The following is a 57,671-nucleotide window of genomic DNA, read 5'->3' on the forward strand; positions in this document are numbered from 1 at the left end:
TACATACGAGTGCACGTTTTCGGCATAAGTATCATTGTACTGTAAAGCCAGTTCAACCGGGATACCTTGTTTAATACCATCCACGTAAATAGGTTCGGGGATGATAGACGGGCGTGTCCCGTCTAAGTATTTGACAAATTCGCTTAAGCCGCCAATCGAGAAAAATTCTTCTGTATTGAAAGTGCCATCTTCATTAGGCTCGCGCTCATCGGTTAAAGTAAGGCGGATGCCTTTATTTAAATAAGCCAGCTCACGTAAACGCGATGCTAAGGTATCGTATTTATATTCGGTAGTTAACGTAAATATTTCCGGGTCGGGTTGGAAAGTTTGGGTAGTACCGGTACGGTCAGATACACCAATCTCCTTAACATCAAACATCGGCTTGCCGCGTTCGTACTCCTGGGTAAATATTTTGCCTTCGCGCTCAACAACCGTTTTTACATGGGTTGATAAAGCGTTAACGCAACTTACACCCACACCGTGCAAACCGCCTGATACTTTATAAGTATCCTTATCGAACTTACCACCGGCGTGCAGAACCGTCATTACGATTTCCAGTGCTGATTTGCCTTCTTTTTTGGTGATACCTGTCGGGATACCCCGGCCGTTATCTTTTACGGTTATGGAATTACCCTGGTGTATGGTTACATTTATATCGGTACAATAGCCTGCCAACGCCTCATCTATCGAGTTATCTACAACCTCATAAACCAAGTGGTGAAGCCCTTTAAAACCTGTATCGCCAATATACATCGACGGCCGCTTGCGCACCGCCTCTAAACCTTCTAAAACCTGTATATTATCTGCGTCGTAATTTGATCTGTCCTGTATTTCTTCGCTCATAATTGATTAAAACAACAACCATTCTCCAAGGTGGAGTTCTTTAAACAAAAATACTCATTTTGCTTCAGTTTTCAGCCATTGTTGATAAAAATGACCCGTTATAAACACCATTTTAAAATCGTTAGGAAACTTGCCTCTAAAGTTTATCTTTGTAAACTTTTTATTGAAAAAACCAACAGGAAAAGCTCGAGTTAAAACCTTGCTGATCCATTACTTAACGATAAATTATATAATGAAAAATTCTTCTGTTTTTACAAAGCTTGCTTTAGGTTTATTAGTAGCCGGAAGCGTTGCGGCATGTAAACAATCTCCAACCGGCACTGCTGCGGCACCTGCGGCTTCGTCACCAGTAAGTGGCGATAAACCAACCACTGTTTATGTTAACTCCGACAGCTTGTACAGCAAGTACAATTATGCCAAAGATGTAAACAATGCATTACAATCAAAATTAAAAGCCGCACAGGGCGATATGCAATCAAAATCAGAAGCTTTTCAGCGCGAGGTTGCTGATTATCAAAAAAATCAGGCTACTATGGCTGCTGACCAGCGCCAAGTGACTGAACAACGCCTGCAACGCGAGCAACAACAATTGCAAGGCTATCAGCAAAATGAGTCGGCACAATTGCAAGACGATAAAGCAACTCAATACCAAAAAGTATACGACAAGGTTGACGATTTTGTAAAGAACTTTGCAAAGCAAAACGGTTACAAACTGGTATTAACCTATTCTAAAAACGTACAAACCGTAATTTACGGTGACCCAAGCCTTGATGTTACTACCGATGTAGTAAAAGGCCTGAACGATGCTTACGCTAAGGAGCCGGTAAAATAAGTTTTTAGTTAAAAGCTAAAGTAAAAAGCTGAAAGTTATGCGTTTGCATTGGCTTTCAGCTTTGTTGTTTAGGTGCAAATTACCTGCTCCTCGCTCCCACCTACAATCGCCCATCCACACTATCCTTATCCAATATCCCCTTTACATCGTAGATCACTTTATTGGGTTTGGATATTTTATGCAGATCGAGAGTTTTAAATTCATCATGGGCTACAGCAATAATAACTGCATCGTAATCGATGCTTCTATCAAGTGTTTTAGATGAGTTCCAGCCGTACTCATGTTTTACATCTGCCGGTTCGGCATGCGGGTCAAATACGGTTAAGTTGGTGTCGTAGCCTTTTAGCGTGTTCAGGATATCAACCACCTTGCTGTTACGCACATCAGGGCAATTTTCCTTAAAGGTGATACCCAGCACCAGGATATTGGCATCCTTAACCACAATATCCTTGCGTACCATTAGGCGCACAACCTCATGGGCAACGTATTCTCCCATGCCGTCATTTAATCTGCGGCCTGCCAATATTATTTCGGGGTGATAACCTACCTGTTGTGCTTTGCGTGCTAAATAATACGGATCAACGCCAATACAATGCCCGCCAACCAAACCGGGTTTAAATTTCAGGAAATTCCATTTGGTACCTGCCGCCTGTAAAACCTCATCGGTATCGATATCGAGGCGATGAAAGATCTTGGCCAGCTCATTAACAAAGGCAATGTTAATATCGCGCTGCGCATTCTCAATTACCTTCGCGGCTTCAGCAACTTTGATGGATGTCGCCTTGTGCGTCCCTGCGGGAATGATGGAACGGTAAAGCTGGTCTACGCGGTCCGCGGTTTCAGTTGTTGAACCTGAAGTCACCTTCATGACTTTAGTTAACGTATGCTCCTTATCGCCCGGGTTAATCCTTTCAGGTGAATATCCTGCAAAAAAATCAATATTAAATTTCAGGCCGGAAGCTTTCTCCAGCATGGGCACACATTCTTCTTCGGTAGCCCCTGGATAAACCGTTGATTCGTAAATAACGATATCACCTTTTTTCAAAACTTTGCCTACGGTTTCGCTGGCTTTGTACAAATGGGTAAGGTCCGGGCGATTGATACGGTCAACTGGTGTAGGAACTGTTACAATATAAATATTGCAATTACGGATCTGCTCAATATCATCGGTGCAAACAAAACCATTATCGGTATTTTTACCGGCCTCAATAGCTGCCTTTAATTCCGCTTCATTAACGGTTAATGTATGGTCCTTACCAGTACAGAGGTCTTCAACACGTCGTTTGCCGGTATCAAAGCCTGTAACTTTATATTTTTTTGCAAACTCAACCCCAAGTGGCAAGCCCACATAGCCCAAACCTATAATACCTATTTTAATATTTTGCAGATCGGTTTGAGGAGTGGTTGATGGCATTATGTTTGGTTGAAATTTTAAATCTTTTTATTAATAATTATTCTTTTTCGTCTGGCGTGGTGAAGAAATCATCCTTCAGGTCATCTATTTCCCTACGGTCTTTTTTAGTTGGGCGGCCAGTACCCCTGTCGCGAGACAATACCGGCGCATGAAACATGGATTTATAAGCCGTTGTTTGTTCAAGCGGTGTAATATCTTCATAAAAATAAACCGCGGTCTTGGCGTCCACCCTGCTCTCTAACAATCCGGTCACTTTGATCACCTTGCGTTCCAATCCTTTAGCAACCTGGTATATCTCACCAATTTTCACTTCGTGTGATGGCTTAATATTATTGCCATCAAGTTTTACCCGGCCAGCCTTGCAGGCATCAGAAGCCAGTGTGCGGGTTTTAAACGCCCGTATGGACCACAGGTATTTGTCAATTCTTAATTTTTCTTTTTCAGGCATGATAACACCTTTTTTAAACCTCCTCCGCTAATTAACGGAGACTTTTATTTGTCTTTTTAAATCCTCCCTACCAGGAGGGTTTGGGCAGGGCTTATATAACCCCATAAAATGCACCGCCTTTTTCAGCCATCTTGTCAATCAGCTTTTCTACTGCCGGGTCCTTTTCCAGTACCGGGGCATGGTGCGGTTTTATACGCGAATTGATGATCAGCGGGCCTTTACAGCCCCAGTGCTTATGCTCGGTAAAGCTGTGTACACCATAAATATCATGCGATGGATTGCTGCGCGTAAACGTTACCCAAACAAAATTATCCAAATTTTGTGCAGTAAATGCGGCATCATCACAAAGCACTATCAGCGGCAAGCCGTTCAGGTCAGCATCAATAAAATGCTCATCTAAAATGCTTAACATATCGCCAATATCTTTGTCGTTGATGTGTTTTGGCACCTCTACCGCTAACACACCAGGCATCACCATTTTAAAAGTATTAAACGGACGCGGCATCGTAAAGTTTGCAGGCAGCTCTGTCCAAAGCTCTCTTTTGATCTCACCGGCAACCGTAATGGCAACTTTACTGCCGGTGTTTAAACCATCGCCGCTATAATCGAGCGTGTCAATGGTGGTTTTGGTGTAGAAATGCAAATCCCTTGTTAAGTCGATGCGCTGTAGTATGTGTTTTAAAAATCCGCCGATATCATTTACATTTAAAGCAGGGTCATCTTCCCTGGCAGCAATAAATAGGTACTTAGCCAGGCTTAGCTGGCTTTTACCTAAAATATGATTGGCAATAGTCAATATTTCCTGCGGCTTACGTTCTTTGATGTAAGGCGTATACCGTTCACTGCCAATGGCGAATAAGAGCGGGTGAACCCCTGCCGCGTCAACCGCATTTACAGCGTGCAAACCGGGGATTTCTTTTGGTATTGCTGAACCTGTTATTTCATGAATCAAAGCGCCGAAGCTGGTATCTTCCTGCGGTGGACGACCGACTACGGTAAACGACCAGATCGCGTTTTTTTTATGATAAACGTTGTGCACTTTCATCAACGGGAACGGGTGCCTCAAGCTATAATAACCTAAGTGGTCACCAAAAGGGCCTTCGGATTTATTTTCGTGCGGCAGTACCGTTCCGGTGATCACAAAATCAGCATCTGCCGAAATACAAAAACCTTCGGCATCATAAAAATACCTAAAACGGCGGTTACCTAAAGCACCGGCGAAGGTCATCTCAGACAAGCCCTCGGGCAAAGGCATAACAGCCGCTACCGGGTGCGATGGCGGGCCACCAACAAATATGCTTACCTTTAAAGGCTGGCCTTTTGCATTCGCCTTGGTTTGATGTACGCCGATACCCCGGTGTAATTGGTAATGCAAACCAATCTCTCTATCCAAAACGTAATCGTTTCCGGCTAACTGGATGCGATACATACCTAAATTAGCATTCATAATACCCGGTTTGTCCACATCCTCGGTATAAACCTGGGGCATAGTGACAAACGGGCCGCCATCATTAGGCCAGTTAACTATTTGGGGGATCTCGCTAATATGGGTTTTTCCAAAGTTTATTGGCGCGCCTTTACCAACCTTCATCGGCAAGGCTGATAAGGCCGTTAAACCAACATTAGCATATTTAAAAGGATTTTTTATGGCTTTTATGGGATCAGATTTAAGATCGACCAAAGTTTTGATCTTATCCAAAGTATCCCTGAAGATAAATTTTGAGCGGTCAAGCGTTCCGAACAAATTGGATACCGCCGGGAATTTGCTGCCCTTTACATTCTCAAATAAAATAGCCGGGCCTTCATTTTCGAAAACGCGCAGGTGTATGGCTGACATTTGAAGGAAAGGGTCGACTTCTTCTTTAATACGTATTAAACGGCCATGCTTTTCGAGATCGGCAACACAGGCTTGTAAACTTGAATAACCCATAAGCAAATAGACACAATTTTCACGAATGAATTATATAAATTGGCAAATTTGACACTGAGTTATCACATTGGCCAATCATCACCCGGGTTATTTTAAGGGCAGATTCTTGAGGTATTTACCGTAACCGCTTTTAATGTATTTTTCAGCCAAAACCATCAGTTCATCACGGTTGATAAAGCCCATGCGATAAGCGATTTCTTCAATGCAACCAATTTTAGTATCCTGACGTTTTTCAATCACACGTACAAACTCCGATGCATCACTTAAGGAATCAAAAGTTCCCGTATCTAACCAAGCCATTCCCCTGTCCATTACACCTACTTGCAGGTTTCCTTGTTTCAGGTATTCTTTATTAACGTCAGTAATTTCATATTCACCACGTGGAGATGGCGCGATATTTTTGGCTATCTCAACGACCGAATTATCATAAAAATACAAACCAGGTACTGCATAATGTGACTTAGGCTCAACTGGTTTTTCCTCGATAGATAATGCTTTGAAATTTTCATCAAACTCAACCACACCATAACGCTCCGGATCAGAAACGGGGTATGCAAAGATCGCAGCACCATCAACATCATTAAAGCTTTGAATTAGTTTACTGAAACCCGAACCGTAGAATATGTTATCGCCCAAAACAAGGGCAGCTTTATCGTCACCAATAAACTTTTCGCCTATCACAAATGCCTGGGCAAGTCCGTTTGGTACTTCCTGCACAGCAAATTCAAAATTACAGCCTAATTCCGAACCGTTACCTAATAAGCGTTTAAAGCCGTCCTGGTCTTCGGGTGTAGTGATGATCAAAACTTCTTTTATTCCGGCCAGCATTAACACTGATAGCGGGTAATATATCATCGGCTTATCATATATCGGCATTAACTGCTTGCTGATAGCCTTTGTTATTGGATATAGTCGTGTTCCGGATCCGCCGGCAAGTATTATTCCTTTCATGATAGGATATGGTATTAGTTTTTGAGCTTATTAATACAAACTGACAAACTATCCCGCCAGTAAGGTATCTCAATCCCAAATGTATGTTTAATCTTTGTTTTATCCAGCACAGAATACGGCGGGCGGGTTGCTTTTGTTGGATATTCCGCTGTGCTTATAGGCAGTACCTTAATAGTGGTTCCTGCTAAATCAAATATTCCTTTGGCAAAATCATACCATGATGCTACACCCTCATTACTGTAATGGTAAATACCAAACGCTATATTTTCCGAAGCGATAATATCAAAGATCGCTCCTGCCAGATCAATGGCATACGTTGGTGTACCAACCTGATCTGCAATAATTTTAAGAAGGTCGCGATCGGCAGCAAGCTTCAGCATAGTTTTGGCAAAGTTATTTCCGTACTCGGAGTATAACCAGCTAGTACGGATAATGATATGCTCATTTAATAGCTGTGCAATTCCTTGTTCGCCCTCTAACTTGGTGAAACCATAAACGCCTGTCGGACCGGTAGGGTCACTTTCTGTAAGCGGATCAGCTACATCGCCTTTAAAAACAAAATCAGTTGAAATGTGAATTAAAGTTGAGCTGCTCGCTTTGCAAGCCATGGCTAAATTCTCCGCACCTGTTTTGTTTATTTTACGGGCCGTCTCTACTTCATCCTCGGCTTTATCAACGGCAGTATAGGCAGCGCAATTGATTACGAAAGTGGGTTTATAATGATCGAATACGTTCTTTATAGCCTCCCCGATAAGGATATCGCCTTCGGTAGAAGACAAAAAATGAACGTTGTGGATATTTCGGTCTGATGCAACTTTTTTCAGGCATTGTCCTAATTGTCCGGCCCCGCCAAATACAATGATATTTTCCATTAATTAAAATCCAAAATCACCTGCATCTTTTAAAAATGGAAGTTCTTTATCTTTGTCAGAAACGAGATGTTCGCTTTCATTAAGTTCCCATTTTATGTTAATAGACGGATCCGCATAGTGCAAACCGCCTTCTGACGCTTTATTATAGTAATTATCGCATTTATATTGAAAAACCGCGCTTGGGCTCAATACCAAAAATGCATGTCCAAATCCTTTAGGGATAAACAATTGCTGATTATTTTGTGCTGATAGTATAACTGAAAAATATTGGCCGTAAGTAGGAGAATTTTTCCTTAAATCAACCGCAATGTCCTGTACTTCACCTTGGATTACTCTAACCAATTTTGATTGAGCATAATCGCCTTTTTGCAAGTGCAGCCCTCTTAAAACACCTTTTGTTGAAAATGATTGGTTATCCTGCACAAAATTCACCTTATAACCTATAGCATTATCAAACGTTAATTGATTAAATGATTCAAAAAAATATCCACGATCATCGTTAAATACGCGTGGTGTTAATACTACACAGCCTGCTAAGGGAGTTGGGGTAATTGTCATTTATAATTTGGTTACGCCAATATTAATTAGCGATTTTCATATTGATTATCGTAATACTTGGCATACGAACCACTCGTAACGTTATCCAGCCAGGTTTTGTTGGCTAAAAACCAATCTATAGTCGCCGATAAGCCCTGCTCAAAGGTAACTGATGGCGACCAGCCTAATTCTTTATTGATTTTGCTGGCATCAATGGCATATCGTAAATCATGCCCAGGACGGTCTTTTACAAAAGTGATCAGCTTTTCACTGGTACCTTCGGGCCTACCTAGTTTTTCATCCATTTGTTTACATAACAAATGCACAAGGTTTATATTTTGCCATTCATTAAAGCCGCCAATGTTGTAAGTATCACCTTTTTTCCCTTTGTGGAATATCAGGTCTATAGCAATGGCATGGTCAATAACATACAACCAGTCGCGGGTGTATTTACCATCGCCATAAACCGGTAAAGGTTTGTTGTTGATAATATTATTGATAGAAAGAGGGATCAGTTTCTCGGGAAAATGATTCGGCCCGTAGTTATTTGAGCAGTTTGATACCACTACCTGCAAGCCATAAGTATCGTAATAAGCACGCACGAAATGATCTGAGGCAGCCTTACTTGCGCTATATGGCGAATGCGGATCATATTTAGTTTCTTCGGTAAATAAACCGGTTTCGCCTAAAGCGCCATACACTTCATCTGTTGATATATGGTAGAACAGGTGATTTTCATAATCGCCTTTCCATTTATTTTTGGCAATATCAAGCAGCGTAACCGTGCCGATAACATTGGTATACACAAAATCCATCGGGCTTAGTATCGATCTGTCCACGTGTGATTCCGCGGCCAAATGCACTATATCTGTAATCTCATATTTATCAAATATCTCGGTAATCCGAGCACTATCCTTTATATCAGCCTTTTCAAAAACATAATTTTTCGCATTTTCTATATCTTCAAGGTTCTCCAGGTTACCTGCATAGGTAAGCGCATCAACATTTACTATTAAATAATCTGGATGTTGCGTTACAAACCTGCGCACAACGTGTGAGCCTATAAAGCCGGCGCCACCAGTAATGAGAATTTTTTTCATTTAGTTATAAAACTGTTCAAGATGTCAAGAAAGTATCCTTAATCACAATCCTAAAATTCACGACAAATATAGTATTGTACAACTCTGAAACTATAATTTAGTATCATTTAACTACCATTTGCTTCCATTTTAATTCCATTTTCAGGCATTAATTGATTCAAAATAGTAATGTAATTACCATTCATTTACTATTTAGTACCATTATTGGTCACCTTTCTGAAATTAATACACCTTTATTCAAAAAATCCTGGTAAGCCAAAGCTATCCCTTGCTCCAATGTAGTTTGATACTTCCAACCGGCATTTGTAAGCTTAGTTACATCCATAAGCTTTCTTGGTGTACCATCAGGCTTTGAGGTATCGAATTTTATTTCACCGGTAAAACCTATTATTTGTTTAATAAGTAATGCCAAGTTTTTTATTGAAATATCTTCGCCGGTACCAATATTAACTAAACCAGGTTCATTGTAGTTTTGCATCAGGTAATAGCATGCTTCTGCCAAATCATCAGCAAACAAAAATTCACGTTTTGGCGACCCTGTTCCCCAAATAATCACTTCGGCTGCATTTTGCTCTTTTGCTTCATGGAAGCGACGAATTAACGCAGGCAATACATGCGAGTTTTGCGGGTGATAGTTATCGTTTAAGCCATATAAATTTGTTGGCATCACCGATATATAGTTACAGCCATATTGATCGCGATAAGCATCGCACATTTTAATGCCGGCGATTTTGGCTATGGCGTAAGGCTCGTTGGTTGGTTCCAAAGTACCAGTCAATAAATATTCTTCTTTTAAAGGTTGAGGAGCCATTTTTGGGTAGATACAGCTCGAACCCAAAAACATCAGTTTTTTAACCCCGTTTACGTAAGCGCTATGGATAACATTATTTTGTATCTGCAAATTATCGTACAAAAAATCAGCACGATAAGTATTGTTAGCTATAATACCCCCAACTTTAGCGGCTGCTAAAAATACATAATCAGGTTTTTCTTCTGCGAAAAAATCTGATACTTGTTGTTGGTTACGTAAATCGAGCTCGGCAGACGTACGTGTAACAAAATTGGTAAACCTTTCTTGTTTCAGCTTACGAAAAATGGCCGAACCGACCATGCCCCGATGGCCTGTTTATTATTCGATTTTCATATTTATCACAAACAAATTTCTTTATTTTTTCAACAAATACTGATTCGTCAAATTTTTCTGCATGTTGTCTAACAAATACAGGATCAAACGAAATATTCTCAAACTTGTTTATTGCTTCAGTCAAACAATTCAATGTTTGTTCGTTAAAAAACAATGCCGTTGATTTTTCACCAGAATCTTTAAATGGTATCATAGTATCATTTATTCCTCCTATGCCATACGCTATAACAGGCCTTCCTGATGCATTAGCTTCTAATGGAGTGATCCCGTAATCTTCAAGTTGCGGAAAAATTAGCGCCCTGCATTCTGAATATATTTTGGAAAGTTCCGCTGAATCTAAATTACTTTTAAATTCTATATTATTTCCGGCTAATGCTTTTAATTCATTTTCCATTGATCCTTTACCTACAATCAACAGCTTTTTATTTGGCATATTATTAAAAGTTTTCACGACAAGATCAACTAATTTATAGGGTTCAAACCGGCTTACTACTAAATAATACTCTTTATTTACATCACTTATATAAAAATTAGAACATTTTACAGGCGGGTTTATAACTTTGATGGCATTAGATGGGTGATAAACATCTTTTATACGTTGAACTACCTCTGTTGCATTAGTAATGAACCAGTTGGTTCTTTCAGCACCTTTTTTATCAATAAATCTCAGATATTTAATAACAGAATTTAAAATCGTTTTTTTAATACCACTGGCTTTTAAAACTGAGTCATAAGAATCAGCATTCCAGGCTAACCTAAATGGTGTATGGCAATAAGTTAAAACTAATGCATTATCGTCGATTTTTGTATATTTAGCACAATGAGTGGTTGATTGTAAAACTACGTCGTAATCAGTTATTTTTAATTGTCTCATGGCTATAATCCCAAACGGAAAAAAGAATCTTTTTAAATTAATATCAGATTTTATTATTTTACCAAACCACGAGGTTTTAATTACACATTCTTTAAATTCCGGATAAGTGCTTTCAGCGTTATAACTCAATGTATATATCGGCGCTTCGGGAAACGCGGCATGAAAACTAAGTACAACTTGTTCTGCACCACCTTTACGCACTAATTCGTCCTGAACGATAGCAATTTTCATATTATATATTTCTTATCCTTACCAACCATTATTGGTAAATATTTATTACTTAAATACATTACAGGAACAAGAATAATTATAACTGAGATAGTTATTGCAAATCCTAATAATACGTTCCCATCTAGTATACTTAACGGGTATTTTAAACAATAATACATAAACCCTTTTATAGAGCTCATTGCAATAAATTGAAATGCAATAATTACTAATGTATTTTGAGCTATGTATTCAACAAAATTCACTTTACCAAAAGAAATTTCCAATATCCTGCTTAAACTAAATACTGATATGACTCCTGAAAATGCACCAAGTAAAAAGAGTAAATAATTTCCGTAATTATTATTGTTCATATTTACAACTAAGTTTATTGAAGCTATATATAATAATAAAAGTGTACTAATCACAAATACGAAAGCTAAAACCAATGTTTTTAAGTTCATGAGTTTATTAATAATATCTTTAGTTAAATTACCTACGCCATAAATAGTAGTAGCTACAACAGCAACATCAAAGCTCCAGGGTAACCTAATAGGATTATACTTATAATCTAAATAACCTAACAGGGCTATACAAGCTAATAAGAACCACTTAGTTTTAACAGTTTTATTTTTAAAAACCATAAAAAAAATATTTTCGGTCACGAACAAACAAGGTAAAAACCATAATGCAATACCGTGCACTAAATAATCCTTGATACCGTTACCATAAAAAATACCTATTACAGGTGTATATATAGAAATAACTCTTGTTGAATCCGCTCCAAATTTACGGCCAATAAATAACCAAAATATATAGGTTATTACGTTAAATATAAAGTAAGGAACGATTAACTGAATAATTCTCTTTTTAAAAAAAACTGAATATTTATTATATTTTTTGAATGAAAAAAGGAAACCCGAGATAAAAAAAAACAGTGGCATATGAAAGGCAAACACTGTTCCGCCCCATGTATCCGGCAATGCCTGATGGCCAAAAACAACTAAAAAGATTCCTATAAATTTTGCATAATCAATCCATAAAACTCTTTTTTTACTATTTATTCCTAAACCTTCTAATGATAATGTGTTTAAATTATGTTCCTTCATTTATGTATTTAATTATTTCGTTCACACAAGTATTCCAGGTATATTTCTGCGCTTGCACATAGCCTGCTTCAACAAGCTCATTCTTAATTTTTTCGTCTGTTAAAACTGTGTTTAACCCAACAGCTATAGCTTTTTCATCAAAAGGATTAAAATAATATGCTGCATTTCCATAAATTTCTGTTAAACATGATGCGTTAGAACTTAAAACAGGAACGCCTGCTGCCATTGATTCTAAAGGAGGGAAACCAAATCCTTCATAATAAGATGGAAATAAAAAACAACTTGCATTTTGATATATTACGGGCAGATCCTTATTGTCTACCCACCCAGTAAAAATTACGCTTTTACTTAATATTGGGTCTTTTAATAACTCAAATATCGTTGCATCACCGGTAATAAAGCCTTCTTTTTTCCCTATAATAATAAATTTAAGATTAGTATCTTCAGTAAACTCAGTCAAATATCTTTTAAATCCTAATAATGCCGTTTTAAGATTTTTGTGTGGTTTAACATTACCTACAAACAATATATAGTTAGGCTGAATATTGTATTTATTTAAAACATCATTAACTATAACATTCTTATTCACATTATTAAACAATTCAAAATCAATACCATTATATACTACTTTTATTTTTTTCGGGTCGCAGTTAAAATATTTTAATATTTGGTTTTTAGAAAAATTTGAAACAGTAAAAATAATATCGGCATTATTTACCGCCCTATTCATAACAAGCTTTACATAAAGCTTTTGCTTAATACTTAATGTATTAAAATAAGCCAAATGATATACATCATGTATTGTAACTATTTTTATTTTTTTTGCATAATTTAAAAGAGGAACATTATAATGAGGAGACCAAAAAATATCAGTGTTTTTTGTGTATGACGAGGTTTGAAATAATTCTTTTAACGAATATAATCCGGCATCATAATGCTTTTTTACTATATCAGTATTAAAAAAAGCATCGTCTCTAATATGGCAAAGCAGTTCAAGGTCAAAACTATTATTTAACTCAGCACCAATAATATTTTGCAAATAAACACCTATACCTGAGCTATTTACAAGTCGCGCATCCAGGGTAAGTTTTAATTTCATAAAATTATTTTATTTGGGTGTACTGTTTAAACATATAGCTTGATACAAACCAAAAAAATGCCATTACTGGTATTAGTAAAATTGCGCCATCAGAAAAACAGATTAATGCATATATTATTATGCTCCAATGTATACTTACAAAAGAGCCATTGTCTTTGTTAGAAATTTTTAACCTGTAATAATATATTATAGGTGACATTAAGTATAAGATAAACAAGAGAAGGCCCAATAAGCCAAAGTGTTTCAAAATTGAGGTATAAACTATTTCTGTTATTGTATCAAAATTAAAATCACCAAAAAATGTTAAATTATCCAATACGTTAAGTTGGTCTGCCCTGCCGCCAAGCTGGCTGTCAAACAAAAAATTGGTATCCTTACCAATAAAATTTAAAAAAAGATTTCCGCCACCATAAACAATTAGTAAAGTAAATATTAACAAGCCCCAGCTTTTCGCTGTTTTTATTTGGGATATAACATATAATATTAAATATAATAACAATCCTACCCATACTGTTCTTGATAATGTTAGAATCATTGAAAGAAAAAAAACAATTTTCAATGTCAATGATTTTTCAATATTGAGATATATGGGTAATAGTATAAGCATACATATACCATAAATATTACCATTATTATACGTAGAAATCAGTTTCGATAAATCACCACGCAGATTATATTTATCATCGAGGGAACCTACATCAGAAAAATTTACTGTTAAATAAGGAATTTCAATATCATTACCGGTTTTTATTTTATAAATAAAAAGTGCGATTCCAAAGAATGCTATAAATCGGATGCTATTTTTAAATATCGGTAAAAAGGAATCATTAAATTTAGGATCATCAATATCTTTACCTAACAGGTATAAAAATAATAACGGAAATATAAAAACTCCTAAAATAAAGGAAAACAAAACCCCTTTATTTGGTACTTCACTTAATAATAATATGATAATTGCATATAAAATAAACGGAAGACACAGCGCAAGCACTTTATATCTGCTTTTAGTAAAATAATTTATTTTTTTAATAGAAAATGCCGATATTATACCAACTAAAATAATAAGAATATACCCCCAGGTTATTGGAATATCGCCTACCTTAAAGCCGCCTTTAGGAAAAGCAACTAAAAAAACAACAATAAGAAAGACAAATAATTTATAAAAAAATTTCATTAATTGAGTAAATTATGTATTAAAGTAATTAACTCAGCATACCAATTAAACGTCCTTTAACCGAGTACCAATAAAACTTCGCCTTCCCGGGTTTGAAAATCAAACACATTAATATCATTCCGGAAAATGGGCGTAATATTAATTTAACTTTTTTATATATTGAATATTCATATCTTTTATGCATCAATCCAATGGCTAAGCTGTAACCATAAATTTTCCAGGTTGGTACTTCTTCTAATAATGGTTTAGGATGATATACAAAAAGTGAAGGGGAAAATTTGATTTTAGCGTGCTTTTCCTTTAATATTTTTAATAAATAATCGGTTTCCTCACATGCTATATATTTCGTATTCGTACCTAAGCCTAAATCTTCATCAAAAATTATATCATCATAACGTTTTACGAAGATTGTAAAAGATATAGCCTGAAGCCAAACTTTATTTTTAGTTACGAAACATTCATAATTTATAAAGGGTATTAATGTCAAGTTTTTATTTTCGTCTCTGGCCACACAGGTGATACCATCTAAATTATTTTCGGTTATCTGCTTATAAATTTGCAGTAACAAATCAGGTTCATACCAGCAGTCATCATCGGGGTATACAACAAAGTTGCTTTTTGAATTTAATATCCCTAAATTTCGTGCCTTTGATAAACCTTTTTCAGATTTTAAATGGGTAATGTTTAATAAGTTAAATTTAACTAAAACAGGATCAAGCCTATTATCTAAATTTTGATCTACAATAATAACATCAAAATCTTTAAAACTTTGGTTTATTAAACTAATTAATAAATGTTCAAGAGGTTCTACTCTATTTATTGTTGCGATAATTAGACTAAAAAATCTCATATAAAATTATTAAGATCAATTCCTCTCGTCATTAAATAAAATTTTCTAATAATTATATAACATAATTTAGGTGAAATACTTAGCATTGTGTTATAAATAGCATGCCTTATTTTTGTATTAATTCCATAGTTTTTATACATGGAATTATAAATTCGTCTGTATAGGAATTTAATATCTATAGTCTTTCCTGATATATAATATTCAACTAATAAACTTTTAACAATTCCCTCTAACGTATTCCATTTGTATGTAATTGTTTTTATTTTTTCAATTAAAATATTTTTGTCGTTTTTTGACAATGGTAAATCAAATAAAGTTGCCATACCCCTGGCAATGGATAAATTTAAACTATTAAATTTACTTTCACCTTCAAAGCCGTTTTTACAAATTATTTTTGATGAACTGATTGTTATACTATTTGAATTTAGCGATTGAATTATAATTAGCCATTGTGAAGCACATGAATAAGTGTTGTGGTTAGCGCTTGCATATCCGGTTATTAATTTCATATTATAAATATTAACAGAAATGAAAATAGAAGCACCAAAAGAATCGATATTTTTAATAAATTCGCTTTTTCCTAAACTATGTATAGTTTCATTTCTTACCGGATGATATGGGTGCGGGCAGTAATAATTAATGTTTACAGCATCCGAATATTTATCGATATCATTTAAAATTATATCTACGGCATCTTCTGTAATTAAATCATCATCTCCTAATGTCCATAACCATTGCGTTTCACAATATTCAAAACAACGCATTATATTAGAATCGCCGCCAATATTTATCCTGTTTCTAATAATTGAATATTCAATAGCCGGATAATTTAAAAAAATGTATTTAACTTCTTCGCTTAATACTTGAGTTGAGCAATTATCTATTATTAATAAAAAACAATCTGTGGTTAGTTGAGGCAATAATCTTTCTAAAGTATTTTTTAGCTGATTTGGCCTATTATATGTTGGTATTGCAATTGTTAATTTCATACGTTACTATGCCACAAGGTTTTTTTACTGGTAAATATTTGATATGCCCAAGGTAAGCAAAATACAATAATTAAGATTCCATAACCACTTACTACGCCCATTAAACCATACATTTTGCCTAAATAAAATATTGATGCACACATAATTACTGCGGCTACAATTGATTGTACTAAAAAGGGTTCTTTTTTATGACAACGTAAATAAGTGGCCCACGAAAAAACAAGCTGGTTTGCAAAGCATGTTAATGAAATTATAATGGTTGGTAACAATGGAAGAAACCGGGTATAATAAGATATATGAAAAACCTTTAATACTTCTATCAATATGTTTAAAAATATTAATAAACATAAATTAACAAAAATCACATTTTTAAGGGTTTTGTTAAATAATTTATCTAACTGCATATATTCATGTTTTGCTATGAAGCTAGAAAAAGCCGGAATTTTTGTTGTTATCCAACTCATTGATAAAGTGCTTATACCATTAATTACTTGTAAAGTCATACCCATCTGGCCTGCAACCTTGGGTCCCTCATAAGCAAATAACACAGGATTAAATAATTGGAATATTAAATATCCACTTATCCAACTTAACGCGATGCGCCATTGAAATGGAAATATCTCCTTTATATAATTAACAACCCATTCGCCTTTTAAAAGCCATATAGCTTTTAAAGCTTTAATTCGTTTTGAAAATATTATTTGAATGTAATTAATAATTATAGATATTAAACCGGCTATTGCGCTTGAGTACAATTTAAATCCTAAAACAAGAAATAAAAATAGTAATAAGGAGTTAATGGTTTTTTGCACTAACCGTACTTTGGCCATGTCTTTTACTTCGCCAAGCCCGTCAAAATAAGCTAATAATGGATCTATAAATAAGTTTAATGACGTTGCAAGGCATAAAATAACCCAAGGTGTTTTCCAGTCAATATTAGCAACCGTGTTAAAAGTAGAAAAGAAATAAAAACCAATAATTATTAATGCAAAAAAAAGCACAATACTAATTATGCCAAACCACTTAACACAAAATCTTAATAATGACGATAATCTTGATTTATAATAATCATCGCCTTCAACATCGTAATTATTCCAACTTAAATGGGCAAATTCATGAGCGGTATATTGTGTAATTATACCACTTAAACCTAACTCAAAAAAAACTTGTATTGCAATTATACTTGCAAATGTATAGTAATAACCTTGTTCATTTGGTGATAAAAACTTAGCAATAAATATAATTGATATTAAACTGCCTGAAGCTTGTATTATTCTTGTTAGTATTGTAAAAGCAATGGCCTGATCTATACCAAATTTACTTGATAATTTCTTTATATTGCTTAACATTATTTAATATATTCTTTAATCACTCCGGCCATATAATCATAATGGCTTTCATTTAATCCAGGCCAAACACCCAACCAAAATGACTGATTCATAATAATATCTGTATTAGGTAAATCGCCAATAGTACGGTGTGCTATATTATTGTATGCCGGTTGGCGTAATAGGTTACCCGCAAATAATAATCTTGTGCCAATTTTCTTTTCTTCGAGATGTTGAACCAGCATATGCCTGTCAGCAGCATCACCCTCACGCAAGGTTAATAAAAACCCAAACCATGATGGATCACTATTAGGAGTAGGCTCAGGAAGTATAAATATATCCTCAAACTCTTTCATACGTTCATACAGCGCTTTATAATTTTCTCGACGACGTTGTACAAAATAGTCAACTTTCTTTAATTGTGATACACCAAAAGCAGCCTGCATATCGGTAACCTTTAAGTTAAATCCAATATGCGAATAAGTGTATTTATGATCATAGCCATAAGGTAATGAGCCTAATTGCTGTGAAAAACGGCAACCGCAGGTGTTATCTTTTCCGGGTTCGCAGTAACAATCACGGCCCCAATCACGAAAACTCTCTGCTAATTTTGCCAATTTAGGGTTATTAATAATTACCGCACCACCCTCGCCCATAGTTATATGGTGTGCCGGGTAAAATGAGAAGGTAGCAATATCGCCGTATGTGCCTGTTTTTTTACCACGATATGTAGCACCTAATGAATCACAATCATCCTCAACAACCCATAAATTATATTTTTTTGCCACACGCATTACCTCATCTAAATCAAATGGGTTACCTAATGAATGTGCAATCATTATTGCTTTAGTTTTTGGCGAAACTGCGGCTTCAATGTCTTCAGTCTTTACATTGTGTGTAGCAATGTCTACATCAACAAAAACAGGTATACAACCATATTGAACCATTGGGTTTACAGTTGTAGGAAACCCCGCCGCAACAGTGATAACCTCATCGCCCGGAAGTATTTGTCTGTCACCTAATTTAGGTGATGTTAAAGCATAAAAAGCTACAAGATTAGCCGAAGAGCCCGAATTAACTAATAACGCCTTAGGTACATTAAAATATTTTGCAAATTCTGCCTCAAACTGATTTGCAAACCTACCTGCTGTAAGCCATGCATCCAAGGTTGCATCAATACCAAGCATTACATCATCCTCATCTAAAACTTTACCAGTTACCGGAATATAGTTTTTTCCCGGAATAATTATTTGTGTTGTTTTTTGCTTTGCAATTTCCCTGAGGCTTTTTTCAATTTCGGGGCTACTTATATTTTTTAAAGTCATATGTATATGATATATATTTTTATTTTCGGTTTAGTTGATTCCAAACTATTGTTCTGTTAATAGCATCACCTATGGTATAGGTTTCACGAACATCTAAATCCTTGACAATTTTTGATGTATCTGCCACTATCTTAGATAAATTGGCATAAGTTTCTTTTGATGATTTAGATAAGATTTCAATATTATTGTTAAGTGAATGTTTAACCTTTAAGGCAAGGTCATTTAATGAAATAGCCTCATTACTCCCAATGTTATAATTTTCTCCAACATTACCTTTTATTAATGCTTTTAATAGCCAATAAGACATATCACTGGCATATAAATAACTTCGCACAGTAGATGAATTACCAATAATTCTAATTGGGCCGCCTAATATACCATCACGAATAAAATTGTTTATAGCCCAGGGTTTCTCCAAATCATGATATGGGCCAATAAAGGCAAATGGCCTAATTATTAAAATAGGAAGTTTAAATTGGTTTCTATATATAGCACAAAGTGTTTCAGTAATCCTTTTTGCCTCAGCATAAATATTATTGATACCATTGGGTTCAACTTTACCACAAAATTTCTCATTAATTAAAATTTCAGAATCATTTTTTCCATAAATCTGGTGCGAGCTAATATGTACAAATTTATATAACTCGGGCAATCGAGATGCTGCATCAAGTACAGTTTGTGTACCTTTGTAAAAAGTTTCAACAGTGCGTGCTGGTTGAGACACATGATCACGATTGTCTGGAGAACCGGCAGCATGAATAATATAATTAACGTCAGCCGGTAAATCATGTAAGTTTCTTATGTCCTGCTCAATATAACTTATAAAAGTTTTTTCAGCTAATTGAGGCATTTCATTTTTAAATTTTTTTATATCTCGGGCCAATAAATACAATTTAATATTGTAGCCTTTGGTGTGATTAATATACGCTACCATTTCGGTCAGCCATTTACCAATAAAGCCAGTACCCCCAGTTATAAGTATTGTTTTATTTTCCAATGCAGAAAATAATTCCGGCTCAATACAAGATTTTGCACAATCTTCAAGTATAATATTATGTGATGCGTCAGCCATTATTTTTTATTTCTAACTAAGTCCATTACAACTTCAATAATAATATCTTCTTGCCCGCCAACAACTTTTCTTTTACCTAATTCGCGATATACGTCGCGCTGATCAACGTTATATTCTTTAGATATGCGGGTGACATGTTTGGCGAAACCTGAAAAAACACCTGATAGTCCGCTTATAATACTTTCAGATTTTATTACAGGAATAGTTGGTATAACCATTTTATCTGCAATATCTGAGGCATCCAGCATTTTATATAAATCTATCCCTGTAAAAAAGCCCATTCGTTCTAAAACAGCAACCAATACTTCAAGCTGCGCATTGCCTGCACCTGCGCCAAACCCACGGGCTGTACCATCAAGTATTTTAGCGCCCGATTCTATAGCTGCAATTGAATTTGCTGTTGCCATACCTAAATTATTATGGGCATGAAAGCCCACAGGTACCTTTAAGCCATCAACTAAAGCTGTGATTTTTTCAACAACATCAGATGGAAGATATGCTCCTGCAGAATCCATTATTATAATACCTTCGGCACCATATAATTCCATTTTTTGAGCTTCTTCAACCAATATTGCGGCAGATGCCATATGGCTCATCATTAATACCCCATATGCTTCTTTACCACGCTCACGTACAAAACCTAAGTGTCGTTGTGTAATATCGGCCTCGGTACAGTGTGATGCTATACGTATTACATCAACACCAATATCTATTGCCCTTGTCAAGTCGCGTTTTATAGTTGCAAATCCTGGTATTACATGTATACCTAATTTACTTTTGGCAAGATACTTGCGGGCTGTTTCAAGCATAGTTACGTCATCTTCTAAACTTAACCCAACTTGCATTGATGATGCTCCCAAGCCATTCCCATGTCCAACTTCTACTATAGGCACTCCAGCCTTATCGGCTGCCTCTGCATATAAAGCAATTTGCTGTGCGGTGATCTGATGAGCTACAGCATGACTCCCGTCACGCAGGGTTGGGTCGCTTACTAATATATGTTTTATCATAACCTGGCTTAGTTGATATTATTCAGAACTTTTGAATATTGTTCAGCCACAGCTATAGCTGCGCAGTTAATAATATCTAAATTACCTGCATACTTGGGTAAATAATCGCCCAAACCTTGGGCTTTTACCATAATTACAATTCTATCATTTTCATAAATTGGTGAAACTAATAAACTATAACCCGGAACGTATTCACGAATTGCTTCGATCATAATATCAATTTCTTTTTTTAATAATTCCATATCCGGATTACTCACCTGTGCAAAAATTGTGGTTTGCATATCTATGCATGGGTCTGCGGGGTTTAAGTTCAAAATAGCTTTAGTTCTTTTCGCTTTTGAAAATATGCTTAATCCCATTTCAGTTGTATCAACATATTCATCTAAATTAAGCCTGGTTGCGGGTCCTGCACTTCTGGATGCTATGCTTGATACTACTTCGATGTATTCAACATTACTTTGGGTTTTACCAATTACATAAGCTATTGGGATTGAAGCCTGCCCACCGCAGGTAATCATATTTACATTGCGCTGTTTAACTGCTTCCTCTAAATTTACTGCAGGTATACAAAGGCTACCCAACTTAGCGGGAGTCATGTCTACAACAATTTTCCCTAACTTTTCTAATATTTCCCAATGTTTTTTTGCGTCTTTAGCTGATGTAGCATCAAAAACCAAATCAATATCATCAGGTTTTTTTTCAATTGCCTGGATACTTTCATCAGATACTTTTATTCCCATTGCTATAGCCTTAGCCATACCTGGGGATGATAAATTGCGACCAATAAACAACACACATTCTAAAAACTCAGACCGTTGAACTTTAATCAGCAAATCTGTACCAATATTTCCACTGCCTAATATTGCGACTCTTATTTTTTTCATTTTTTAATATTAAACCTCCATCATTTCTGATTTGGCATGTAAGCCGGAAATCATATTGTTTTTCAATTCATTTCTTGGTAAAAATGGAGAAAGATCTTCTAAAGGTGGTGAAATTAACGTTCCGTCTTTTTGTATCGACAATGATAATTTAGGAACAAATAATTGATAAGGGTGCATAAAAACCTCACAAATCACCGGGCCATTAATTGCCTGTACCTGTGGTATGATTTCATCAAAGTCATCCCAGGTTCGAATTTGAAATGCAGGTATTTTAAATGCGGTTGCTAATGCACTAAAATCAGGGCATGAAACACCTGATTTTTCATCAACTCCCGAGCGCCTGCCATTAAACAATGCCGATTGGGTATGTTTAATCATTAAATAACCATCGTTATTAAATATGAATAATTTTATGGGTAATTTATAATGAACCATTGTTTGTAATTCTTGCAAATTCATCATCATGCCTCCATCGCAGTTTAAACACATTACCTCTCCTTTATTGCGTGCTACAGAAACACCTACTGCTGCCGGAAGCCCATAGCCCATTTCACCTAAACCTGTTGATGTCATCAATCGCTGTCCATTTTTTATTTTTAGAACTTGGTGGCCTGATAATAAAGCAGTACCCATATCAGTAGTAATATGCTGGTCGGATTTTAAATGCTCATTTAATTTATCCATAAATTTGTATGAGTTAATAAATCCATCCTTATCGGGATGATCAGTTTCATTAACCCATGGATAATCACTTCTGTATTTATTACATTGTTGTACCCATTCGTTATGTTCAGCACCTAAATTAACATTAACATTGTTTAATAAGCCGGTGATAAAATCTTTTGCATCAGCATGTATACTATAGCTATATCTTTCAGCATATTTTTTTAATTCATCAGCATCAATATCAACCACTGCAATTTCAGCATCTCGAGCCAGTTCATTTATTTCATATCCTATTTGAGATATTGCCATTCTTGTACCTATGCAAACTAATAAGTCACAATTTTGCACAACAAAATTAGCACAACGCTGCCCATATGTGCCTGCCCTGCCGTAAATTAAAGGGTGATAAGAATCAACCATATCTATACCTGCCCAGGTAACCAATGAAGGAACATTGTATTTTTCAATAAGGCTTGTAATTAAATCATAGGCACCTGCCAATCTTATACCGTGGCCCAACCAAAAAACAGGGCGTTTAGCTTTATATAATTTTTCAGCTATATTTTTAATAAGTACAGGCAATTCTTTTTCTTGTTTATTTAAGACATCTGAATCAAGCCCTGTAAATGGCAATAATTTTTCGTCAGCTATTACAGCAGACTGGATGTTCATAGGTATATCAACCCAGCATGGGCCCGGCCTGTCATTGGTAGTTATAGCATAAGCTTTTTCGAGTTCAATTTTGGTATTTTCCGGAGCCATGACCATAGATGAATACTTGGTTACGTTATCTACCATTAAAGCACTATTATATCCTTGCACGCCCCACATACGTAGATCCTTATGAAAATCAACGAATTTTGAATTTTCATTTCCAGAAATAATTAACCCGGGAATGGAGTCGGCCCATGCGCTTACAACTCCAGTAACGCCATTAGTTGAGCCGGCACCTGTAGTTAAAATAACGGCGGTTACTTTACCACAAGTGCGGTAATAAGTTTGCATAGCCATACACGCGGCTTGTTCATGATGTACACAAATAACTTCGGTATATCCTTTTTTGTAAATAGAATCAAAAATATGTGCGTTGCCTGCACCTATGATTCCAAATACATGCTTAATTTCCTTTTCGGCCAAAAAATCGGCTATGTAGTCACTTATTTTCATTTAATATTACATTAATAAATTTTATTGTTTGACAAACAATTTTTGGTATATATGTCAACTATAATCTAGGACATTAAAAGCATTTTTTTGAATATGAATTATTATTTTCTGTTAGTTTTATAATTTTTTACTTATTCTTAATTTCATACTAAATATATAATCAAATATACCATATTATTGGATTATACCATTAAACATTATACGCCCTTATTCCTATGTCATGCTTCTAAATAAATATTTCACAATTGATTTAAAAAAAAACATTTTTAATTATCTACAGAGCTGTAATATTTGATTGTTTTTTGTATTGCTTCTTTTAAAGAAATATTAACAGATAACCCTAATTCCTTTTTTGCCCGTTCTATTGAGGGAACGTACCATTGCACCTCACTATTTTTTGTAGTAGGTACTGTAATAATAACATCTTTATTTGTGTTAAAATCTGCTACTAAATTAGCTAAATCTTTTATTGTTAAATATTTATCAGAACCAACATTATAAGCCCGAGATGATGGAGCTTTAAATAAAATTGTCCATAACCATATCGTTAAATCTGATGAATAAAGATAGGAACGGTAAGGTGTACCATCTCCGTTAACAACTATATTTTTTTTATCTAAAACACATTTCACAAAATTACCAGCTGCAAATGTCCCATCTAATGGTAAATACGGCCCGATAAATGCATAACATCTGGCAATTTTTGACTTTAACTGAAACTTTTGCTCATACATTATAGCCAGCATTTCAGCCACACGTTTTCCTTCGCCATATGCAGCATTTACTGCATAAATATTTGGGGCTCCGGTAAATTCTTCAGTGATATTAGTAATATTAGCAGGCTGTATACCATATACAGCACCTGAACTTGTGTGCAATATTCCTTTTACGTTTTTAACTCTTCCTAATTCAAGTATTCTTTTTGTTCCTTCAACAATGGTATCATACATTAGCATCGGTTGCGTTATATTAAGGCTTACACTTGCTTCAGTTGCTGCATGTATAATATAATCTATTGGATCGGAAGGAAAATCAAAATTTCGTACATCGCCATTTATAAAATCCACATTATTCATTGCTTTAAATTGTGGATTTTTTAATAAAAATAATTCTGAGTTTCTGGTTAAAACAATTAATTTGTTATTAAGGCTAAGAACATTGTTTATGTAATTAAAACTTTGTAAAATCCATTTACCAAAAAAACCTGTACCTCCAGTTACAAATATGGTTTTACCTTTTATTACATCCCACAGCGGTTTGGTGTAAAGTAAAATATGATCTAAATCTTCTTGTAACTGATCCATTAATTAATTTATGCTATGCATTAAAGAAAGATATTATTTGAGCTTCGGTAAAGTTGCTTATACTTTTATTGTCATCATAAAATTTCTTATACCATTCTATAGTAAATTTTACAGCTTTACTCGCATTAAATTTTGGTTTCCAACCTAATTCGTTTATGGCCTTGCTAATATCTAATTTAAGCAAACCTGCTTCATGCGGCTGATTATCGATTTGTATAACATCATAACTGCCTTCTGTCCAGGCATCAATTGCTAATTCAACCATGTGTTTAACGGTTAGAGCATCTTCGGCATGTGGGCCAAAGTTGTAGGCTTGGGTAAACTTATTTGGGTTAGCAGTTAGTTTTGTGCCTAATAATAAATAACCGGCTAATGGCTCTAAAACATGCTGCCACGGGCGAACGGAAGATGGATTACGTATAATTATTTTTTCGCCTTTACCTAATGAACGGGCTATATCCGGTATTAATCTATCTTTTGACCAGTCACCACCGCCAATTACATTACCGGCACGGCCAATTGCTATGGCTTGTTTATGTTCGTTGTACTTTGTTAGGTTAAAAAAGGAGTTTTTATATGAATCAATCACCAATTCTGCGCATGCTTTACTGGCACTGTATGGATCATATCCACCTAACCTATCAGTTTCCCGATAAGGATATAACCATTCATTATTATGATAAACTTTGTCTGTGGTAATAAAAACACTTACACAAGGTTTTTTTAATTTTCTTATAGCATCAAGTAAATATGCAGTACCTATTGCATTTACGGCAAATGTTTCGGCTGGAATATGGTAAGATAACCTTACCAATGGTTGAGCTGCCAAATGAAAAACATAATCAGGTTGAAAATCAAACAATGCATTATTTAAGGTTTCATAATCACGCAAATCAGCAATTACTGAATCGCATATTTCATCTCCCTTAATTGAATAAAAAAGATCATCTTTAGTATTAGGTGCCAAAGCATAGCCTTTTACTTCTGCCCCAAATAATGTTAATATCTTTAGCATCCATGACCCTTTAAAACCAGTATGGCCTGTTAGGAAAACTTTTTTCCCTTGGTATATATCCTTAAGTTCGTTTAACATATTACCAAATTTTCCATTTAGCATTACCACTGCTCCATAGTTGTTCAAGTTCAATCCTATCTCTTAAAGCATCCATAGGCTTCCAAAAGCCATTATGTTTATATGCCGATAGCTGTCCGTCTTCGGCAATCTCTTTTAACGGCTTTTTTTCCCATTGCACATCATCCATATCCCCTTCCAAATATTTAAAAATGCCGGGTTCTAAAACAAAGAAACCACCATTAATCCACATACCATCGCCCTGAGGTTTTTCAACAAAGTGCTCAACGCTACCGTCATGATCCATCTCAATATTACCAAACCTACCAGGTGTTTGTATAGTTGTAAGTGTTGCTAATTTACCATGTGCCTTATGAAACTCAACTAATTCATTTATATTAATATCGGCTACACCATCGCCATAAGTAAGCATAAACGTTTCACCGTTAACATATTTTTGGATTCTTTTAATCCTGCCAGCAGTGTTAGTGGTTAAACCGGTATCAATTAAAGTAACTTTAAAGGATTCCGAATTAGAGAAGTGTACATCTACCTTATTTTTCTCCATTTCAATGGTTACATCAGAATTGTAGAGATAATAATTTAAGAAATATTCTTTTATAGACTGTGCTTTATAACCAAGGCAAAGCACAAAATCATTATAACCGTACGTTTCATATATTTTCATAATATGCCATAAAATCGGTTTGCCACCAATTTCAACCATAGGCTTCGGTCTAGCTTCGGTTTCTTCCATTAACCTTGTACCAAGCCCTCCGGCAAGTAACACTACTTTCATTTTTATATTAATTTTTTACTAATAATTTCACATTAGCGGTGAGTGGAAAACTACAGCATAAAAGACATTCGTTTGACTGTAAATCATCCGGCAGATTTTCAACTCCAATAGTTTTCACTTTTCCATTTAATAGCACTGCCTTACATAATAGGCAATTTCCAGTTTGACAAGAATAAGACAAATCGATCATAGCATCAATACCAGCTTCTAAAATACTTTTCCCTTTAGCAACTTCAATTTCTAACTCCTTATCACCTGTTTTTAAAATTACATTTTGTGTAAATATTTCTTCAAAGGCTTTAGGGTCTCGGGTAACTTCAAAATCTTCAGCCAAAATATTTTCACTTGCTATGCCTAATTTCGCTAGTTCATGCTTAACAGAGTCTTTTAAGCCAACCGGCCCGCATATGTAGTGATTTGCATTTTTAAAATCACTTTCGGCTTGCATTATATTTAAAACTTTTGTAGCCTCAATACGCCCTTTAATTATATAAGGATTACTGTCGTCGATCACTGCTTGAGTATAAAAATGCCAAACAGAAAATCTTTCTTTATGTAATTGTTGTAATTGCTTTATTTGCTCCGAAAAAATTGTTGTTTCAAAAGTTCTGTTACCATAAACAAGTGTAACATGTTCATATTTAGAAGAGTTTAAAGCAAATTTTGCTATTGACATTAAAGGAGTTATTCCACTACCACTACCCCATAAAACAACATACTTTTTACTTACATTGTCTGCAAATCTGTCTAAAATAAAGTCTCCCATAGGCTCCAAAACCTCTATCATATCTCCAACACTTACTCTGTCCAAAATATGGTTAGATACAACCCCGCCCGGAACGCGTTTAACCGTTATATTAAGCGTGGGATCAATACCAGGAGCTGATGAGAAAGAATATGGCCTAATATACCTTCGCCCATTAATTCTAAATATTAATGTAAGATATTGGCCTGGTTTATACCGTACCTTTTTTAAACCCGGCTGTTTAAAGCAAATAGTTGTTGTATCAATAGTCTCTTTAATAACGCTGTCAACCTTAAGTGTATAAATAAGCATTCCCATTATTCAAACTGGTTATTAATTACATAGCCGAATGCTTTAAGTAATTTCTCTTTCTTACAATGCTCCAAATCGGGAGTCATCATATCGTTTACTAAAGCCTTAAGATCATATTTTGGGTTCCAACCTAATTTAGTTTTTGATTTTGTAGGGTCGCCTATCAATAATTCAACCTCAGTTGGCCTAAAATATTTTTTGTCCACTGCAACAACCTCTTTTCTATAACATGGCTTCAACATAATCTTTGGCATGCCCTCAATCTCGTTTCGCATCTAAATTACCCAGATATAATTTCTCATGCAACCTAATAGCAATTTTAGCGGTAGCAAGCGTTATTTTGCGGGTAACAAATGTTTCGCCACGTAATGGGCTTTCATGATTAAATAAAATACCATTACAAGCAAACATACCATAAGTCTCCCTATAGTTAACAGTAATCCAATATGCATATAATTTTGCAACAGCATAAGGCGAGCGCGGATAAAATGGTGTTGATTCTGTTTGAGGTACTGTTTGCACTGAACCATATAATTCTGATGTTGATGCCTGGTAGATCCTAGTTTTTTTCTCCAAACCCAATATCCTTAATGCTTCTAAAAGGCATAGTGTGCCTATTCCTTCTGCATTGGCTGTATATTTAGGAGTATCAAAACTAACTTTAACATTCGACATTGCACCTAAATTATATATTTCATCTGGTTGTACCTGTTGAATGATACGAATTAGATTAGTAGAATCAGACAGATCGCCGCCGTGCAACTTCAATTTAACATTTTTTTCGTGCGGATCCTGATAAAGATGATCTATCCTATCAGTGTTAAATAAAGAACTTCGCCTTTTAATACCGTGTACCTCATAATTTTTTGACAATAGTAATTCGGCTAAATAAGCACCGTCCTGGCCTGTTATACCTGTTATTAATGCCTTTTTCATTTAAAATACGGTTATTTTATTACTAATTATTTTTACAGGTTTATGATCTTTTAACCCATTTTTTGTAGAAAATATCCTGCTTATCATTATTATTATTATATTCACCATATCCGTAACCATAACCATAACCTTGCCCATAGGATGAATAACCGCCACCTTGAGCCTTAATGTCATTTACCAATAGATAAAGATTTTTAACCTTTTTATTATTTTTAATGTCATTTGCAATATTTAACTGAGACTTATAGGTATAATTTTGCCTTACGACATAAAAAGTGACATCAGCAAATCGTTCAAGCAATAAAGCGTCGGTAACCAATCCTATCGGAGCACAATCCATTATAATAAAATCATATTCCTTTTTTAACTCATTAATCAATTGTTCTAATTTACCGTTAATCAATAATTCAGAAGGGTTAGGTGGTATAGGACCCGAAGAAATAATAAAACAATTTTTACTGAACCATGTAGGCTTTATTATTCTTTTAAAATCCATAGAATCAGAAACAATATAATTGGTAAACCCATCAGAATTATCCAATCCCATATTTTCAGAAAGTTTAGGCTTGCGAAGGTCTAACTCCATAAAAATTACCTTTTTATCAGTTAAAGCCAAAGCACTACCTAAGTTGAGTGATAAAAATGATTTACCCTCACCACTCATGCTGGAAGTAAATAACAAAACATTTGATTTAGAAGAGTTAAGTGCATATTGTAAATTTGTTCTCAAACTTCTAAATTGTTCTGATATCACAGACCTGGAATTATTTGTTACAATCAAGCTATTTCCATCTTTATTATGGCTAATTTCACCTATTATAGATATGGAAGTAAGTTTCTCAATGTCAGCTTTTGTGTTAATTCTTATATTCAATAATTCTTTAATTGCCAAGTAAGCGCCCGGGATAATTAATCCCACTAACAAACCAACTAAATAAATTAAAGATCCTTTAGGTTTAAATGGTGAAAAGTCACTTTTAGCGTAATCAATAATCCGTGAACTGGAAATAGTAGATGTTTTTGATATTGCTGTTTCTTCACGTTTTTGAAGTAAAAACAAATATAATTCTTGCTTTAATTGTTGCTGGCGCTGAAAATCTAAATAGACCCGTTGCTTAGATGGCATTTCCTTTAATTGCCCGTTAAATGTTCCGTTTTGTTTATCTAATTGGTTTTTTGCAACAAGCAAGCTATTCCTGTAAGCATTTAATGTACGCAATAAATTAACACGTGATGTGGCTAACTGGCTATTATAATTTTGAATTACAGGGTTACTATCTGTGTAAGACAGGCTTGCTTTATCCCTTTCCAATACAAGCTGATTATAGGAATCTATAGATTGTCCAAAAGAAGGATCTGCATTATTTATAACCAGGCCACTTGGAATTATTTGCTTATTATTAGGGTTATTTAATATTTTCTCTAAATTATCTACAACAGAGAGTTGGATATTTTCCTGGCTCAGTTTATCATTATAATCACTTGAGTTTGTAATTAATGCTTTTGATTGTTCTACAATATCAGCTATGTTATTCTCTTCTTTATACTGCTCAAATTGTTTTTCAGTACCATTTAACCCATTAAATACAATATCAATTTCCTTATTGATAAAAGCCATTGTACTATCAGCGATCTCTACCTTATTCTGTAAATTCGATAAAAGGTACTGCTTCATTAAAGCATTTAATATGGCTTCGCCTTTATCAGGCTGAGGATAGCTAAATGATAAGTCAATTGTAGTAGACTGCTTATCAGACAATGTAGCTGAAAAAACTTGAGAAAACTCATCTATTGCTGCATCTACCGACTCAATAGAAATTCCATAAATTCCACGAGGAGCAAACAAATTGGTTTTTTGAAGGGTAATATTGTATTGTCTTAATTTAACCGGTTGGCCAAAGCTGCCTTTTAAATTTACATCGTCATCACTATTACTTATTTCAAAGCGATTTTTATCAATTATTTTTATTGTATAATTTCTTTGCAACAGGGTATCTGCTTTATATTGAATAGAAACAGTGAAGGGTGCGTCCTGGTATATTTCAATTGCTTTTAAATTTGATTTATTAAAAGTTCTTATATTTAAATTCATTAATTTAACAACATTCGTCATTAAACTTCTTGATTTTAATATCTGCACCTCATTATCAGCACTACTTTTAACATTAAATACCGAGCTTATATCCGAATTTAAATCACCACTGATGGCTGAAGACCCTCCATTTTTTTCATCTTCAACTAAAATCTTACTTGAAACATGCCATTCGCGAGAAGCGTACTTAACATATAATACGGCTAAGGCTAAACAAAAAACAACACTAATTAAAAACAATATCCAATTGCTTATAATCTTTGCAAGGATGCCTTTTATGTCAATCAAATCCTCGTCTGTATTCTGCAAGGGGATATTTTCAGATGCTTGAGACATTTTTAGAGTTTATTAGTACTAAGAAGAATTGCAAGTACGGAAATTAAAGATGCTCCGATTGCAGTAACGATGGATATATTCCTGTTCTGAATGGCATCCGATGATACAACTTTAGCTTTAAGAGGCTCTACATAAATATAGTCATTTTGACGAAGATAGTAATATGGAGAGTTTAACACGTCACTTTTTGTTAGGTCAAGCCTAACCGTTTCTCTTCTGCCATCGTCATAAGTCCTGATCAATAGTAAGTTATCTCTTCGGCCATAAATTGTTAAATCACCGGCTAAACCCAAGGCATCAAGTATGGTTATTTTTTCATTGGCAACTACATAGGTAGCTGGTTTTACAACCTCACCCAATACAGTTATCCTGAAATTAGCAAACCGCACATTTACCGACGGATCTTTGTAAAACCGTGAAGCTTTATCCCTTATTAAATTTCTTGCTTGTTCTGTAGTTAGGCCTTGTACTTTTAGCTTTCCTAAAACAGGCATTTCAATATATCCGCTTTTATCAACCAAATAGCCATTAACTGTTTGCGACCCGGTACCACCGGCAGTTGTTGAGCCAACTGCCGAAGATTGTATATTTCCTAATGTAATAACCTGCGTGGCAGTAGGATCTACCGTTTGAACATATATAGATAAAATATCGTCCGGTTGAATAAGAGGATCAACATAAACAACATTGGCTAGCATATGCTCTTTAGCTGTATCCGGAATATCTGTAAAGTATTTGACGTTTTTTATAGAAGAACAAGATGAAGATACTAAAACTGCGCCAAAAGCTATCAATAACAAAATGACTGACCAATCGATTTTTCTTTTCATATACTATATGCAAATCTAATAATATTTGTTATTCTTTAAATAAAAGTATCATATTTAAAAAGATTAATAAAAATTACACACTAATATTTATTAATCTTTTTAAATATATAAAAAAACACTTTTTCACACAAAAAAGATCACTATATTAAATTTGCTTATAATCAGGCATGTATTGTACCCGCTGCGACGGTCTCGTTTGTGGCATCATCTACCAGTATCAAGGAACCAGTAATACGGTTTTTACGGTACTCATCGTATACTAAAGGGCGGGTTGTGCGTAATCGCACACGAGCCATATCGTTCATTTTAATATTGACATCATTTTCCAGTTGGCCCATTGTATTGATGTCAACCTTGTAGATCACCTCCTTTATGATTGCCATAACCTCATTGGTGGTACTTTTTAAATAATACTTGGCGCCCGGCCTTGGTGGTTTGGCTGCCATCCAGCACAATAATACATCCAAGTCCTGCCCAACTTCTGGCAGGTTATCGCTTTTAACGATCATATCACCTCGGCTAACATCAACATCATCTTCTAAATTGATGGAGACTGACATTGGCGAAAATGCTTCTTCAATATCACCATCAAAGGTTGTGATAGATTTAATTTTAGATGTTAAACCTGATGGTAAAATGGTAACCTCATCACCCGGGCGAAAAACTCCTCCTGCTACCCTGCCTGCGTAGGCACGATAATCATGATATTCATCCTGGTGCGGGCGAATAACGGTTTGTACCGGGAAACGTGCATCCAAGTGGTTTTGATCGCTGCTGATATGGATGGTTTCAAGTGTATTCAACAGACTTGAGCCGGTATACCAGTCCATATTTTCAGAGCGGTTAACCACGTTATCACCGTTTAAGGCGCTGATTGGTATAAATCTTATATCGCTTATATCTAAATTACTAGCCAAATCCTCATACTGTTCAACAACTTTATTGTAAGCTTCTTCGGAGTAATTAACCAAATCCATTTTATTGATACACACAATTACATGCGGAATTTTTAGCAACGACGCGATGAAAGAGTGTCGACGGGTTTGCTCAATAACGCCATGGCGGGCATCAACCAAAATTAAAGCCAGATTGGCGGTAGATGCACCAGTAACCATGTTACGGGTATACTGAATATGCCCCGGGGTATCGGCAATAATAAATTTGCGTTTTGGGGTAGCGAAATAGCGATAAGCTACATCAATAGTAATACCCTGCTCCCGTTCAGAGCGAAGCCCGTCAGTAAGCAACGAGAGGTCGACATGCGCCAGTCCCTTACGTTCACTTGATTTTTTTACAGCTTCAATCTGATCCTCAAATATTGATTTTGAGTCATATAACAAACGGCCTATCAGTGTGCTCTTTCCATCATCAACACTACCGGCAGTTGTAAAACGCAATAATTCCATTTCCATTTATATTGTGCTAAAGCTATAGTATAGCTTAAAAATATCCTTGTTTTTTCCTGTCTTCCATCGAGGTGTCCGAGCGTTTATCGTCGCTGCGGTTACCGCGTTCGGTACTTCTTGTTGCCGATATTTCAGCAACAATTTTTTCCAGCGTATCCGCATCCGATTCAATACCACCGGTAATGGTAATATCGCCTAGCGTTCGGAAACGCATCAATTTCTTTTCGATCTTTTCACCTTCGCGCAGCACTAAAAACTCCGAATTTGGCAGCCATGTATTATCCCTGTAAACTGCTTCGCGTTCGTGTGCAAAGTATAATGATGGTATCGGGATATTTTCATGCAGGATATAATTCCAAACATCCATTTCGGTCCAGTTACTGATCGGAAACACCCTGAAGTGCTCGCCCATGCGTTTACGGCCATTGAATATATTCCAAAGCTCAGGGCGTTGGTTTTTAGGATCCCATTGGCCAAAATCATCACGGTGCGAGAAGAAACGTTCCTTTGCCCGGGCCTTTTCCTCATCACGGCGGGCGCCACCGATTGCGGCATCAATTTTATGTTCTTCTATCGCATCTAATAGGGATACGATTTGTAACTCGTTCCTGCTGGCATTCATACCCTGCTCTTCAACTGCACGGCCTTTATCAATAGCTTGCTGAACTGAACCTACGATTAGCTGGATGCCTAATTCATCAACTAAATTATCGCGAAACTCCATGGTTTCGATAAAATTATGGCCGGTATCAATATGAATAAGTGGCATGGGAATACGTGCCGGATAAAAAGCCTTGCGGGCTAAATGCGTTACCACAATCGAATCTTTTCCACCAGAAAACAATATAGCGGGCCTGTCAAACTGAGCGACAACCTCCCTGATAACATATATAGCTTCTGATTCAAGCTCCTGAAGATGGGTAAGGTAATGTTTAGACATTATTATTAATTAATAGCTGTATTTTGGGTAAAATATATTCCAAGACTACATTAGCCGATTGACTAATCGGCAGGTCTTTGGTTTGCACACGGACCTCGGCAGTTAAAGGTGGTTCGTAAGGTGAACCAATTCCGGTAAAGTTAGCAATTTCTCCGCGCCTTGCCTTTTTATAAAGGCCTTTTATATCCCGTTGTTCACAAATTTCCAGCGGCGTATCTACATAAACTTCATGGTACAGATCGCCAATAATATTGCGCAGCATATCCCTTTCATGTATAAAAGGGCTAACAAACGCAGCAATCACAATTATGCCGGCATCACACATTAGTTTAGCTACTTCGGCTATGCGTCTAAGGTTTTCGTCGCGGTCTTTTTCAGTAAAAGTAAGATCCTTGCTTAAACCTTTGCGGATATTATCCCCATCAAGGACATAAGTTTTATGGCCTTTTTTATGGAGTTCTTCTTCCAAATAACTGGCAAGCGTACTTTTGCCCGAACCGGATAAACCTGTAAACCATACGCATACGGCTTTATGCCCGTTAATGTGTTCGCGCTCGGCGCGGGTTATTTTATATTGATGCTCAACTATATGTACTTTTTCTTCCATCGTTAAGCCTGGCCCACAGTTCCGCCAAAATTCATAGGAAAGCCGGAAGGTTCCTGTTGAGTTTTGATACGTCCGTTTGCCGCCTCAAATTTATCTACGTTATCAGATAATGCAGATAGTAAGCGCTTTGCATGCTCCGGCGTTAATATGATCCTTGATTTTACTTTAGCTTTTGGTACACCAGGCATTACACGAATAAAATCAAGCACAAACTCCGAACTTGAGTGCGTAATAATAGCCAGGTTAGAATAGATCCCCTCAGATATTTCTTCTGAAAGCTCTATACTTAACTGATTTTCATTTTGCTCTTCCATCCTGCGAAAATAACAAAGCCTTTCCGTTTACCGAAGCGATTTTATAATATTTATTGTATATAGACTTAGTGTATATTAAAGATTTGAGATATAAATCAGTTCATAAGGGCTATTCAAAAGCTTTTGTATAAAATGTAACAATTGTATTATCAATAAAAAAGCCTGCCAGTTATCACTGGCAGGCTTTAAATTTATTTGTTTAATGCTTATGCTTCTACTTCTTCTGTTTTTGAAGCCATTAAACGGTCGAATTCTTCCTGAGAACCTACGCGGATATTTTCATATGCGCGTAAACCTGTTCCTGATGGAATTAAGTGACCAACAATTACGTTTTCTTTCAGGCCGAGCATGTTGTCTTTTTTACCTGCAATCGCTGCTTCGTTCAGTACTTTGGTAGTTTCCTGGAACGATGCTGCCGATATAAACGACTTGGTACCTAATGACGCTCTTGTAATACCTTGTAATATCGGGCTTGATGTAGCTGCGATAGCATCCCTAACTTCAACTAACCTTAAATCTTTACGTTTTAAGATGGAGTTTTCGTCGCGAAGTTTTCTAACAGATATAATTTGCCCTGCTTTTACATTGGCAGAATCACCTGGTTCAACAACAACTTTCTTATCGAAAATTTCGTCATTCTCAATCATGAAATCCCAGCTGTCAACCGCTTCTTTTTCAAGGAACGTAGTATCGCCGGCATCCTCAATTGATACTTTCTGCATCATTTGGTGAACAATAACCTCGAAGTGCTTATCATTGATCTTCACACCTTGTAAACGGTAAACTTCCTGTATACCATTCACTAAGTATTCCTGTACCGCAGCAGGGCCTTTAATAGCCAGTATGTCGGCAGGAGAGATAGAACCGTCAGACAATGGCATACCGGCTTTCACAAAGTCATTATCCTGTACAAGGATGTGTTTTGACAATGGAACAAGGTATTTCTTGATCTGGCCATCTTTTGATTCAATGGTCATTTCGCGGTTACCACGTTTAACGCCGCCTAAGGTTACCACACCATCAATCTCGGTAACAACCGCAGGGTTTGATGGGTTACGTGCTTCGAATAACTCGGTTACACGTGGTAAACCACCTGTAATATCCCTTGTTTTTCCGGTTGAACGCGGAATCTTGGCAATAACTTGTCCTGTTTGTAGTTTCTCGCCTTCATCAACTGCGATGTGGGCGCCTACCGGGATGTTATAACCTTTGATAACGTTACCTTTTTCAACAACCTGTATAACCGGGTTCTTGGTTTTATCTCTGGTATCGATAATTACTTTTTCGCGGTGACCTGTTTGCTCGTCTGATTCTTCACGGAAAGTAATACCTTCCAATACAGCCTCAAACTGGGTTGTACCTGCAAATTCAGAGATGATTACCGCATTGTACGGATCCCATGAACAGATACGGTCGCCTTTAGTGATCTTGCTTCCGTCTTTCACATATAAGTAAGCGCCGTAAGGGATATTGTTAGTTACAATCACCTTATTGGTTCCTTCTTCTACAATACGGAACTCACCTGAACGGCCTAATACCACCTCAACCGGTCCGTCTTCTGCAGTTTTGTATTGTACTGTACGAACGTTTTCAAATTCGATAATACCATCAAACCTTGCATTGATCTGCGATTCAGCAGCGATGTTAGATGCGGTACCACCCACGTGGAATGTACGCAATGTTAACTGTGTACCCGGCTCACCGATAGACTGTGCTGCAATTACACCAACAGCCTCGCCACGTTGCACGCGTTTACCGCTTGCAAGGTTACGTCCGTAGCATAAAGCACAAACACCGCGTTTGCTTTCGCAAGTTAATACCGAACGGATCTCGATACCCTCTAACGGAGAGTTTTCGATAGTTTTTGAAATTTCTTCAGTGATGTCATGGCCTGCAGCTACTAACAATTCGTTAGAGATAGGGTCATAAACATCATTCAGGGCAGTACGGCCTAATATACGCTCGTGTAATGGCTCAACAATATCCTCGTTATCTTTAAGGGCGGTTGTGTATATACCTCTTAAAGTACCGCAATCTTCTTCACCTACAATCATATCCTGGGCAACGTCATGCAACCTACGGGTTAAGTAACCAGCATCTGCAGTTTTTAACGCTGTATCCGCCAAACCTTTACGCGCACCGTGGGTAGAGATGAAGTATTCCAATACCGATAAACCTTCTTTAAAGTTTGAAAGGATCGGGTTTTCAATGATCTCGCCACCTGAACCTGATTTTTGAGGTTTCGCCATCAAACCACGCATACCTGCAAGCTGACGAATCTGCTCTTTAGAACCACGTGCACCGGAATCAAGCATCATGTATACTGAGTTGAAGCCCTGGTTGTCTGTTGACAAGATCTCCATTACATTCGCTGTTAAGCGGTTGTTGATACGTGTCCAGATATCGATGATCTGGTTGTAACGCTCGTTGTTGGTGATGAAACCCATGTTATAGTTACCCATAACCTCTTCAACTTCTTTCGAAGCCTGCTCAATAAGCGTAACTTTTTGTGCAGGGATGTTTATATCCTTCAGGTTAAATGATAAACCACCCTGGAATGCCATTTTGAAACCTAATTCCTTAATATCATCAAGGAACTGGGCAGCGCGTGCCATACCGGTATTTTTAACTACTTCACCAATAATATCACGTAAGTGATTTTTTGGTTAAGCAATTCATTGATATAACCAACTTCTTCAGGCACGTGCTGATTGAACAATACGCGGCCTACAGTGGTATCAATAATTTTGCTTACAATGCTGCCGTCACGTTCTTTAACTTTGGCTTTCACCTTGATAAACGCGTGCAGGTCAAGTTTTTTCTCGTTGTAAGCGATAATAACTTCTTCAGCAGAATAGAAAGTTAAGCCTGAACCTTTTACAATGTGTCCTTCTTCTGTTTTACGGCCTTTGGTTATGTAGTACAAACCAAGTACCATGTCTTGCGAAGGTACAGTAATTGGCGTACCGTTAGCAGGGTTAAGGATGTTGTGCGATGCAAGCATCAAAATTTGGGCTTCCAAGATTGCCGCGTTACCAAGTGGTACGTGAACGGCCATCTGGTCACCGTCAAAATCCGCGTTGAAGGCTGTACAAGTTAACGGGTGTAACTGGATAGCTTTACCTTCAACCAATTTTGGCTGGAACGACTGGATACCTAACCTGTGCAAAGTAGGCGCACGGTTTAGTAATACAGGGTGCCCTTTTAATACATTCTCTAATATATCCCAAACTAATGGGTCTTTACGGTCAACGATCTTTTTGGCAGATTTTACTGTTTTAACCACACCACGCTCAATCATCTTACGGATGATAAATGGTTTGAATAATTCAGCAGCCATATCTTTTGGTAAACCGCACTCGTGTAATTTAAGGTTTGGACCTACAACAATTACCGAACGTGCTGAATAATCCACACGTTTACCTAATAAGTTTTGACGGAAACGGCCTTGTTTACCTTTCAGGATGTCTGAAAGTGATTTCAAAGCACGGTTACCTTCAGTTTTAACGGCGTTTACTTTACGTGAGTTATCGAATAACGAATCTACAGCTTCCTGCAACATACGTTTTTCGTTACGTAAAATAACTTCCGGCGCTTTAATCTCGATCAAACGTTTTAAACGGTTATTACGGATAATTACACGACGGTATAAATCATTCAAATCTGAAGTTGCGAAACGGCCGCCTTCCAATGGAACTAACGGGCGTAATTCAGGCGGGATAACCGGAACGATCTTAACGATCATCCACTCAGGGTTATTTTCGATCCTGTTTTTTGAATCGCGGAAAGCTTCAACAACCTGTAAACGTTTTAAAGCTTCGTTTTTACGTTGTTGAGAAGTTTCGTTAGCTGCCTGGTGACGTAAGCTAAAAGAAAGCTCGTCAAGGTCAAGGCGTTTTAAAAGCTCTTCTAAAGCTTCGGCGCCCATTTTAGCTACGAATTTCTGCGGATCCTTATCATCCAAATACTGGTTTTCTTTTGGAAGGGTATCCAAAACATCCAGGTATTCTTCTTCAGTAAGGAAATCCATTTTGTTGATACCGTCAGCTTCCTTGATACCGGCTTGTATTACTACATAACGTTCGTAGTAAATGATCAAGTCTAATCTTTTAGTAGGTAAGCCTAACAGGTAACCAATTTTGTTTGGTAATGAACGGAAGTACCAGATGTGCGCAACAGGCACCACCAGGTTGATGTGGCCCATACGCTCACGACGTACTTTCTTTTCAGTTACTTCAACACCGCAACGGTCGCAAACAATACCTTTATAACGGATACGTTTGTATTTACCGCAATGGCACTCATAATCTTTTACCGGACCGAAAATACGCTCACAAAACAAACCATCACGTTCAGGTTTGTAAGTTCTGTAGTTAATGGTTTCCGGTTTTAAAACTTCGCCACTTGAACGCTCCAGGATAGACTCAGGTGAGGCTAAGCTGATGGTGATGGTGGTGAAATTACTTTTGATTTTATTATCCTTTTTATAAGACATAGTCTCCTTTGTTTTAAAGTTAAAAGTTAAAGGCTTAAAGTTGAAAGTAGCTCTCGCTTTAAACTTTCAACTTTAAACTTTATCCTTATTCTAATGTGATATCCAAACCTAAACCTCTTAATTCGTGAACCAATACGTTGAATGATTCCGGAACTGAAGGAGTTGGCAGGTTTTCACCTTTAACAATAGCCTCGTAAGTTTTAGCGCGGCCGATAACATCATCAGATTTAACGGTCAATATCTCTTGCAAGATGTTTGCTGCACCGAATGCTTCCAGTGCCCAAACTTCCATCTCACCAAAACGCTGGCCACCGAACTGGGCTTTACCGCCCAATGGTTGTTGTGTAATTAATGAGTATGGCCCGATTGAACGCGCGTGCATCTTATCATCAACCATGTGGCCTAATTTCAGCATGTAGATGATACCTACTGTAGTCTGCTGATCGAAACGATCACCTGTTAAACCATTGTATAAGTAAGTACGGCCTGATTCAGGTAAGTTGGCTTTCTTGATCCACTCTTCCACTTCTTCATGGCTTGCACCATCAAAAATCGGGGTAGCGAATTTAATACCAAGCTCTTTACCAGCCCATCCTAATACTGTTTCGTAGATCTGCCCTAAGTTCATACGTGAAGGTACACCCAGCGGGTTCAGCACAATATCAACCGGTGTTCCGTCCTCCAGGAAAGGCATGTCCTCGTCACGTACAATACGTGCCACAATACCCTTGTTACCGTGGCGGCCTGCCATTTTATCACCCACCTTAAGCTTACGCTTTTTAGCGATGTAAACTTTAGCCATTTGCACGATACCTGATGGCAGCTCATCACCCACACTGATAGCGAATTTATCACGACGATAAGCACCTAATTCCTCGTTAACCTTGATGTTGTAGTTATGAAGAAGCAGTTTTATCTGGTCGTTTTTATCATCATCAGTTGTCCATTTAGTTGGGTTAATATTATCATAATTAAGCTCAACCAGGATTTTTTGAGTGAATTTAACACCTTTAGCAACCTGTAACTCTTTGTAAACATTGTATACACCTTGTGATGTTTTACCATTCACAATCTCGAATAATTTTTCGATCAGCGTATTTTTAAGCTCTTTAACAGCTTTATCATGTTTGTTATCCAATCTTTCTAACTGTGCTTTTTCTTCTGCCTTAGTAGTTTTCTTAGCACGTGAGAACAATTTGGTATCGATAACCACACCGGCAATTGAAGGAGGAGTTTTTAAAGACGCATCTTTAACGTCACCTGCTTTATCACCAAATATGGCACGTAATAATTTTTCTTCCGGTGAAGGGTCTGACTCACCTTTTGGAGTGATCTTACCGATCAAAATATCGCCTTCTTTAACCTCGGCACCAACACGGATGATACCGTCTTCGTCAAGGTCTTTAGTAGCTTCTTCTGATACGTTAGGGATATCCGGTGTCAATTCTTCCTCGCCACGTTTGGTATCACGTACTTCCAGTTCAAATTCTTCAACGTGTAGTGAAGTGAATATATCCTGTGAAACTACGCGCTCCGAGATCACGATCGCATCCTCAAAGTTATATCCCTGCCAGGGCATGAACGCTACTTTTAAGTTACGGCCCAAGGCAAGCTCACCATTTTGGGTAGCATAACCTTCGCAAAGTACCTCACCTTTTTCAACTCGCTGGCCTTTTTTAACAATCGGCTTTAAGTTCATGGTAGTGCTTTGGTTCGTTTTCTTGAACTTGGTTAAACGGTAGCTCTTAGAGTCGCCATCGAATGAAACCAAACGGTCAAGCTCGTCACGGTCGTATTTAATACGGATCTCGTTAGCATCCACATACTCAACAACACCATTACCTTCAGCATTGATCAGGGTACGAGAGTCTTTAGCAACACGTCCTTCCAAACCAGTACCAACAATTGGCGCTTCTGGGCGTAATAATGGTACAGCCTGGCGTTGCATGTTTGATCCCATCAATGCACGGTTAGCATCATCATGTTCCAGGAACGGAATTAATGAAGCCGCGATAGAAGTGATCTGGTTTGGCGCAATGTCCATATAATCAAGTCTTTCAGGCTCGATGATCGGGAAGTCACCTTCAAAACGTGCTTTTACACGCGGTGTACTGAATACCCCTTTATCATCATAAACCGCGTTAGCCTGTCCGATGGTTTTACCATCTTCATCTTCAGCAGATAAGTAAACAACCGGCTCATCCATTGATACTACACCGTCAACCACACGTTTGTATGGTGTTTCGATGAAGCCCAGGTTATTGATCTTGGCGTGTACGCAAAGTGATGAAATTAAACCAATGTTCGGTCCTTCCGGAGTTTCGATGGTACATAACCTGCCGTAGTGGGTGTAGTGTACGTCACGAACTTCAAAACCTGCACGCTCACGTGACAGGCCACCGGGGCCAAGGGCTGACAGACGACGCTTGTGCGTAATCTCTGCCAGTGGATTGGTTTGGTCCATAAACTGTGACAACTGGTTTGTTCCGAAGAAAGAGTTGATCACTGATGATAAAGTACGCGCGTTGATCAGGTCGGTTGGTGTGAACACCTCGTTATCACGAATGTTCATACGCTCACGGATGGTACGGGCCATACGCGCTAAACCTACACCGAATTGAGCATATAACTGCTCACCTACGGTACGTACACGACGGTTTGACAAGTGATCAATATCATCCACCTCAGCTTTTGAGTTGATCAATTTGATCAGGTATTTTACTATCGCGATGATATCCTGTTTAGTTAAAACCTTAGTATCTTCAGAAGTACTTAGTTTTAACTTACGGTTGATGCGGTAACGACCAACATCACCCAGGTCATAACGTTTATCCGAGAAAAATAAACGATCGATGATACCACGTGCAGTTTCCTCATCAGGTGGTTCAGCGTTACGTAACTGGCGGTAGATGTGCTCAACCGCTTCTTTCTCAGAGTTTGAAGTATCTTTTTGTAAAGTATTGTATATGATAGTGTAGTCACCGCTGGTAGCTGCATCTTCCTTGTTCAGGATGATGGTTTTTACACCTGCATCAATGATCATATCAATATGGTCATCTTCAAGCACGGTTTCACGCTCCAGAATGATCTCGTTACGGTCGATTGAAACAACTTCACCGGTATCTTCATCCACAAAATCCTCAACCCATTTTTTAAGCACCCTTGCGGCAAGCTTACGGCCGATGAATTTTTTAAGACCAGATTTACTTACTTTTACCTCGTCAGCCAGTTCAAATAATTCTAATATGTCTTTATCAGAATCATAACCGATAGCACGTAATAAAGTAGTAACCGGGAATTTCTTTTTACGGTCGATATAAGCATACATCACGTTATTAACGTCTGTAGCAAACTCTATCCATGATCCTTTAAAAGGGATAACACGGGCAGAGTATAATTTTGTACCGTTAGTGTGGCGGCTTTGGCCAAAGAACACACCTGGTGAACGGTGTAACTGCGATACAATTACACGCTCGGCGCCATTGATAACAAAAGTACCTTTAGGCGTCATGTAAGGGATAGTTCCCAAATACACGTCCTGTACAATCGTTTCAAAATCTTCGTGCTCCTCGTCATTACATGACAGGCGAAGCTTTGCTTTTAAAGGCACGCTGTAAGTTAATCCGCGTTCGATACACTCTTGTATATCATAACGTGGCGGATCAATAAAGTAGTCAAGAAATTCTAAAACGAATATGTTTCTTGAATCTGAAATCGGAAAGTTTTCGGCAAACACTTTAAACAAGCCCTCTTTGTAGCGGTTGTCTGAAGTAGTTTCTAATTGAAAAAATTCCTGGAAAGATTGCAACTGCACATCCAGAAAATCGGGGTAATCAAGTACCTTTCTGCTGGTTGCAAAGTTTACTCTTTGATTATTTTGGTTTGCCAAGGGATTATAATTTTAGTTTATTAATAAACTTAAGTAGATGTGAGTATTGAGATGTGAGATGTGAGATAAGAATAAAATCTTTGAGCTTAGCGCAAAAACCTCATTTCTCAAATCTAATATCTCATGTCTAAACCATTATAAACAGCAATAGACCCCGACCAAAAACGGTCGGAGTCTGATGCTATTGTGTATCGGGTTAAATTATTTAACCTCAACTACCGCTCCGGCTTCTTCTAATTGTTTTTTCAAAGATTCAGCTTCTTCTTTAGTTACACCGGTTTTAACTTCTTTAGGTGCACCATCAACTAAGTCTTTAGCTTCTTTCAAACCAAGGCCGGTAAGGTCTTTTACTAATTTAACAACTGCTAATTTTGAGCCACCTGCTTCTTTCAGGATAACGTCAAATGCAGTTTGCTCAGCAGCAGCAGCAGGAGCGTCATCGCCACCAGCTGGAGCAGCAGCAACAGCAACAGCTGCAGCAGCAGGCTCAATGCCATACTCATCTTTCAAGATCTGAGCTAATTCGTTAACTTCTTTTACTGTTAAGTTTACTAACTGTTCAGCAAACGCTTTTAAATCCGCCATTTTATTTATTTTTTACTTTTAATGCTTTTTGTTTAATTCGAAACTTCAGGTGTTCCGTTAACCTCTTTCTTGTAATGTTTTCACAACACCTGCCAATATATTTCCGCCTGACTGCAGTGCAGAAATAACGTTCTTCGCTGGTGATTGCAATAGTCCGATAATCTCGCCAACCAATTGTTCTTTTGATTTTAAGTTGATCAAAGTATCTAATTGGTTATCGCCGATGAATAACGATGCATCAATATATGCTGCTTTTAAAACTGGTTTATCACCTTTTTTCCTTAATTTCTTGATCAACTTTGCCGGAGCAGTTGCTGATTTTGAGAAAAGGATTGATGATGAACCTTTTAATACATCATATAATGGAGCAAAATCACCTTCGATATTATCCATAGCTTTTTTAATTAAGCTATTTTTAGTTACCTGCATGGTGATCTCGTTTTCGAAACACTGGCGACGGATGTCATTCACTTTTGCAACCGTCAAATTTGAAGTATCAGTAATATAAAAATTACCATACTCTTTCATTTGTTCAGTAAGGGCAAGAACTAAGTCGTATTTTTCTTCTTTATTCATGATTAAATCCCCGCTACTGTTTTGGTTTCAACTGCAATTCCTGGTGACATTGTTGACGAAACGTGAATACTTTTAAAATATGTTCCTTTTGCTGATGAAGGTTTTAATTTAGAGATAACCTGCAATACTTCTAATGCGTTCTCATAAATCTTATCAGCAGGGAAAGATACTTTTCCTATTGAGGCATGGATGATGCCGGTTTTATCAACCTTGAAGTCAATTTTACCACCTTTTACATCAGTTACAGCTTTACCAACTTCTGGCGTTACTGTTCCTGATTTAGGGTTAGGCATAAGGTTACGCGGGCCTAAAATACGACCTAAACGACCTACTTTTGCCATAACACTAGGCATAGTGATGATAATATCAACGTCAGTCCATCCACCTTCAATCTTGGCAATGTAATCATCCAAACCTACGAAATCCGCACCTGCGTCTTTTGCTTCTTGTTCCTTATCAGGAGTACAAAGCACCAACACACGTACAGTTTTTCCGGTTCCATGAGGCAATGTTGCTATACCGCGTACCATTTGATTGGCTTTACGGGGGTCAACACCTAAACGTACATCTATATCAACTGATGAATCAAATTTAGTATTAGTAATATCTTTTACTAAAGCTGTTGCATCTTGTAATGAATACGATTTATTAGCCTCAATTTTGGAGAGTGCCGCTTTTTGATTTTTTGTTAATCTTGCCACTGTCTTAAACTGATTTGTATAAATTTAATTAATTCCAGGGAGCCGTACCTGATACGGTTATTCCCATACTGCGGGCAGTACCTGCCACCATTTTCATGGCTGATTCAACTGTGAACGCGTTCAGGTCAGTCATTTTATCCTTTGCTATAGTCTCAACCTGATCCCAGTTTACACTGGCAACTTTTTTACGGTTAGGCTCAGCAGAACCACTTTTTAAACCTGTTACTTCCATTAACTGGATTGCTACAGGAGGGGTTTTGATGATAAAATCGAATGACTTGTCAACATAAACAGTAATAACTACAGGCAACACTTTACCAGGTTTGTCCTGGGTACGTGCGTTGAACTGCTTGCAAAACTCCATAATATTCACACCTTTTGCACCCAATGCAGGGCCAATTGGTGGAGATGGATTTGCAGCGCCGCCCTTCACTTGTAGTTTAACCATCGCACCGACTTCTTTTGCCATTTTTTGTTTACTTTAATTGTTACTCAATGTTAGTAAGTGGAAGCTATGTAACATTCTTTTAATCTGGTATCAAGTATTTAGTATCAAGTATTTAGACTTTTTACCTTTCCTCTCACCCATTATCTTTATTAGTACCCGACCAAGTAATATTGCTACCTGATTCTGGCTACTAAATACTATTCTTTCTCTACCTGCATGTAATTCAATTCAAGCGGCGTACGGCGCCCGAATATTTTTACCATTACCTTCAGTTTCTTTTTCTCTTCGTTAACTTCCTCAATCACACCGCTAAAGCCGTTGAAAGGTCCGTCCATTACTTTTACGTTCTCGCCAACATAATAAGGCACATTCATGGTTTCACCCTGTGCTGTCATTTCGTCAACCTTACCTAAAATACGGTTAACTTCTGCCTGGCGAAGCGGGATAGCGTTTCCGGCTTTATCGCCCAGGAAACCTATTACGCTGTTTATGTTTTTTATTACATGTTCAATTTCGCCATCTAACTGGGCTTCCATCAACACATAACCCGGAAAGTAGTTACGCTCCTTAGCTATTTTCTTTCCGTCGCGCATCTGGTAATACTTTTCGGTAGGGATCAGTATCTGAGGGATCAGGTGCGTTATACCCAAACGGTTTATTTCAGCCTCAATATACGTCTTTACCTTTTTTTCTTTACCACTTATGGCACGTACTACATACCACTTTAATTGATCGCTCATTTATATCTATATATTAACCCAGTGAACTATAAAAACTTCTTAATAAGAAACCAATCAATTGGTCCATACCAAAAACTACCAAAGCGATAATAACCGTTGCCACCAACACTAATATAGCACTGCTTTGCAGCTCGCGCCAGGTTGGCCAGGTAACCTTTTCGGTTAGCTCGATGTATGATTCCTTTATATATTCACCTACGTTAGCCATATCGTATTTTTTATGCACGGGAACAAGGATTCGAACCCTGATCAAAGGTTTTGGAGACCTCTATTCTACCGTTGAACTATTCCCGTGTATCCCTTTTGTTAAGCGATGTATTTCATCACTTTGTTATAGTAACAAAGTACTTAGCAGTTTTGCTAAGTACTTTGCTGTATATTAACCTAACTTATTCTCTGCTTAAACAGAGCGTAAGGTTTTATTTTAAGATTTCAGTTACCTGACCAGCACCTACTGTTCTGCCACCTTCACGGATAGCGAAACGTAAGCCTTTTTCCATTGCGATAGCGTTAATCAAATTTACAGTGATTGTAACGTTATCACCTGGCATAACCATTTCTACACCTTCAGCTAAAGTGATCTCACCTGTAACGTCAGTAGTACGGAAATAGAATTGCGGGCGGTATTTGTTGAAGAACGGCGTGTGACGGCCACCTTCTGCTTTTGATAACACGTAAACTTCTGCTTTGAAGTTAGTGTGCGGAGTTACTGAACCTGGTTTGCAAATAACCATACCACGACGGATATCAGTTTTTTCAATACCACGTAACAATAAACCTACGTTGTCACCAGCTTCGCCACGGTCAAGGATCTTACGGAACATCTCAACACCAGTACAGGTTGATTTTAAGTTCTCAGCACCCATACCTAAGATATCTACAGGGTCACCAGTATTGATAACGCCACGCTCGATACGGCCAGTTGCAACAGTACCACGACCAGTGATCGAGAATACGTCCTCAACAGGCATAAGGAAAGGAAGATCAGTTAAACGCGGAGGAATAGGGATGTATGAATCTACAGCATCCATTAATTCCATAATTTTTTCAACCCATTTAGGATCAGCATTTAAGCCACCTAAAGCTGAACCCTGGATAACTGGAATATCGTCACCCGGGAAATCATAGAATGATAATAACTCACGGATCTCCATTTCAACTAATTCTAACAATTCAGGATCATCAACCATATCCACTTTATTCATGAATACAACTAATGAAGGCACACCTACCTGGCGAGCTAACAAGATGTGCTCACGAGTTTGTGGCATCGGGCCGTCTGTAGCAGCAACCACGATGATTGCACCGTCCATCTGAGCAGCACCTGTAACCATGTTTTTCACATAATCCGCGTGACCCGGACAGTCAACGTGTGCATAGTGACGGTTAGCAGTTGAATACTCAACGTGAGCAGTGTTGATAGTGATACCACGCTCTTTTTCTTCAGGAGCTGAATCGATTGAATCGAATGAACGAGCTTCTGAAAACCCTTTATCAGATAATACTTTAGTAATAGCTGCGGTAAGGGTTGTTTTACCGTGGTCAACGTGACCGATTGTACCGATGTTTAAGTGCGGCTTACTGCGGTCAAACTTTTCTTTTGCCATGATTTATATTTAATTTTTGTAGGTTAATTATACTTTAAAAACTCTCTGTTATATACTTTAAATAAAGTGAGCCAACAATGGGATTTGAACCCATGACCTCTTCCTTACCAAGGAAGTGCTCTACCCCTGAGCTACGTCGGCTTATTTTTGATTCCGGAGTGGGATTTTTGATTTGGGATTGTCACCCCTTATCACCCTGCCTCTTTCACCTTCTTTAGTCCGAAATCGAAATTTCGAAATCCGACATTCCCTTTTTGAGCGGAAGACGAGGTTCGAACTCGCGACCTATAGCTTGGAAGGCTATCGCTCTACCAACTGAGCTACTTCCGCTTTTAATGCAGTTTGCAGTTATCAGTTTGCTGTATGCTATCGCTTACTGCCAACCGGTAACTGCCAACTACAAACCTGTGGGGGGAGAAGGATTCGAACCTTCGTAGCCGAAGCAACGGATTTACAGTCCGTCCCATTTGACCGCTCTGGTATCCCCCCATTTGTTATTCCGGACCGTTAATGTTCAAAAGTTGAAGCTAAACATTACAATCCGAAAAAACAGAGCCTCCTATCGGGATCGAACCAATGACCTACTGATTACAAGTCAGTCGCTCTACCAGCTGAGCTAAGGAGGCTTAAAATTTACCTTTCCTTTTCCCTTGTCCATTGCTGAACCGTCGGATAGTTGCCGGTTAAATTATTTAAGATTATTAATTTTAAAGAACCAACCCTTAAAGTGAAATAGTGCGTTGCATACCTCTCCAAAAGGGATTGCAAATTTACAAATAAATAATGCCCATCAAAATATTTTATCAAAAAAAAATCGATGGTTTAAAAGCCATCGATTTTTTTGAATTTATAGGATTTGATTTCGCTTAGAAATCGTCCTCATTATCAGCTAAAACCGCATTTTTAGCAGCTTCGGCAGCAGCAAATTTCTTTTGTTTTTGTTTTTCAATTTGTTTGCGCAAGCTCTCAATCGCGAGGTCGGTAGCTTCTTCAAAGCTTTTGCACTGCTCCTTGGCAAATAATGCTATGCCCGGTAGCAACAGTTTAATCTCCGTTATCTTATTGGCCTCATCTTCTACATTTTCCAGTTTTAAATAAACCTCGCCACTGATGATGTGGTCGTGAAAGGTATCCAGCTTATCAGCTTTCTTCTGAATAAAATCCAACAACTTCTTGTCTGCGTTAAAACGAATAGATTGCACTGTAATTTTCATGATTCCTCCTTTTTATGCCTTTGGATGGGCTTGTTTATAAATAGACTTTAATCGCTCAACAGAGTTGTGCGTGTAAATTTGGGTTGCGCTCAGATTAGCATGGCCCAAAAGTTCTTTAATGGCGTTAAGGTCGGCGCCGTTGTTAAGTAAAGTTGTTGCAAATGTGTGCCTCAGCACGTGAGGGCTTTTTTTGTTTTGGGTTGATATGTGAGATAGATACTTCTGCACTATTAAATATACGAGCTTGGGATATGCATCCGCTCCTTTATCTGTAACGATTAATGTTAGGGAATTGTTATCAAAATTTTGATTTTTCTTTAACTCCAGGTACTCGGCTACCAGGTGCTTCAGCTCGTTATTTATAGGTATAATCCTCTGTTTGTTGCGTTTACCTAAAACTTTAACGGTGCCTTCGTATACATTAATATCTGTTTCTTTTACGCCCAATAATTCCGAAAGGCGCATGCCGGTACCAAACAGGGCCTCGATCACCAGTTTATCGCGCAAACCCTTAAAATCATGGCTGAAGGTATCATCGCTATCCAGCATTTGCATCAGTTTGGCATCTTCTACCACAACCGGCAGGTTTTTAGGGATTTTGGGGGCAATGATCTTGGAGGCCGGGTTATGACCGATAATACCCTCCTGCAGTAAAAACTTAAAGTATTTGCGCAGCGTGGCTATTTTACGGTTGATGGAACGCGCGGTTATTTCGTCACTCATCATGCTTACCATCCAGTTTCGGATGAGGTAATGGGTAATTTCTGAAGGATGGGTAATGGTTTCTTCCGGGGTGTTCAGGAAGCGCATGAATTGATCCAGATCTGACTGATAGGCAGATACCGTATGCGGGGAGTACCGTTTTTCGAATTGAATATATTGAATAAAACGGGCTAAAAACATAAAAACTATTTATACATCCAGGATATGAATGTACAAATAGTTTTAATATATAATTAGCAAAAACTGTAAAATAAATTTACACAGTTTCAGCGTTCATATTTTGCTTGTAGATAGCGTGTTTTATTTCGTGCCTACGGGTAATCGATTTTTTCTCGAATGCCTGGCGGCTGCGAAGTTCTCTTAAAACACCTGTTTTTTCGAATTTCTTTTTAAAGCGTTTAAGTGCTTTATCTAATGATTCGCCGTCTTTTACATTAATAATGATCATAGTTCCTGAAATACCTCCTTTCGTGGGAGGGCAAAGGTAAGTGATTTATTTTGAATATGAAAGTAATTTGTTGATTTAGTGAATGGTTAACGCGAAGAGTAAAAAACACTGTTGTAAAAGTTTATTTATTAAATAACTTTTCGATTATTTATGCCTGTATTTAAGTTTAGGATTTCGGCTGGCGTGAACGCTAACAAAAACAAGGGTCAAGCGTAGACGCTTGACCCGGCGGTTATATTTTTAATTACTTGACTATCTTATCTCAATACTTCTCTACTAATCACAATTTTCTGTATCTCCGAAGTCCCCTCGCCTATGGTGCAAAGCTTGGCATCGCGGTAATATTTCTCTACCGGGAAATCCTTGGTGTAGCCATAGCCGCCGAAGATTTGTACAGCTTCAGTCGCGGTTCTTACAGCAACCTCTGATGCAAAATATTTTGCCATTGCCGATTGCTTGGTAACAGGCAGATGCCTGTTCTTCAGGTCAGCAGCTTGCATAATTAATAGCTCGGCAGCTTCAATTTCGGTGGCCATATCTGCCAGTTTAAAGGCAATGCCCTGGAAGTTAGCTATTGGCTGGCCGAATTGCTTGCGCTCCTTAGCATACGCCACAGCAGCCTCAAAAGCGCCTTTAGCAATGCCTAGTGATAATGCTGCGATTGAGATCCGTCCGCCGTCCAATACCTTCATGGCTTGTTTAAAGCCTTCGCCTTCAACTCCTAATAAATTTTCCTTAGGCACGCGGCAATTGTCAAATATCAATTCCGTAGTTTCAGAGGCACGCATGCCTAATTTGTTCTCTTTTTTACCGTGAGTGAAACCGGGCGTACCTTTTTCTATCACAATGGCAGAGATCCCATGCGAATCGCCTTTCTCGCCTGTACGCACCATCACCACAGCCACATTGCTTGATTTTCCGTGTGTGATCCAGTTTTTGGAGCCGTTGATCACATAATCATCACCATCTAAAACAGCGGTGGTCATCATGCCTAAGGCATCGCTGCCGGTATTGGCCTCGGTTAAGCCCCAGGCGCCAATCCACTCAGCAGCTGCCAGTTTGGGCAGCCAGCGTTGTTTTTGCTCATCATTCGCAAAAGCTAAAATGTGGCCTGTGCATAATGAGTTATGTGCCGCAACCGATAATCCTATCGACCCGCAAACTTTTGCGATCTCTACAATTACGGTAACATATTCCTGGTAGCCGAAACCCGAGCCGCCGTACTGTTCGGGCACTAAAACGCCCATCATGCCCAACTCGCCTAATTGCTTAAAAAGTTCAACTGGAAAATATTGTGATTCATCCCACTCCATTACGTGTGGTTTAATATAGCGCTCTGCAAAATCTTTTGCCATTTGCCCTACCATCTGCTGATTTTCGCTTACAGAAAAATCAAATCCGGCAGGCATATCGGTTAATAAAGTACTCATGATTTATAATTGGTTACAACAAAGTAACGCAATAAATACCGGCTTAGTTTCAGCTTTTTATACCTGGAAAGTAGTACAAAATGGTATCGGGTATGAAATGGAGGTTTAGTTGATTTAAACCCTGAATTAGTTTAAAATTTTTTTTGAATTTTGTTTGAAGATTAACCACAAAGGTCACAGAGTACATTCCCACCATATCCTCGCAATGACATGGCTTTATATTATTAGTTACCCCCCCTACTTCCTCACCAAAAAACCACCTACCACTAACATATCAATCTCCGTATTCAAAAAACACAAAATCGCGTCCTGCGGCGTGCAAACTATGGGTTCATCCATACGGTTAAATGAGGTGTTAATGACCATCGGGCAGCCGGTTTGCTTGTAGAAGGCATTGATCAATCCATAAAAGTCGGGGTGCTGATCCGCGTTTACAGTTTGCAGGCGAGCGGAGTAATCCAGGTGGGTAACAGCAGGTATCACCGAGCGTTCCTGGTTTATTTTTTTCATTGAATCAACTTCATCGGCAACAGGCTTGCGTTTTTCCTCACGCACCTTGCCAACCAGCAGCATGTACGGACTTGCCGCGCCCAGATCGAAATATTCATCGGCATGCCCCTCCAAAACCGCAGGCGCGAACGGCCTGAATGATTCCCGGAACTTTATTTTTTTATTGAGGACAGATTGCATGGTCACATTACGCGGGTCGGCAATAATACTTCTTGCGCCCAATGCCCTCGGACCAAATTCCATCCGCCCCATAAAATAACCGATGACTTTTCCGGTTGCGATCTCGTTGGCTACTACTGCATGCAAATCATCATCAGCCAATTGCTCAAACTTCAAATCATGCTTTACTAAAGCTTGCTTAATTTCATCCTCAACATATTCCGGGCCAAGCAAGGCATTGTGCATGCTGTCCTGTGGCTGCACTATCCTATCCTGCTTTAAATGCTCATAATAAACCGCCAATGCTGCGCCTAAAGCACCACCGGCATCCCCGGCTGCCGGCTGGATCCAGATATTTTTGAAACCGGATTGCTTCAAGATCTTGCCATTCGCCACACAATTCAGCGCAACACCTCCTGCCAGGCATAAATTGTCTTCCTGGTATTGCTCATGCAGGCTGGTAGTTAGCTTCAGCATCACATATTCCGTAGCCTGCTGTATGGATGCTGCCATATCCATATGAAATTCAGTCAATTCAGCCTTAGGGTCGCGCGGTGGGTTTTTGAATAATATATTAAACCTGCCCGCCGTCATGGTTAAACCGGTGGCATAGTTAAAGTATTTCATGTTTAGCCTGAAAGAGCCATCCTCTTTTAAATCGATCAGTTCCTTCAAAATCAGCTCGGTATAAACCGGTTTGCCATATGGGGCCAATCCCATCACCTTATATTCATCGCAATTTACTTTAAAGCCTAAATAATAAGTAAATGCCGAATAAAGCAGCCCGATAGAATGCGGAAAATTGATACTGCTGATGTTTTGAATGGTATTGCCATCGCCTTTGCTCACGGATGTTGTAGCCCACTCGCCTACGCCATCAACCGTTAAAATTACTGCCTTTGTAAAAGGCGAAGGGTAAAATGCTGATGCTGCGTGCGATTGATGATGCTCGGTAAACAATAAATTATTGCCGTTATTTTTCCATTCGGGTTCAATTTGCTGCAAAGCTCTGGTGAGCATTTTTTTAAAGTAGAGCTTTTCCTTCAGCCACAAAGGCATCGCCTTTAAAAAAGACCCGACGCTGAATGGCGCGAATGCCAGATGCGTCTCGAGCAAGCGCTCGAATTTTAAAAATGGCTTCTCGTAGTAAACAATATGGTCTACCCGGTTTAGGTTGATGCCCGCCTGCTGCAGGCAATAGTTAATGCTTTTTTCGGGGAAAGCAGCATCATTTTTTATCCTGGTGAAGCGCTCTTCCTGTACCGCCGACAGGATATTGCCATCCTGAATTAAACAAGCGGCACTATCATGGTAATAAGCAGAGATCCCTAGGATATACATTTCGGCTTAAAAAAGGGAATAAATGAACGGTGCCAAAGCGGAACCCTGGGCTATCACCAAAAAGGTAGCCAGCAGCACCAGTACAATGCATAAAGGCCAAAGCCAGTAGCGTTTACGCTGCTTTAAAAACCTGAAAAACTCTAATAAAACTTCCATATACCTCCTCTAAATCTCCTCCAATAGAGGAAACTTTCAAATTCTAAAATTGATTGCTCATGCTGCTATCCGCTTTATCCGCCGTGCTTTCCCAGTAGCTATTTTTATTTTTCACCCATTTCACCTTTAAAATATCCTTGCCAAACAAACGCATCAACATTCCTAAGGGGCTCAGTATCAAAAAGTAAAAAACCGTGAGCAATATATAGGTATTAATCGTACCCAATATATGCCCTATCTTATCCCAAATCAAACGCATCGGGTTTAACCACAATGGTTTCACAGTTGCAAATTGTACTAATATTGTCGAAATAATAAAAGCACCCCACCAGTGGGTCCTATGCTTTATAATTATATTAAAAAGCGATAGAACCGCCAAAGCGGCAGCTATGGTATAACCGAATTTACGGTTTTGCTTTTGTAATTCGGCCTCCGTCATTTTCCTATATATTTTGTTGCCAAATCTGTCAGTCCCAACAGCCTTAAATTGCTTACCATACGTCCATTTGCAGCCTTGTTGCCCGGATCTCTTGATAAAATATTTTCATCGCTTATTATTTGCTTAAGGATGCCGGTTGCCGCAGTTTGTTGTGCCGATGGCAGATCCTTAACAAAGCCTAAAGCCCCTTTTGGATTATTGGCCCGTAAATACAATTGAAATATGTGGACAGATAGTTGGTCGTTCGGATCTAACTGATTTAATTTCCTGTAATAATAGATCGACTCATCATAATTACCAATGATGGCAGCGATGTTTGCAGCATCGCCGCAGTATTGTTTTTCGTTTGGATATTCCAGGTTCATGGCCATCATAATCTTTAGCGCGCCTGCTTTATCATTGCTGTTTTTGTAATAGCCATATAACTGGCTCATTCCACCGGCCCAGTTAAGCTGCGCTGATTCGATTTGCGAAGCCAGTGTTCCGCTTAAACTGGTATCGGGTTTATATCCGGCAGGTATGGGCTGGTTAAACGGCCAGCCGGTTTTTAGGTTGGTGATCTGGATAGCGCCGATCAAGGAATCCATTTTGGTAACCGGCATTTCCTTTTGCAATTGCTCAAAACTGATCTGCGTTTCGGCTGAATCAGGGAGCAGGTGTTGACTCTGCATCGCCTGGAAAAAAGCATCCGACATAATTGAATAGCCGTGCAGATTAGGGTGTAAATGCTCTAAAATCGTCTCGTTGCCTACAATGCCATGCGGCGAATATTGTTCAAATTCCTTTTTGGTATCCACCAAATGAACTTCAGGAAATTCCGTAGTTAATCTCCTGATGATGGTATTGATAGCTTCCGGCGCTCGGAAACGCAACCCGTCCAGCTCCCTGGCCTTGTCGAAATCCTGCTTGGCAGTTGCATAATCAGCTTTTTCCATAGCCTGCTGCCCTGCTTTATAAAACCCTGTTGCCGAACCCGGGCCAGTACCTGCGCTTATAAAAGGCGGCAGGTCTTTCTCGTTACTCACTACCGTGCTTAAAAACGCCGGGATCTTCTCATTGTTAAGCAGGCGGCAAAGTTCGGTCATGTTGGCATCGAACTGTTTGATTCCTGCCTGGTAATCGATTGAATTATAGTCGATATGCTGGCGGGCTGCCATGCGTTGCATCAGCGTTTCGCGGTCGGCTGGTTTATGTGATGCAAATACACCCGACACCTTTTTAATCATATTATTGAACAACTGCACCACCTTTAAAGTACGCAGCTTAAGCAGCGTTTGCACGAGGAACCTGTTGCTGCCAATGTAGCTGGTCGACCCGACACCCAAAGCGCCATAATACTCATTATGCCCGGAATAGATCAGCACCGCATCGGGGTGGTATTGTGCCAGTTGCCTGCCATAGTCAAGCACGGTATAGGAGTTGGTTGCGGTTAGCGACAGGTTGATGATCTCGAAATTTTTATCCGGGTACATCCTCGAGAGACGATATTGAAGCCAGCGATGAAATGAACCATTATGAAAATATGGATAACCAATGGTGGTTGACTCGCCCAAAACAAATATGCGGAAGGTATTGGGCGCTTTATCAATGGCAAAGATCTCGTGGTTGCCCTTAGTGGCGTTAGCAGTATCCGAAAAAAACTTGTCCGACGCGTAGTCGTTCATTACCATATAACGCGCGTCATAGGGGTCTTTCACAAACAGGTCGGTGTTATGCCCGTAATTAAAAAAGCGCAGCACAAATTCCAGCAAAACCAATAATATAAACGGAAACAGCGCGGCAAGCACCTTAAAAAGCAGCAGTTTTTTACCCTTAGGAGGTTTAGTGTTATCCGTGGTCATATTTAGTTTAAATCACCTGTGTTGCACAGGTTTTAGTTAATTGGCTTAAAAATGATGAAGATATTAATTTTAATATTTTATGCAGAATGATAATGGATATTTTTTCTAAGCTCGATGTCATTCTGAGCGGAGTGAAGAATCTGTAAAGTGGTTTACGCGGGATAGTTTTTCAAAACCGACAAAATCATGTAAAAAAGTGTTTTTTTCTATCAAAAAAGGGTTAAAAGCAATCGTTTTAGGCCGTTTTTAGCACAAAAAACAGTCATTTATTAACGTTAAATCGCTGTTTTTGATCATGAAAAGGCAATTTTTCGGGCTAAAAGTGTTCCAAAATGCACCATTTGTTTCACCTGTTTCGTGTCACAGTATGGTCGCTAATATTCCGCCAGAACGATAATGTTATCATGTATAGGTGCAATCTTTTCCCTGCCACCCAAAAAGCCTAACCCCACCACAAAGCTAAAACCGTTTACGATACCGCCAAGTTCCCGGATCAGTTCGCTGGCAGCGGTTACGGTGCCGCCGGTAGCCAGCAGGTCGTCGTGGATAAGCACATGCTGACCGGGTTCAATTGCATCAGTATGCATTTCTATGGTGGCTGTGCCATATTCCAGTTCGTATACCTTCTGCCTTACCGTGTGCGGCAGCTTGCCTGCCTTGCGAACGGGCACAAAGGGCACACCCAGGCGGGTGGCGAGCATCAGCCCAAATAAAAATCCGCGGCTTTCTATGCCGGCTATTACATCTATTTTGGTATCGGCCAGCTTCAACGCGAATATATCAACTATGCGTTCGCATAGTGCAGGATCTTTTAAAATGGGGGTTATGTCTTTGAATATAATTCCCTGCTT

At 38.0% G+C, this 57,671-nt stretch carries 49 protein-coding genes, 5 tRNA genes and 2 pseudogenes (2 of these 56 running past the window's edge); 1 reads left to right on the top strand and 55 read right to left on the bottom strand.

The features are described 5' to 3' along the window. Positions 1-843, bottom strand: partial view of a DNA topoisomerase (ATP-hydrolyzing) subunit B gene (gene gyrB / locus ACYZ0U_RS15835; RefSeq protein WP_461453515.1) — the beginning only. It extends 1,116 nt beyond the left edge of the window; the window shows 843 of its 1,959 coding nt (coding positions 1-843); the start codon lies at positions 841-843; its stop codon lies beyond the left edge, outside the window. 232 nt (positions 844-1,075) lie between these two features. On the opposite strand from gyrB, the gene ACYZ0U_RS15840 reads away from it, so the two are divergent. Then, complete coding sequence (locus ACYZ0U_RS15840; RefSeq protein ID WP_461453516.1) at positions 1,076-1,675, top strand: OmpH/Skp family outer membrane protein; 600 nt, start codon at positions 1,076-1,078, stop codon at positions 1,673-1,675. A gap of 100 nt (positions 1,676-1,775) precedes the next feature. Here ACYZ0U_RS15840 and ACYZ0U_RS15845 read toward each other — a convergent pair whose 3' ends face one another. The 54 genes and pseudogenes from ACYZ0U_RS15845 to ACYZ0U_RS16110 all read right to left on the bottom strand — a co-directional run. Next, positions 1,776-3,089: a nucleotide sugar dehydrogenase gene (locus ACYZ0U_RS15845; protein WP_461453517.1), complete on the bottom strand. Its 1,314-nt coding sequence runs from the start codon at positions 3,087-3,089 to the stop codon at positions 1,776-1,778. Positions 3,090-3,126: 37 nt separating this feature from the next. Beyond that, the gene (locus tag ACYZ0U_RS15850; RefSeq protein ID WP_461453518.1) at positions 3,127-3,537 is read right to left on the bottom strand and encodes an RNA-binding S4 domain-containing protein; all 411 of its coding nucleotides are present in this window, start codon (positions 3,535-3,537) and stop codon (positions 3,127-3,129) included. A 91-nt stretch (positions 3,538-3,628) separates the two neighbouring features. After that, positions 3,629-5,467: a UbiD family decarboxylase gene (locus tag ACYZ0U_RS15855; RefSeq protein WP_461453519.1), complete on the bottom strand. Its 1,839-nt coding sequence runs from the start codon at positions 5,465-5,467 to the stop codon at positions 3,629-3,631. An 87-nt stretch (positions 5,468-5,554) separates the two neighbouring features. After that, positions 5,555-6,418, bottom strand: a complete 864-nt coding sequence (gene rfbA / locus ACYZ0U_RS15860) for a glucose-1-phosphate thymidylyltransferase RfbA (protein WP_461453520.1) — start codon at positions 6,416-6,418, stop codon at positions 5,555-5,557. 14 nt (positions 6,419-6,432) lie between these two features. Next, positions 6,433-7,290, bottom strand: a complete 858-nt coding sequence (rfbD, locus tag ACYZ0U_RS15865; protein ID WP_461453521.1) for a dTDP-4-dehydrorhamnose reductase — start codon at positions 7,288-7,290, stop codon at positions 6,433-6,435. Between the two features lie 3 nt (positions 7,291-7,293). After that, the gene (gene rfbC, locus ACYZ0U_RS15870) at positions 7,294-7,848 is read right to left on the bottom strand and encodes a dTDP-4-dehydrorhamnose 3,5-epimerase (RefSeq protein WP_461453522.1); all 555 of its coding nucleotides are present in this window, start codon (positions 7,846-7,848) and stop codon (positions 7,294-7,296) included. A 26-nt stretch (positions 7,849-7,874) separates the two neighbouring features. After that, positions 7,875-8,927 carry a dTDP-glucose 4,6-dehydratase gene (gene rfbB, locus ACYZ0U_RS15875; protein WP_461453523.1) on the bottom strand — a complete coding sequence of 351 codons (1,053 nt, stop codon included), beginning with the start codon at positions 8,925-8,927 and terminating at the stop codon, positions 7,875-7,877. A 208-nt stretch (positions 8,928-9,135) separates the two neighbouring features. Beyond that, on the bottom strand, positions 9,136-10,038 hold the full coding sequence (locus ACYZ0U_RS15880) for a GDP-L-fucose synthase family protein (protein WP_461453524.1): 903 nt from the start codon (positions 10,036-10,038) through the stop codon (positions 9,136-9,138). Further along, positions 10,013-11,176 carry a glycosyltransferase gene (locus ACYZ0U_RS15885; RefSeq protein ID WP_461453525.1) on the bottom strand — a complete coding sequence of 388 codons (1,164 nt, stop codon included), beginning with the start codon at positions 11,174-11,176 and terminating at the stop codon, positions 10,013-10,015. Before ACYZ0U_RS15885 ends, ACYZ0U_RS15880 begins: the two co-directional genes overlap by 26 nt. After that, the gene (locus ACYZ0U_RS15890) at positions 11,173-12,261 is read right to left on the bottom strand and encodes an acyltransferase family protein (RefSeq protein ID WP_461453526.1); all 1,089 of its coding nucleotides are present in this window, start codon (positions 12,259-12,261) and stop codon (positions 11,173-11,175) included. Before ACYZ0U_RS15890 ends, ACYZ0U_RS15885 begins: the two co-directional genes overlap by 4 nt. Then, positions 12,248-13,360, bottom strand: a complete 1,113-nt coding sequence (locus tag ACYZ0U_RS15895) for a glycosyltransferase family 4 protein (protein ID WP_461453527.1) — start codon at positions 13,358-13,360, stop codon at positions 12,248-12,250. The genes ACYZ0U_RS15890 and ACYZ0U_RS15895 overlap by 14 nt, the downstream gene beginning before the upstream one ends. A gap of 4 nt (positions 13,361-13,364) precedes the next feature. Beyond that, a complete protein-coding gene (locus ACYZ0U_RS15900) occupies positions 13,365-14,534 on the bottom strand; it encodes a hypothetical protein (RefSeq protein WP_461453528.1) in 1,170 nt (389 codons plus the stop codon). Between the two features lie 28 nt (positions 14,535-14,562). Further along, entirely contained in the window at positions 14,563-15,384 is an 822-nt protein-coding gene (locus ACYZ0U_RS15905; protein WP_461453529.1) for a glycosyltransferase family 2 protein, read from the bottom strand. Continuing rightward, on the bottom strand, positions 15,381-16,373 hold the full coding sequence (locus tag ACYZ0U_RS15910) for a glycosyltransferase family 2 protein (protein ID WP_461453530.1): 993 nt from the start codon (positions 16,371-16,373) through the stop codon (positions 15,381-15,383). Before ACYZ0U_RS15910 ends, ACYZ0U_RS15905 begins: the two co-directional genes overlap by 4 nt. Next, entirely contained in the window at positions 16,370-17,722 is a 1,353-nt protein-coding gene (locus ACYZ0U_RS15915) for a lipopolysaccharide biosynthesis protein (protein WP_461453531.1), read from the bottom strand. The genes ACYZ0U_RS15910 and ACYZ0U_RS15915 overlap by 4 nt, the downstream gene beginning before the upstream one ends. Next, entirely contained in the window at positions 17,722-19,026 is a 1,305-nt protein-coding gene (gene rfbH, locus ACYZ0U_RS15920; protein ID WP_461453532.1) for a lipopolysaccharide biosynthesis protein RfbH, read from the bottom strand. Before rfbH ends, ACYZ0U_RS15915 begins: the two co-directional genes overlap by 1 nt. Positions 19,027-19,045: 19 nt before the next feature. After that, positions 19,046-20,098, bottom strand: a complete 1,053-nt coding sequence (locus ACYZ0U_RS15925; RefSeq protein ID WP_461453533.1) for an NAD-dependent epimerase/dehydratase family protein — start codon at positions 20,096-20,098, stop codon at positions 19,046-19,048. Continuing rightward, a complete protein-coding gene (gene dmpG, locus ACYZ0U_RS15930; protein WP_461453534.1) occupies positions 20,098-21,108 on the bottom strand; it encodes a 4-hydroxy-2-oxovalerate aldolase in 1,011 nt (336 codons plus the stop codon). Before dmpG ends, ACYZ0U_RS15925 begins: the two co-directional genes overlap by 1 nt. 8 nt (positions 21,109-21,116) lie before the next feature. Further along, a complete protein-coding gene (locus tag ACYZ0U_RS15935) occupies positions 21,117-21,992 on the bottom strand; it encodes an acetaldehyde dehydrogenase (acetylating) (protein ID WP_461453535.1) in 876 nt (291 codons plus the stop codon). A gap of 9 nt (positions 21,993-22,001) precedes the next feature. After that, the gene (locus tag ACYZ0U_RS15940) at positions 22,002-23,825 is read right to left on the bottom strand and encodes a thiamine pyrophosphate-binding protein (protein ID WP_461453536.1); all 1,824 of its coding nucleotides are present in this window, start codon (positions 23,823-23,825) and stop codon (positions 22,002-22,004) included. A gap of 266 nt (positions 23,826-24,091) precedes the next feature. Then, positions 24,092-25,129, bottom strand: coding sequence for an NAD-dependent epimerase/dehydratase family protein (locus ACYZ0U_RS15945; protein WP_461453537.1), 1,038 nt, complete (start codon positions 25,127-25,129; stop codon positions 24,092-24,094). Positions 25,130-25,142: 13 nt separating this feature from the next. Next, the gene (gene rfbG, locus ACYZ0U_RS15950) at positions 25,143-26,222 is read right to left on the bottom strand and encodes a CDP-glucose 4,6-dehydratase (protein WP_461453538.1); all 1,080 of its coding nucleotides are present in this window, start codon (positions 26,220-26,222) and stop codon (positions 25,143-25,145) included. A gap of 1 nt (position 26,223) precedes the next feature. After that, positions 26,224-27,000, bottom strand: a complete 777-nt coding sequence (rfbF, locus tag ACYZ0U_RS15955) for a glucose-1-phosphate cytidylyltransferase (RefSeq protein WP_461453539.1) — start codon at positions 26,998-27,000, stop codon at positions 26,224-26,226. Positions 27,001-27,007: 7 nt separating this feature from the next. Beyond that, positions 27,008-28,063, bottom strand: a complete 1,056-nt coding sequence (locus ACYZ0U_RS15960; RefSeq protein WP_461453540.1) for an FAD-binding oxidoreductase — start codon at positions 28,061-28,063, stop codon at positions 27,008-27,010. Continuing rightward, positions 28,063-28,993, bottom strand: a pseudogene (gene gmd, locus ACYZ0U_RS15965) (GDP-mannose 4,6-dehydratase). Before gmd ends, ACYZ0U_RS15960 begins: the two are co-directional and overlap by 1 nt. 40 nt (positions 28,994-29,033) lie before the next feature. Further along, on the bottom strand, positions 29,034-31,421 hold the full coding sequence (locus tag ACYZ0U_RS15970; protein ID WP_461453541.1) for a GumC family protein: 2,388 nt from the start codon (positions 31,419-31,421) through the stop codon (positions 29,034-29,036). Positions 31,422-31,423: 2 nt separating this feature from the next. Beyond that, positions 31,424-32,251 carry a polysaccharide biosynthesis/export family protein gene (locus tag ACYZ0U_RS15975; RefSeq protein ID WP_461453542.1) on the bottom strand — a complete coding sequence of 276 codons (828 nt, stop codon included), beginning with the start codon at positions 32,249-32,251 and terminating at the stop codon, positions 31,424-31,426. Between the two features lie 161 nt (positions 32,252-32,412). Beyond that, positions 32,413-33,657, bottom strand: coding sequence for a sulfate adenylyltransferase subunit CysN (cysN, locus tag ACYZ0U_RS15980; protein WP_461453543.1), 1,245 nt, complete (start codon positions 33,655-33,657; stop codon positions 32,413-32,415). Between the two features lie 34 nt (positions 33,658-33,691). Beyond that, positions 33,692-34,597, bottom strand: a complete 906-nt coding sequence (gene cysD / locus ACYZ0U_RS15985) for a sulfate adenylyltransferase subunit CysD (RefSeq protein ID WP_461453544.1) — start codon at positions 34,595-34,597, stop codon at positions 33,692-33,694. Next, a complete protein-coding gene (gene cysC, locus ACYZ0U_RS15990; RefSeq protein WP_461453545.1) occupies positions 34,590-35,204 on the bottom strand; it encodes an adenylyl-sulfate kinase in 615 nt (204 codons plus the stop codon). Before cysC ends, cysD begins: the two co-directional genes overlap by 8 nt. Before the next feature lie 2 nt (positions 35,205-35,206). Then, positions 35,207-35,518 (bottom strand): DUF3467 domain-containing protein, encoded by a 312-nt coding sequence (locus ACYZ0U_RS15995; protein ID WP_461453546.1) that lies wholly within the window; start codon positions 35,516-35,518, stop codon positions 35,207-35,209. 206 nt (positions 35,519-35,724) lie between these two features. Beyond that, positions 35,725-40,013, bottom strand: a pseudogene (gene rpoC / locus ACYZ0U_RS16000) (DNA-directed RNA polymerase subunit beta'). Between the two features lie 85 nt (positions 40,014-40,098). Next, on the bottom strand, positions 40,099-43,902 hold the full coding sequence (rpoB, locus tag ACYZ0U_RS16005) for a DNA-directed RNA polymerase subunit beta (RefSeq protein ID WP_461453547.1): 3,804 nt from the start codon (positions 43,900-43,902) through the stop codon (positions 40,099-40,101). A 201-nt stretch (positions 43,903-44,103) separates the two neighbouring features. Continuing rightward, a complete protein-coding gene (gene rplL, locus ACYZ0U_RS16010) occupies positions 44,104-44,487 on the bottom strand; it encodes a 50S ribosomal protein L7/L12 (RefSeq protein ID WP_158995429.1) in 384 nt (127 codons plus the stop codon). Positions 44,488-44,544: 57 nt separating this feature from the next. After that, positions 44,545-45,063, bottom strand: coding sequence for a 50S ribosomal protein L10 (gene rplJ / locus ACYZ0U_RS16015; protein ID WP_461453548.1), 519 nt, complete (start codon positions 45,061-45,063; stop codon positions 44,545-44,547). Between the two features lie 2 nt (positions 45,064-45,065). After that, positions 45,066-45,764 carry a 50S ribosomal protein L1 gene (gene rplA, locus ACYZ0U_RS16020; RefSeq protein ID WP_179415333.1) on the bottom strand — a complete coding sequence of 233 codons (699 nt, stop codon included), beginning with the start codon at positions 45,762-45,764 and terminating at the stop codon, positions 45,066-45,068. Between the two features lie 28 nt (positions 45,765-45,792). Continuing rightward, the gene (gene rplK / locus ACYZ0U_RS16025; RefSeq protein ID WP_461453549.1) at positions 45,793-46,233 is read right to left on the bottom strand and encodes a 50S ribosomal protein L11; all 441 of its coding nucleotides are present in this window, start codon (positions 46,231-46,233) and stop codon (positions 45,793-45,795) included. A gap of 176 nt (positions 46,234-46,409) precedes the next feature. Next, a complete protein-coding gene (nusG, locus tag ACYZ0U_RS16030; protein WP_158995425.1) occupies positions 46,410-46,952 on the bottom strand; it encodes a transcription termination/antitermination protein NusG in 543 nt (180 codons plus the stop codon). 13 nt (positions 46,953-46,965) lie between these two features. Further along, positions 46,966-47,160, bottom strand: a complete 195-nt coding sequence (gene secE / locus ACYZ0U_RS16035; RefSeq protein WP_461453720.1) for a preprotein translocase subunit SecE — start codon at positions 47,158-47,160, stop codon at positions 46,966-46,968. Positions 47,161-47,175: 15 nt separating this feature from the next. After that, positions 47,176-47,246: transfer RNA gene (locus ACYZ0U_RS16040), tRNA-Trp, on the bottom strand. A 125-nt stretch (positions 47,247-47,371) separates the two neighbouring features. Beyond that, entirely contained in the window at positions 47,372-48,559 is a 1,188-nt protein-coding gene (tuf, locus tag ACYZ0U_RS16045; protein WP_461453550.1) for an elongation factor Tu, read from the bottom strand. 69 nt (positions 48,560-48,628) lie between these two features. Further along, positions 48,629-48,700 (bottom strand) — tRNA-Thr (locus ACYZ0U_RS16050). A gap of 116 nt (positions 48,701-48,816) precedes the next feature. Then, positions 48,817-48,889 (bottom strand) — tRNA-Gly (locus ACYZ0U_RS16055). A gap of 78 nt (positions 48,890-48,967) precedes the next feature. Next, positions 48,968-49,048 (bottom strand) — tRNA-Tyr (locus ACYZ0U_RS16060). Between the two features lie 64 nt (positions 49,049-49,112). Beyond that, a tRNA-Thr gene (locus ACYZ0U_RS16065) sits at positions 49,113-49,185 on the bottom strand. 240 nt (positions 49,186-49,425) lie between these two features. Next, complete coding sequence (hpf, locus tag ACYZ0U_RS16070) at positions 49,426-49,773, bottom strand: ribosome hibernation-promoting factor, HPF/YfiA family (RefSeq protein WP_461453551.1); 348 nt, start codon at positions 49,771-49,773, stop codon at positions 49,426-49,428. Positions 49,774-49,785: 12 nt separating this feature from the next. Continuing rightward, positions 49,786-50,676: a tyrosine-type recombinase/integrase gene (locus tag ACYZ0U_RS16075; protein WP_461453552.1), complete on the bottom strand. Its 891-nt coding sequence runs from the start codon at positions 50,674-50,676 to the stop codon at positions 49,786-49,788. Between the two features lie 76 nt (positions 50,677-50,752). Beyond that, positions 50,753-50,944 (bottom strand): 30S ribosomal protein S21, encoded by a 192-nt coding sequence (gene rpsU, locus ACYZ0U_RS16080; protein WP_158995420.1) that lies wholly within the window; start codon positions 50,942-50,944, stop codon positions 50,753-50,755. 257 nt (positions 50,945-51,201) lie between these two features. Beyond that, positions 51,202-52,353, bottom strand: a complete 1,152-nt coding sequence (locus ACYZ0U_RS16085; protein ID WP_461453722.1) for an acyl-CoA dehydrogenase — start codon at positions 52,351-52,353, stop codon at positions 51,202-51,204. Positions 52,354-52,611: 258 nt separating this feature from the next. After that, positions 52,612-54,384, bottom strand: coding sequence for a carbamoyltransferase family protein (locus tag ACYZ0U_RS16090; protein ID WP_461453553.1), 1,773 nt, complete (start codon positions 54,382-54,384; stop codon positions 52,612-52,614). Positions 54,385-54,390: 6 nt separating this feature from the next. After that, entirely contained in the window at positions 54,391-54,540 is a 150-nt protein-coding gene (locus ACYZ0U_RS16095; RefSeq protein ID WP_174236938.1) for a DUF5989 family protein, read from the bottom strand. A 43-nt stretch (positions 54,541-54,583) separates the two neighbouring features. Further along, complete coding sequence (locus tag ACYZ0U_RS16100; RefSeq protein WP_461453554.1) at positions 54,584-54,979, bottom strand: SxtJ family membrane protein; 396 nt, start codon at positions 54,977-54,979, stop codon at positions 54,584-54,586. Continuing rightward, positions 54,976-56,820, bottom strand: a complete 1,845-nt coding sequence (locus tag ACYZ0U_RS16105; RefSeq protein ID WP_461453555.1) for an SGNH/GDSL hydrolase family protein — start codon at positions 56,818-56,820, stop codon at positions 54,976-54,978. Before ACYZ0U_RS16105 ends, ACYZ0U_RS16100 begins: the two co-directional genes overlap by 4 nt. 374 nt (positions 56,821-57,194) lie before the next feature. Then, positions 57,195-57,671, bottom strand: the 3' portion of a protein-coding gene (locus tag ACYZ0U_RS16110) for an adenine phosphoribosyltransferase (RefSeq protein ID WP_461453556.1). 51 nt of this gene lie beyond the right edge of the window; 477 of the gene's 528 nt are visible here — the last part of the coding sequence; its start codon lies off the right edge, out of view — the gene reads right to left on this strand; its stop codon occupies positions 57,195-57,197.

Origin of the sequence: Mucilaginibacter sp. (assembly GCF_965225845.1) — a bacterium.
Lineage (GTDB): Bacteria > Bacteroidota > Bacteroidia > Sphingobacteriales > Sphingobacteriaceae > Mucilaginibacter.

Bases quoted from the DNA above. Each gene is read 5' to 3' on its own strand.
- rfbH (WP_461453532.1), bottom strand. From the start codon at position 19,026: ATGACTTTAAAAAATATAAGTAGCCCCGAAATTGAAAAAAGCCTCAGG.
- ACYZ0U_RS15840 (WP_461453516.1), top strand. From the start codon at position 1,076: ATGAAAAATTCTTCTGTTTTTACAAAGCTTGCTTTAGGTTTATTAGTA.
- ACYZ0U_RS15925 (WP_461453533.1), bottom strand. From the start codon at position 20,098: ATGGCTGACGCATCACATAATATTATACTTGAAGATTGTGCAAAATCT.
- ACYZ0U_RS15975 (WP_461453542.1), bottom strand. From the start codon at position 32,251: ATGAAAAGAAAAATCGATTGGTCAGTCATTTTGTTATTGATAGCTTTT.
- ACYZ0U_RS15880 (WP_461453524.1), bottom strand. From the start codon at position 10,038: ATGGTCGGTTCGGCCATTTTTCGTAAGCTGAAACAAGAAAGGTTTACC.
- ACYZ0U_RS15890 (WP_461453526.1), bottom strand. From the start codon at position 12,261: ATGAAGGAACATAATTTAAACACATTATCATTAGAAGGTTTAGGAATA.
- ACYZ0U_RS16095 (WP_174236938.1), bottom strand. From the start codon at position 54,540: ATGGAAGTTTTATTAGAGTTTTTCAGGTTTTTAAAGCAGCGTAAACGC.
- ACYZ0U_RS15910 (WP_461453530.1), bottom strand. From the start codon at position 16,373: ATGAAATTAACAATTGCAATACCAACATATAATAGGCCAAATCAGCTA.
- cysD (WP_461453544.1), bottom strand. From the start codon at position 34,597: ATGTCTAAACATTACCTTACCCATCTTCAGGAGCTTGAATCAGAAGCT.
- ACYZ0U_RS16090 (WP_461453553.1), bottom strand. From the start codon at position 54,384: ATGTATATCCTAGGGATCTCTGCTTATTACCATGATAGTGCCGCTTGT.
- rfbG (WP_461453538.1), bottom strand. From the start codon at position 26,222: ATGTTAAACGAACTTAAGGATATATACCAAGGGAAAAAAGTTTTCCTA.
- ACYZ0U_RS15995 (WP_461453546.1), bottom strand. From the start codon at position 35,518: ATGGAAGAGCAAAATGAAAATCAGTTAAGTATAGAGCTTTCAGAAGAA.
- ACYZ0U_RS15945 (WP_461453537.1), bottom strand. From the start codon at position 25,129: ATGGATCAGTTACAAGAAGATTTAGATCATATTTTACTTTACACCAAA.
- rfbA (WP_461453520.1), bottom strand. From the start codon at position 6,418: ATGAAAGGAATAATACTTGCCGGCGGATCCGGAACACGACTATATCCA.
- hpf (WP_461453551.1), bottom strand. From the start codon at position 49,773: ATGAAAATTACAGTGCAATCTATTCGTTTTAACGCAGACAAGAAGTTG.
- ACYZ0U_RS16085 (WP_461453722.1), bottom strand. From the start codon at position 52,353: ATGCCTGCCGGATTTGATTTTTCTGTAAGCGAAAATCAGCAGATGGTA.
- ACYZ0U_RS15960 (WP_461453540.1), bottom strand. From the start codon at position 28,063: ATGGGAATGCTTATTTATACACTTAAGGTTGACAGCGTTATTAAAGAG.
- ACYZ0U_RS15915 (WP_461453531.1), bottom strand. From the start codon at position 17,722: ATGTTAAGCAATATAAAGAAATTATCAAGTAAATTTGGTATAGATCAG.
- rfbD (WP_461453521.1), bottom strand. From the start codon at position 7,290: ATGGAAAATATCATTGTATTTGGCGGGGCCGGACAATTAGGACAATGC.
- rfbF (WP_461453539.1), bottom strand. From the start codon at position 27,000: ATGAAAGTAGTGTTACTTGCCGGAGGGCTTGGTACAAGGTTAATGGAA.
- cysC (WP_461453545.1), bottom strand. From the start codon at position 35,204: ATGGAAGAAAAAGTACATATAGTTGAGCATCAATATAAAATAACCCGC.
- ACYZ0U_RS15845 (WP_461453517.1), bottom strand. From the start codon at position 3,089: ATGCCATCAACCACTCCTCAAACCGATCTGCAAAATATTAAAATAGGT.
- ACYZ0U_RS15900 (WP_461453528.1), bottom strand. From the start codon at position 14,534: ATGAAATTTTTTTATAAATTATTTGTCTTTCTTATTGTTGTTTTTTTA.
- cysN (WP_461453543.1), bottom strand. From the start codon at position 33,657: ATGGAATTATTGCGTTTTACAACTGCCGGTAGTGTTGATGATGGAAAG.
- ACYZ0U_RS15940 (WP_461453536.1), bottom strand. From the start codon at position 23,825: ATGAAAATAAGTGACTACATAGCCGATTTTTTGGCCGAAAAGGAAATT.
- ACYZ0U_RS15935 (WP_461453535.1), bottom strand. From the start codon at position 21,992: ATGAAAAAAATAAGAGTCGCAATATTAGGCAGTGGAAATATTGGTACA.
- rfbC (WP_461453522.1), bottom strand. From the start codon at position 7,848: ATGACAATTACCCCAACTCCCTTAGCAGGCTGTGTAGTATTAACACCA.
- rplL (WP_158995429.1), bottom strand. From the start codon at position 44,487: ATGGCGGATTTAAAAGCGTTTGCTGAACAGTTAGTAAACTTAACAGTA.
- rplK (WP_461453549.1), bottom strand. From the start codon at position 46,233: ATGGCAAAAGAAGTCGGTGCGATGGTTAAACTACAAGTGAAGGGCGGC.
- ACYZ0U_RS15970 (WP_461453541.1), bottom strand. From the start codon at position 31,421: ATGTCTCAAGCATCTGAAAATATCCCCTTGCAGAATACAGACGAGGAT.
- secE (WP_461453720.1), bottom strand. From the start codon at position 47,160: ATGGCTAACGTAGGTGAATATATAAAGGAATCATACATCGAGCTAACC.
- dmpG (WP_461453534.1), bottom strand. From the start codon at position 21,108: ATGATAAAACATATATTAGTAAGCGACCCAACCCTGCGTGACGGGAGT.
- nusG (WP_158995425.1), bottom strand. From the start codon at position 46,952: ATGAGCGATCAATTAAAGTGGTATGTAGTACGTGCCATAAGTGGTAAA.
- rfbB (WP_461453523.1), bottom strand. From the start codon at position 8,927: ATGAAAAAAATTCTCATTACTGGTGGCGCCGGCTTTATAGGCTCACAC.
- ACYZ0U_RS15905 (WP_461453529.1), bottom strand. From the start codon at position 15,384: ATGAGATTTTTTAGTCTAATTATCGCAACAATAAATAGAGTAGAACCT.
- ACYZ0U_RS16075 (WP_461453552.1), bottom strand. From the start codon at position 50,676: ATGTTTTTAGCCCGTTTTATTCAATATATTCAATTCGAAAAACGGTAC.
- ACYZ0U_RS15855 (WP_461453519.1), bottom strand. From the start codon at position 5,467: ATGGGTTATTCAAGTTTACAAGCCTGTGTTGCCGATCTCGAAAAGCAT.
- ACYZ0U_RS16105 (WP_461453555.1), bottom strand. From the start codon at position 56,820: ATGACCACGGATAACACTAAACCTCCTAAGGGTAAAAAACTGCTGCTT.
- ACYZ0U_RS15850 (WP_461453518.1), bottom strand. From the start codon at position 3,537: ATGCCTGAAAAAGAAAAATTAAGAATTGACAAATACCTGTGGTCCATA.
- rpsU (WP_158995420.1), bottom strand. From the start codon at position 50,944: ATGATCATTATTAATGTAAAAGACGGCGAATCATTAGATAAAGCACTT.
- tuf (WP_461453550.1), bottom strand. From the start codon at position 48,559: ATGGCAAAAGAAAAGTTTGACCGCAGTAAGCCGCACTTAAACATCGGT.
- ACYZ0U_RS15895 (WP_461453527.1), bottom strand. From the start codon at position 13,360: ATGAAATTAAAACTTACCCTGGATGCGCGACTTGTAAATAGCTCAGGT.
- rplJ (WP_461453548.1), bottom strand. From the start codon at position 45,063: ATGAATAAAGAAGAAAAATACGACTTAGTTCTTGCCCTTACTGAACAA.
- ACYZ0U_RS15885 (WP_461453525.1), bottom strand. From the start codon at position 11,176: ATGAAAATTGCTATCGTTCAGGACGAATTAGTGCGTAAAGGTGGTGCA.
- ACYZ0U_RS16100 (WP_461453554.1), bottom strand. From the start codon at position 54,979: ATGACGGAGGCCGAATTACAAAAGCAAAACCGTAAATTCGGTTATACC.